This window comes from Pseudomonas sp. PA27(2017), assembly GCF_001945445.1.
Lineage (GTDB): Bacteria > Pseudomonadota > Gammaproteobacteria > Pseudomonadales > Pseudomonadaceae > Aquipseudomonas.
This window is the reverse complement of the sequence record NZ_MSXW01000023.1, coordinates 1-57,671: the sequence shown is the minus strand read 5'-3', so window position 1 is coordinate 57,671 and position 57,671 is coordinate 1. Positions and strand designations below refer to the sequence as shown.

The following is a 57,671-nucleotide window of genomic DNA, read 5'->3' as shown; positions in this document are numbered from 1 at the left end:
TACGATGTGTTGCTCGCTCAGTTGCAGCTCAAAGCCGTCGTCGGGGTTCTAGAAGAGCATGACTTGGCTGAAATCAGTACATTGCTGCAGTGATTGGCAGTTATTGCCACGATGGCCTTATTTATATTGTTCGGGTCGTAAATTTTTTGATGGACGCTATGTTTTATTTAGGCATTCATAATGCGTTTCGGCAAGAAAGCTAATCGGAAGATGGCTATTTGATAAGGTCTCATGTGCTGCGGAAATTATTGTAATGATGATCCTGCGCACGGGACTTAAAGTACCTGGCCGACGCTAGATCTTCGCCCTCAGAGCCGTAACTGGTTAAGTTTATCCAGCCGTGTACTAGCAGCTGGTTTCTCGTCCCGTGCTCAATCGGTTCGCAACTTAGCGGTCTAACTTGGAATTTTCAGAGTGTCAGCTAGAGCGAGAATCCAGGCCATATAATCTTTGACGTTACGGGTACATTCAGCGATGGGCGAGTACCTTGCGATTACAGCGCTCTTTCACAATCTCGGCTGCAACCGGATCACAGTCATTATGGGTGGTGGTTTAGCGTTAGGTTACGTGGTGCGTCACAGTCTTGTCGGTTACAAGGTCTAGGCGGTGCGAGAAACTGGGGGAGACCAGCGGTATCGACTTTACGAGCAGCGGATGAATAGCGCGACCTGGGCGGCAGCCTGGAGGCACGCAATGGCCCGGACGGCGCGCTTTTCATCCTGCGTCTGCCGCGCGCCGGGTGAACCTGGCATTTCGTGTAACACCCATCAGCTACCGCTGTTGTGATCCGGGGATACACTGCCCCTTCCAGGGCCTTTTCGAGGCCTGGCAACCCAAAGCCATGCAAGCCAGGCTGCCCCATAAAAATAGACGTGGAGCGCCGGAGTCGCGCTCGACTTTGCGAGCTGTAAATGAGCAGTCCGACTGGGCTGGTATTCCATCCTGTTCCTGACGCGGTATGGCGCGAAGCGCAGCAGATCCTGAACAGGCTCTAAAAGTAAGGAGGTCTCATGGCAGGTCAGGTAATCGTCGTCGATGACGAAGCAGCGATCCGCGAGGCGGCGCAGCAGTGGCTGGAGCTGTCTGGCTTCAGCGTGCAGACCTGTGCCACCGCGGATCAGGCGCTGACGCTGCTCGATATCGACTTTCCCGGCGTACTGATCAGTGATGTACGCATGCCCGGCACCGATGGCCTGCAGCTGCTGGGGCGTGTGGTCGAGCTCGACCGCGATCTGCCGGTGATCATGATTACTGGCCATGGCGACGTACCGATGGCCGTGCAGGCGCTCAAGCAGGGCGCCTATGACTTCATCGAGAAACCCTTCACCCCGGATCGCCTGCTCGACACCGTGCGCCGCGCCCTGGAAAAGCGCCGGCTGATCTGCGAGAACCGCGCCTTGCGCCAGCAATTCGCCCTCAAGGACGGGATCGCCGCGCAACTGCTCGGCGTGTCGCGGCCCATGGAACGGCTGCGCCGGCAGATTCTCGACCTGGCCGGCACCTCGGTGAACGTGCTGATCCGTGGCGAGACCGGCTCGGGCAAGGAGCGGGTGGCGCGCTGCCTGCACGATTTCAGCGAGCGTGCCGACAAGCCGTTCGTGGCGCTCAACTGTGCGGCGATTCCCGAGCACCTGTTCGAGAGCGAGTTGTTCGGTCATGAGAGCGGCGCCTTCACCGGCGCCCAGAACAAGCGTGTCGGCCGTATCGAGCACGCCCACGGCGGCACGCTGTTTCTCGATGAGGTGGAAAGTCTGCCGCTGGCGCAGCAGGTCAAGCTGCTGCGCGTGCTGCAGGAAAAGACCCTGGAGCGGCTCGGTTCCAACCGCAGCATTCAGGTCGACCTGCGGGTGATCAGCGCGGTGAAGCCGGACTTGCTCGATGAAGTGAGAGCCGGGCGCTTTCGCGAGGATCTGTTCTACCGGCTGAATGTCGCCACGCTGAAGATACCGGCACTGCGTGAGCGGCGCGAAGACATTTCGCTGCTGTTCGAACACTTCGCCGAAGAGGCCGCCAAACGCTACAGCCGAACTCTCGAGCCACTTACGCCTGCCAAGCTGGCCGCGTTGCTCGGCCACGAATGGCCGGGCAACGTACGCGAATTGATCAACGCTGCCGAACGCCATGCGCTGGGGCTTAGCGACACCGGCTCGCGGGAGGGCAACCAGTCCCTTGCCGGGCAGATGGAAACGTTCGAGGCGCAATGCCTGCATAACGCGCTGCTGCGTTGCCGCGGCAGCATTGTGAGGACCATGGAACTGCTGCAACTGCCACGCCGCACGCTCAACGAAAAGATGCAGCGCCACAGATTGCAGCGCAGCGCCTATCGACCTGCCGGGAGTAGTGACGAGGATTGAGTCGCGGCTCAGAGGACGGTCGGGCTCGCTGCTGGGCTGAAGCCCACCCTACGATTTGACGGCGGCCTTTGTAGGTCATTCAAACGATTGGGAGCTGCCATTGGCCTGCTTTTGTGGGAGCGGGTGGGGACGCCTAGTCCATGCCCGCGACTCGCGCGCATGGCGCGCTCCCATAGGTAGTGCGCTGGCAGGTCGCTTGAAGATCATTCCCACGCTTCGCATAAGCGGAGTTCTGCCGATTGCCGCTTGGCCAATAGGCGACCTTTCGCTGCTTTCTCTCTAGTGATCTTCCAGAAACCGCTCTGGCTTGCGGCTTTTCTTCGTTGGCACGACACCTGCTATGGCTGCTGGTAACCGGACATTCAAAACCGGCTCTCTGACAAGAATAATCACGGAGAAACACCATGCGACTGACCAAGCGCGTCACCCTGTTCGCGGCTGCCGCAGCCTTCACTGCCAGCACCGCGGTACTTGCCGCACCGACCTTCATCAACGTGCTTACCGGCGGCACCAGTGGGGTGTATTACCCGATTGGCGTGGCCATGTCGCAGCTGTACGGCAGCGGTATCGAGGGCGCGAAAACTTCGGTCCAGGCCACCAAGGCCTCGGTAGAAAACCTCAACCTGCTGCAGTCTGGTCGTGGCGAGATTGCCTTCGCCCTGGGCGATTCGGTCGAAGACGCCTGGAACGGTGTCGAGGATGCCGGCTTCAAGGCGCCGCTGACGCGCATTCGCGCCATCGCCGCCACCTACCCGAACTACATCCAGATCGTCGCCAGCAAAGAATCCGGCATCAAGACCCTGGAAGACCTCAAGGGCAAGCGCATCTCCGTAGGCGCGCCGAAGTCCGGCACCGAGCTCAACGCCCGGGCGATCTTCGAAGCTGCCGGCCTGAGCTACAAAGACATGGGGCGCGTCGAGTTCATGCCCTATGCCGAGTCGGTCGAACTGATCAAGAACCGTCAGCTGGACGCCACTCTGCAGTCCTCCGGCCTGGGCATGGCGGCGATTCGCGACCTGGCATCGATGGTACCAATCACCTTCGTGGCCATCCCTGAAGAGGTGGTGGCCAAGATCGACAGCCAGGCCTATCAGGCCAAGGTCATCCCGGCTGGCACCTACGACGGTCAGGATCAGGACGTACCGACCGCGGCCATCGTCAACCTGCTGGTCAGCCACGAGAAGGTCTCCGATGACGTGGCTTATCAGATGACCAAGTTGCTGTTCGACAACCTCCCCCGTCTGCGTACCGCCCACTCCGCGGCCAACGACATCAAGCTGGAAACTGCCACCGAAGGCCTGCCTATCCCGTTGCATCCGGGTGCCGAGCGTTTCTACAAGGAAGCCGGCGTACTCAAGTAACGCGCAGGGTAGAGCGGACGGCCGTACGCGCTGCCCGCTCGCCTGTCGGGTCGGCGCTTGGCCATGCTCCTAGGCAATGGCCCGCCGTTATTGCAGCTGCATCGAGAATCTATCCATGAGCGATCATCCAGGTCTGACCGGCAATCCCAGTCAGTGGCCCAAGGCCGTTTTCTACGTCGCGATCCTGTTTTCGGCCTACCAGATCATCGGGGCCGCCTTCCATCCGTTCTCCAGCCAGGTACTGCGCGCCGGGCACGTCGGCTTCGTGTTGCTGATGGTGTACCTGTGCTTTCCGATGCGTGGCCAAGGCCGGCCGTGGACGCCGCTGGCCTGGACGCTGGGCCTGGCGGGGCTGGGCACGGCGATTTACCAGTGGTATTTCGAGGCAGAGCTGATCCAGCGTTCGGGCGACCTCACCCCTTTCGATATGGTGGTGGGGGTGACCCTGCTGGTGCTGGTGTTCGAGGCGGCGCGGCGGGTCATGGGCCTGGCCTTGCCGATAATCTGCGGTTGCTTCCTGGCCTACGGCCTGTTCGGCGAGCACCTGCCGGGCGACCTGGCGCACCGTGGTTATGACTTCGATCAGATCATCAACCAGCTATCGTTCGGCACCGAAGGTTTCTACGGCACGCCGACCTATGTCTCGGGCACCTATATCTTCCTGTTCATCCTGTTTGGGGCGTTTCTCGAACAGGCGGGGATGATCCGACTGTTCACCGATTTCGCCATGGGCATGTTCGGCCATAAGACCGGCGGCCCGGCCAAGGTTTCGGTGGTGACCTCGGCGCTGATGGGCACCATCACCGGTTCGGGCGTGGCTAACGTGGTCACCACCGGTCAGTTCACCATCCCGCTGATGAAGCGCTTCGGCTACAAGGGCACCTTTGCCGCGGCGGTGGAAGCCTCGGCCAGCATGGGTAGCCAGATCATGCCGCCGATCATGGGCGCCGTGGCGTTCATCATGGCCGAGACCATCAACGTGCCGTACGTGGAGATCGCCAAGGCGGCGTTGATCCCGGCTCTGCTGTGGTTCGGTTCGATCTTCTGGACCGTGCACCTGGAGGCCCAGCGCCTCAAACTGGTCGGGCTGCCGAAAGACGAATGCCCGGACCCGTTCGCAGCCATCAAACAACGCTGGTACCTGCTGATTCCGCTGGGTGTGCTGGTTTATCTGCTGTTCGCCGGCTTCACGCCGATGTTCTCCGGCACCGTGGGCCTGGCCCTGACGGCCATCGTGATCCTCGGTACGGCGATCGTCATGCGCGCCAGCAACCTGTGGCTGAAGATCGCCTTCTGGATCGCCCTGGGGCTGGTCAGCTCCGGCTTCCTCAAGTTCGGCATCGGCGTGGTATTCGGTGTGATCGCCTTGCTGGTCGCCGGCTGCTTCTACGTCAAGGGCGGGCGGGAAACCCTGCGCGCCTGCGTGTGGGCGCTGGCCGAAGGCGCGCGCCACGCAATTCCGGTGGCGGTGGCGTGCATCCTGGTGGGCGTGATCATCGGTGTAGTCTCGCTGACCGGCATCGCCACTACCTTCGCCGGTTACATCATGGCCATCGGCAAGGACAACCTGTTCCTGTCGCTGGTGTTGACCATGCTCACCTGCCTGATCCTCGGCATGGGCATCCCGACCATTCCCAACTACATCATCACCAGCGCCATCGCCGCGCCGGCGTTGTTGGAGTTGGGCGTGCCGTTGATCGTGTCGCACATGTTCGTCTTCTACTTCGGCCTGATGGCCGACCTGACGCCACCAGTGGCATTGGCCTGCTTCGCCGCGGGTTCGATCGCCAAGGAGAACGGTCTGAGGATCAGCCTGTGGTCGGTGCGCATCGCGGCGTGCGGCTTCGTCGTGCCGTTCATGGCGGTTTATGACCCGGCGCTGTTGATGCAGGGCGACGACTGGGGCGCGATTCTCTACATGCTGATCAAGTCGGTGTTTGCCGTCGGTTTGTGGGGCATGGCAGTGGTCGGCTACTTCTCGGCGCCGATGCGTGCGTGGGAGCGGCTGCTGGTGTTCGCTGCCGGTGCGTCGCTGGTGATTCCGGCCTCGGTATTCAGCTACGACCTGCTCGGGCTGTATAGCGTGACCACCGATGAAATCGGCTTCCTGGTTGCCGCTGCGGTGATCGCGGTGCATATGCTGCGCGCCCGTCGCCAGCCGGCCATGGCGGCCGCTTGATTGGCCTTTGCCTGGGCCTGGCGGGAACGGTATGGGCGACGCTGCCCGTGCCGTCCTTCACCCTGGCTTGGGACCACACGATCGAGAAGATCCGCTGGGAAGAGGACTACCGCGTTACGCCGGGCGGGCTGCTGCTCGGTGAGGCGCGGGTACGGGGTAGCGGCGCCGGCATGGAGATCCCGGATGGTGCCGTGTTGCGTGAGGGGGCCTGGCATTACCAGCGCCAGGTGCCACCGCTGCAACCGCTGCGCCTGGGGCGTACGCCCGAGGCGGGCGACTACCAGCTATGCGATGCCGTGGGCTGCAAGCCTTTCAGTGAGTGGCTCGGGCCGCCGACGGCGAGCCAGCCGGTGGTGGAACTGTGGAGCTGTGAGAGTGACCGCTCAGCAAATTCGTAGGAGGGGCTTTAGCCTCAAGCTTTTTATCAAGGCAAACAAAGGGCTCGAGGCTAAAGCGGAGCGCCGCCCGGCCCCTCCTACAACGATATACGTGTTGCTCTAACCTGCAGTCCCACGCCTCATGTGTGCCAACTCCGCCCGTAACGCCTTCAATTCTTGAAGAATCATCTCCTCGCGCTGTACCCGCGCCTCGGCTTCCGTGTCCGGCCCCTGGGCATCCTCCATGGCGTTGACCAGCACCGCGATGAACAGGTTTAGCATCATGAAGGTGGCGATCAGCACGTAGGGAATGAAGAATAGCCAGGCCAGCGGATAGACCTCCATGATCGGCCGCACCGTACCGCTCGACCAACTGTCCAGGGTCATCATCTGGAACAGCGAATACAGGCTGGCGGTCAGGCTGCCGAACCATTCAGGAAAGCGCTCGCCGAACAGCTGCGTGGCCATCACCGCCGACACGTAGAAGATCAGCCCCATCAGCATGATGATGCTGCCCATGCCGGGCAGCGAAGCCAGCAGCGCCTGCACCACCTTGCGCATGTTCGGGTTGATCGACACCAGGCGCAGTACCCGCAACACGCGCAATGCACGCAGCACGCTGAACGGCCCGCTGGCCGGCACCAGGGCGATGCCCACCACGATGCAGTCGAACACCGCCCACGGGTCGCGCAGCAGGCCAATGCCTCGGGCCGCGAAACGCAGCGCCAGTTCGACCACGAATACCGCGAGGATGAACATATCCACAGGCAACAGCAGCCACCCCCACTCGGCGACGATTTCCTTCGAGGTCAGCGCGCCGAGGATGGCGGCGTTGATCAGGATCAGCACGGTGATCAGGCGCTGCACGGGCTTGCCGTCCATGACCACGGCCAGTTTCTGGCGCCAGGCGTTGGAGGGCAGGGGGGAGGTTACGGGGCTCATGATGGGGTCGGCAGTTGCTGTCGGGCTGCCGAGGGTAAATAAGCGCCGCGGCGCTGCAAAGCGTCAGGCGTCCGCTTTGCAGACCGCTTTATCGCCAAATGTGTAGCTGCGGATTGCCGAGCACGGCGCCGATCATTAGCCTGCGCTATTCGCCACGAGGCCCGGGCCTCTCAACACGACGGATCACGGCATGAGCGAGCAAGGCAGCAACATCACCTATTACCTGGAAATGCACAGCGCCGAGCAGGTGCGCGGCAAGCCCATGCCTGACGATCTGCAGGTGGTCGAGTGCCGCATCAAGCAGTTCCAGCTCAACCGTTTTCTTTATCAACTGGTCGGGGAACCCTGGGAGTGGACGGACAAGTTGGCCTGGTCGGCCGAGCAATGGCGCGAGGCGATCGAACGTGACGACCACCGCACCTGGGTGGCCTACCACGGGGGCGCCATCGCCGGTTACTACGAACTGCAGCGTGATGCCGAAGGGGCAGTAGAGATCCTCTACTTCGGTCTCGCCGAAGCGTTTTTCGGCCAGGGTTTCGGCGGCCCGCTGCTGACCCACGCGCTGCAGTCCGCCTGGGCCTGGCCCGGCACGAAAAGGGTGTGGGTACACACCTGCAGCCTCGATCACCCTAGTGCGCTGGCGAACTATCAGGCACGCGGGCTGCGGCTTTACCACCAGGAAGTGGAAGTTTGATCGCCGCCATTCTATGGAGACATCCCGGCGGCACTGCTGTCGGAGTTTAAGCGAGCCACCGCAGTGGTCACTCAACGGAGTCCCGTATGCCCATGCCTAGTTTGAAAATCCTGCCTTTTTGCCTGCTGGCACTGCCTTTCATGGCGTCCGCCGAGCAGCAGATCCAGCCCGGTCTTTGGGAAATCACCTCGAAGAACATGCAGCTCGGTGGCAAGACACTGCCGAGCAGCGACGTGATGCTGCAGCAGTTCAAGAGCCTGCCCCAGGCCCAGCGTGAAATGATGGAGCGAGCCATGGCCCAGCAGGGTATCCAGCTCGGCGAAAAGGGCGTGCAGTACTGCATCAGCCAGGCCCAGGTCGATGCGCAGAACATCCCCCTGCAGGACCCCAACTGCAGCCAGCAGATCACCTCCCGTGATAACGATCGTTGGGTATTCAACTTCACTTGCCCACAGGGCCGCGGCCAGGGCGAGGCGCACTTTCTCGGCGACAAGTCGTTCACCACCAAGGTCAGCGGTGACTTCGACAGCGGCGCGGGCCGTCAGCAGGGCAGCATGGAGTCCGAGGCACGTTGGGTGTCGGCTGATTGCGGCGCGTTGCGTCCGCGTCAGTAACCTGAAGCGACCAGCGGCGGTCTAGAGCCGCTGCTGGATCACTCGCGGATCATTGTCGAAATCGGCCAGCTGTTCGGCGCTGCCGGTGGTGATCAGCGTCCAGCGGGTGTTCAGGGGCGTCCAGTACTGCTGCTGGTCGCGGCCCAGCTTGCTGGCATCGGCAAGCACGAACACTTCCGCCGCCTGACGGATCATCAAGTCCTTGAGATAGGCCTGGCTGGCGCTCGCTTCGCACAGGCCGCGCCCGGCGACCACGCCATCGGCGCTCACGAACACCTTGTCGGCGCTCAGCCGTTCGAGCATCGCCATGGCCGCGGGGCCAAAGGTGGCCATGCTGCCGGGACGCAGGTCGCCGCCCAGTACCGTCACCCGCCCTTGTGGCAGCTCGTGCAAGGATTCCAGGGCCAGCAGGTTGTTGGTGATCACGTGCAGGCCGGTGCGTTCGCGCAGCAGCCGCGCCAGGCTCGCGGTCGAGGTGCCGCCGTCGAGCAGCACGGTATCGTTGTCTTGCACATGGGCCAGTGCGGCGCGGGCGATGCGCTCCTTCTCCAGGCTGGAATGGCTGCTGCGCTCTTCCAGCGAAGCTTCCGGGGCATGCTTGCCGATGTGCGCGGCGCCGCCGTAGGTGCGCATGATCATGCCCTGTTCGGCGAGCGAGGACAGGTCGCGGCGCACCGTGGCTTCGGACACGCCGAGCGAGCTGCACAGCGTCTCGACGTTGACGTTGCCGTTGTTGGAGAGCACCAGCTCGAGAATGGCCTGGCGGCGTTTGGCGACTTTCATGGCGATCCTTCAGGGAGAGGCGGCTGCACTGTATCACTTACCGCCTGGCCAGCTCACAACGAGGCACCGCCGCAGATCACCAACTGCTGACCGGTGATGGCGCCGGCGTCGGGGCCGAGTAGAAAGGCGGTCATGGCCGCCACTTCACGGGGCTGGATAAAGCGCCCGATGGGCGGCTGGCGCGGCGGCGTGCCCTGGCGGGCCGGATCGATCAGCATCGGCGTTTCGGTGGCGCCCGGGGCGACCAGGTTGACGGTGATGCCCCTGGGCGCCAGCTCGATGGCCCATGAACGTACCAGGCCGATCAGCGCGGCCTTGGTGGCGGCGTACTGACTGCGGCCCGCTGCGCCATACATGGTGCGACTGCCGACCAGCACGATGCGCCCCGGTGCACGCAGGCGGCCGAGCAGGCCGTTGACCAGTTGCGTGGCAGCGCTGACGTGCACCTGCCACATGGCCGCGCCGTCCTCGTCGCGTAGTTCACCCAGGGGCGCGGTGCGCATGAAGCCAGCGGCATGGACGATGGCGTCCAGTGCCGGGATATCGGCCAGGGTGCCGGCCAGCGAGGCGTTGTCGGCCAGGTCCGCAGCGACGAAACTCAGGTTCGGGTGTTGCAGGCTCGGCGCGCGTCGGCTCATGCCGATTACCTGCCAGCCGTCTTCGAGCAGGCGCAGGGCAATGGCTTCGCCGATGCCCGAGCTGACCCCGGTGACCAACGCGCAGCGGCGGTCTTCACTCATCTGGATTCTCCACGCAAAAGGGGCGCCACCAGGGCGCCCGTTGGCTCTAGCGGATAGCCGCCAGGGGAATATGCACGTGTTTGATCTTCTGCCGGAAGTAGGTAAAGGCCACGTGCAGGCTACCGTCACGAGCCTGGATGATGCTCGGGTAAGAGAACTCGCGGTTGAGCTTCTCCTGGGAGTTGTTGGTCATGCAGAAGCCATCGCCGAGCTCGATATCTAGACGCAGCGGCCAACTGCGTCCTTCATCGGCTGAAATCGCCAGGCTCATGGGCGCCCGTGGGATGCCCCACACGGCGCCGCGACCGTCGGCATTGACGGTCGGCGTGACGCGCTCGTCGCCCTCGTCCTCGATCTCGTCGTACAGCGAAGCGCGGCGCTGCTCGATACCCTCGGCGTTGATCGGGTTGTAGACCAGCGCCAGTTCGCCGCTGGCCAGGCGGATGTACTGGATCGACGAGTTGTTGTTCGGCAACTCCGTGGGCGCCGGTACGCTCCAGGTGCGGCCCAGATCGGTCGAGCGGCTGGCATAAACGTTGTCCGCCCAGCGGCTGCGGAACAGGCCCAACAGGCTGCCGTCGGTCAGCTGCTGAACGTTCATGTGCACGGCGCCGGTGCTCTGCGGCACATCGTGGCGGCTCCAGGTGCGGCCCTGATCGCTGCTGATCATCACCGCGCTGACGTCATGGTTGCCGATCCATTTCTCGCCCGGCTGGGTGATGCAGTACCACACCGGGAATACCCAGTCGCCGTTGCTCAGCACCGTCGGCGGGTGACGCACGAAGGTGCCCACCTCGTCGAACAGCGTCTCGATCGGGCCCCAGGTCAGGCCGCCGTCCTCGGACAGGCGACGGCGCACGATGGCGGTTTCCTGGTTGCCGGAAACCTGGGCGGTCCAGATCAGCCACAGCGGGCCATCTGGTGCCTGGAACAGGATGGGATTCTGTTCCGAGCGGCTGGCGTCTTCGGACATCTTCTGCGGCTCGCTCCACACGCCGGTGGCCGGGTCGCGGCGCGACAGCAGCACGAAGATGTCGGCCATGCCTTCCTGGGTGCCGGCGAACCAGGTGCACAGCAGGGTGCCGTCGGCCAGTTCATGCAGATTGGCGGCATGGTTCTGGGCATAGGGCGTGGGCAGGTAGGCGTCGTGGCGCTGTTCAAGAGTTGGCATTGGAAACCTCCGAAGCGTTGGCGTCGGCCTTGCTGCGCGGCAGCAGGCGCTCGATGCAGATCACCACGGCCGGGGTGATCAGGGCGATGTACATGTTATCGATGCCGTACGGGTTGCCCATCAGGTACCACACGCTGGTGGTGACCGTGGCGGCACCCAGGCCCCAGGTCGCGCCGCGGCCGGTGGCGAACAGCGGCAGGTAGATGGCCACCAGGGCAATGACGGTGATCGACAGGCGCAGGGCGCGGGTGAAGAACGACAGGTTGAGAATTTCCGGCGCGGCGAACACGAACACCAGGGGCACGAAACCGACGATCAGGCTGATCACCTTGGTCATGCGGAACTCGCGCTCGGCGTTGGGCTTGCAGATTGGCACGTAGAAGTCGCGCACCACCAGCGAGGTGATGGCCAGGGCCACGGCGCTGACGCCGACGAACACCGAGGCGACCAGGGAGATGGTGACCACACCGGCCATCCATGGGCTCATCGACTGCAGGAATACCGGCAGGGCATAGAGGCTGTCCATATCCGGGTGCAGGTACTTGGAGACCACGCCAATCACGCCCAGGGCGATGGAGATCGGCAGGCACATCAGGCCAGCCCACAGCGCGGCGTTGCGTGCGGACTTGGCGCTCTTGGTGGTGCTGATCGCCTGCATGATGTACTGGGTGGAGAAAATCGCGCCCACGGTGCCGATGATCCAGGCCATTACCTTGGAGCCACCGATGGCGCCATCCCAGGTGAAGTAGTGCGCTGGCAGGCTCTGGTGAACCTGGTCGAAACCGCCGGCCAGCTTGAGGGCGATCCACAGCACGATCATCACCCCGGCGTATTTGACGACGGTGTGCAGCACGCTGATGTAGGCCACGCTCTTCATGCCGCCGAAGGCGTAGTAGAGGGTGCTGACGATGGCGGTGATGAAGGCGGCGGTGGGCAGGTTGATGTGCATTACCGTGGCGATGGCCGCCGCGCCGCTGACGTAGTTACCCACGTTCACCAGCAGCAGGGCGTAGATCATGATCACCGAGACCATCATCTTGGCGCCATAGCCGTAACGGCGCTCGATGAAGCCAGAGATGGTGTATTCGCCGGAGCTGTAGAGCTTCCTGGCCATCAGGATGGCGAACAGCGGAAAGCCGATGGCGGCGGCGACCACCGCCCAGGCCGCGGCCATGCCGCTTTCGAACGCCGCCTGGGCGGTGCCGATGGTGGATTTGGCGCCGATGTATTCGGACATCATCAGCATGCCGACGATGAAGGCAGGCATGCTACGCGAGGCGACCATGTACTGTTCGGTGTTCTTGCTGCGAATGCGCATCGTCAGCCAGGAAGTGAACAGGATGTAGACGACCACCATGCCGATGATGATCAACGTGCCTTGGGTGTTGAAGGTTTCCATCATTCGCTCCGATTGTTCTTGTCTAGGGCTTGCGTGAGGAAGTTGGGGGTGACTCAGGCGTGGGCAGGAGTCGGCTGCTTGCGTTTGCGGGTGGCCAGTTCCACGGCCTGGCGCAGCGCCTCGATCAGGCTGCGTTCGTCGGCGATGCCCTTGCCGGCGATGTCGAAGGCGGTGCCGTGATCGACGGAGGTGCGGATCACCGGCAGGCCGATGGTGACGTTGACCCCGGCCTCCAGGCCCATGACCTTCACGGGGCCATGGCCCTGGTCGTGGTACATGGCGACCACCGCGTCGAAGTCGCCACGGCCAGCGCGGAAGAACAGGGTGTCGGCCGGCAGCGGGCCTTCCACGCGCCAGCCGCGGGTGCGCAGCTCGTCGATGGCCGGCTGGATCTTGGTGGCTTCCTCGCCGTAGCCGAACAGGCCGTTCTCACCAGCGTGAGGATTGATGCCGCACACCGCGATCAGCGGGTTGTCGATGCCGGCGCGTACCAGGGTCTCGTGGGCGCGCTCGATGGTTCGGCGCACCAGACCCGGCTCGATGCGGGCGATGGCGTCGATGATGCCGATGTGGGTGGTGACGTGGATGACGCGCAGGGTCGGCGTCATCAACATCATCGACACTTCCTCAATGCCGGTCAGGTGGGCGAGCATTTCGGTGTGGCCGGGAAAGATATGCCCACCGGCGTGCAGCGCTTCCTTGTTCAGCGGCGCGGTGCAGATGGCATCGAGCTCACCGGCTTCGGTGAGCTGCACGGTGCGCTCGATGTAACGGAAGGCCGCGTCGCCGGCGATCGCCGAGAGCTGGCCGTAGGGCAGGTCGTCGGGGATCAGGTCGAGGTCGATGCAGTCCACCACGCCCGGCTGGAAGCGGGCCTGGCGTGGGTGTTCGATGGCGTTGACCTGCAGGCTGCCGCCGACGATGCGGTTGGCATCGGCCAGGCGCCGGGCATCGCCGATGACCAGCGGTCGGCACATGGCGTAGACGCTGTCATGGGCCAGCGACTTCATGATGATTTCCGGGCCGACGCCGGCAGCATCGCCCAGGGTGATGCCGATTACGGGGCGTTCAGACATGGTGGGCTTCCTTCTCGGAGAGGGGCTGGGAATGGCTGGCGCCGTGCAGGCGAGCCCAGGCCTGGTAAAGGGTGTCCGGCTGGCCGAAGCCGCCTGCCTTGGTGACAATGGCCAGCTCGCGGCCCTGCCGGCGGGCGCTGGACAGCACCACGCCGGGGGCCAGCTCGCCGTGCAGCTGCAGGCTGTCGATGGCGGCAGCGGCAAGGAGGGCGCGGGCGGTTTCGCCGCCGGTGGCGATAAGTGCGCCGGCCTTGGCGATGGCCGGCAGCAGCAACCGGGCCAGGGGCGCGCCCAGCAACGTCGCTTGAGCTGGGTCGCGGTCGCGCTGTTCGAGGCTGATCAGCAGATCCTTGCCGCTCGCCATCTGTGCGGCCAGGCGAGCGCTCAACGCGTCGCGCTGATCGGCTGCATCAGTTGCCAGCAACAGCCGTGGTTCGATGCGCTGCCACTGCTGGCCGCTGCGCTCGGCGAGCAGCGCGGCCTGAGCCTGGGAATGCCGCGACATGCTGCCGACCACGGTGAGCACAGGCTCTGCGGCCTCGGGCAGCGCCGGCGCGATGCGTTGTGCCAGCCCCAGGGCGGCGGGCAAGTGTTGGGCGAGGCCGGCCGAGCCGACCCAGAATAGCTGATCGGCATGCTCGACCGAGGCCTGTGCCAGCGCCTGCAGGTCGGCATCCAGCTGGGCATCGCAGACCAGCACCTGGGTACCAGCCCGCAGATGGCGGGCCAGCGATCCAGCCAGCCCGACGCCGCGTACCTGTTCGAGGTCGAGTGCGGCGCAGCGCAAGCCGTCGCGGCCGAACAGTTCGAGCAGATCGCTCGTGCCGCTCAGGCCTTCGTTGCGCCAGACATCGCTCTGATCGACGGCCACGCCATCGACGTACTGCACCCCGCCCAGGGTGGTACGACCCATGGCCGGAAAGGCGGGGGCGACCAGCGCCATGCCCTTGCCCAGCAGTGCGGAGACTTCGCTGAGCAGATTGCCGCGCAGGGTCGAGTCGACCTTCTTGTACAGCCCGTGGCCAGCGAAGATGCGGGCTTCCAGCAGGGCGCGATGGCGCTGCGCGGCCTCCTCGGCCGGTAGGCGGCGGGTGTCCAGGTCGATGGCGGTCACCGGCTGGGCGCGGTGCTCGGCACGCGGGTCCAGCAGCACCTCGGTGGCCACGTGGCGCGCGAAGCCGGCCGCACAGTCGGCGGCGCCGGACAGGTCATCAGCGATCACCAGCAGCGGCCGTTTCATGGCAGCAGGCGCCGGTACAACTGCTGGATATCGTCCAGGCTGAGTGCCTTGGGATTGTTGACCATCAGGCGGGTGACCTTGGAGGCCGCCACAGCCATGTCCGCCAGGTGCTCCTCGGCCACGCCGAAGTCACGCAGGTTCTGGGGAATCTCCAGGGTGGCGGTCCAGGCGCTGATCTGGTCGATCAGTTTGCGTGCGGCCACTTCGTCACTGTCCGTTTCTCGCGCCAGGCCGCAGACGCAGGCAGCGCGCTTGAGGCGTGGCGCGCAGGCATCCATGTTGAAGGCCATCACGTGGGGCAGCAGCATGGCGTTGGCCACCCCGTGGGTGACGTGGAACTTGCCGCCCAGCGGGTAGGCCAGGGCGTGCACGGCAGCGGTGCCGGCGGCAGTCAGCGCCAGGCCGCCGTACATCGAGCCGAGCAGCATGTCACTGCGCGCCTGCACCGAGCCGGGCTGCTGATACGCCTCGACGATGCTGCCGGCGATCAGTCGCATCGACTCCAGAGCGAAGGTGTCGCTGATCGGGTTGGCCTTGGTGGAAATGAACGACTCCAGCGAGTGGGTGAAGGCGTCCATACCGGTGGCGGCAGTGATCGGCTTGGGCAGGCCTAGGGTCAGGGTGGCGTCGAGGATCACCAGAGTCGGCAGCAGGTGGCGGCTGACCACACCGATCTTCAGTTCCTCGTCCGGCAGGGTGACGATGGCGTTGGGGGTGACCTCCGAGCCGGTGCCCGAGGTGGTCGGCACCAGCACCATGGGCGCGCCGGCATTGGGTACCTTGTCGATGCCGAGCATGTCGCGCAGCGGCATGTCGTTGGTGAGCAACACGGCGAACAGCTTGGCGGCGTCCAGCACGCTGCCGCCGCCGATGGCGATCAGCGCGTCTGGCGCGGCAGGGGCCACGGCGCGGCGGAACACGCCTTCGATATTTTCCAGGGTCGGCTCGATCTCGACATCATCGACCACGGTGACGGCGATGGACTTGGCCTCTAGCTGGGCGACCACGCGCTCGGTGACGCCCAACTGGTGCATGGCGTTCTGGGTGACCAGCACCACGCGCTGCAGCGGTGTGTCGAGCAGCGCGAGCTTGTCGCCCAGGGTGCTCAGGCTGTCGGGGCCGTGGATGACGTGTTTGACGGTCTGGAAGTGATACATGGTGATCCTCCGGCTCAGCGTTGGTAGGCGGCCAGCAAGCCTTCGAGCTTGTGCACGGTCTGTTCATCGAGGGCGGCAACGGGGGCGCGGCAGGGGCCGACCGGCACGTTGAGCAGGTCTGTGGCCTTTTTCAGCACGGACGGCATGGTGCCCAGTGCAAAGGCGTCGCGCAGCGGGCGCAGGGCCTCCTGGGCGGCGCGGGCGGCTTCGTGGTTGCCGGCCTGGAACTGGTTCCAGATATCCATCACCACATGGGGCACCGCGTTGGCGGTGGCCGCCACCGCGCCATCACCGCCGGCCAGGAGGTTCCAGTAGATGAGCGAGTCGGTGCCGGCGAACACCGCGAAATCGTCGCTGCGGTAGCGCATCATCTGCACCAGGGCGTCGAAGTTGCCGGCGCTGTCCTTGATGCCCTTGATCTGCGGGTGCTGGTAAAGCGCTGCGACCGCGCCGATACCGATCGACATACCGGTCTTGGCGGGAATGTTGTAGAGCATGATCGGCAGATCGGAGGCGTCGCCGATGGCCTGATAGTGATTGATCAGCTCGCTCTGGCTGACGGCATTGAAGTAAGGCGTGATGACCGACAGGGCCTGAACGCCCACATCGCTCATCTTCTTGTTCAGCTCGATCACATCGCGGGTGGCGAAGGCGCCGGTGCCGGCAATCACCGGCACGCGGCCGGCGGCGATCTCGACGGTCAGTTTGGCGATGCGCACTTTCTCGACGTCGGAGAGCGCGAAGAACTCGCCATTGGTGCCCAGTACGAACAAGCCGTGCACGCCGGCAGAGACGAGGCTCTCGATAAGCGCGGCAAGCGCCGGCTCATCGACCTCCTGGGCCGCATTGAACGGCGTGACGAGGGCAGGGACGATACCGTGGAATTTCATGGCTTATCCTGTTTATGATTGTTTTGGTCATTATGAATAACATCTATGATTGAATCGATCAAATATTTCTAGATGAGCTCGGCTCTCTCCGCGTTTATTTGAGCGAATCGTTCGTTTTGAGTAAATTTTTTTGATCGAATTGATCGGGATTTGAAGGGCGTGCCTAGCGGAATCGAGCCGCGAGGTGGATTGGATGGTTTCCCTGGCGCGTTACTGGTGCCGGGCGCCTACTCAGAGCCTGGGCACGATCCTGGGTTCACGGCAGGCATTCCGGCTCGACCGGGCCAGGCGTGCAGGCGGAAGGATTGCTGACCGTGCGGCGGCAGAAATCCATATCTCGCCTTGCCCGACAATAGTCACTGTTCAACCGGCGTTCGGCGCTGGGCGAAGTAGGCGTTGCGCCGGGTTGGCACGCGGGAAGGTCCGGTTGAAGGGTGCACTGGGTAGAGTACTGCTTCGGCATCCTATAGCCGGCAGCAATCAGGCAGTTTTGGGTCTCGGCCCGTTGGTTGGGCGGGTGGTCATCCTCCTGCGGATGTGGCGAGCCGCATGCCAGCAGGGCCTTCTTGATCTCCATTGTTGAAGCGCCCGGCTTTTGCCAGACCTCGAAGTTGAATGGTGGCGGCTGAAACGGCTGCCGTCCCCAGCAGGCGGTCAGAGCGCTAGCTAGCACGATCAGAAAGACGGTTCGCAGGGGCACGGTCATAAGGTCCTAGCTGCCTGGCTTCTGTCTCGGCAGCGCATAGAGGGCCATCAGCAACGACGTCACTGCGCCCAGGCAGAAGTTGCCGACATGATGAGTTTCCATCGGCAGCACCTCACCCCACACGAGTGCGCCCGTACCTCCAGCCAGGCAAACGATCAGCATGTGCAGAACAAACCGACGAAGCTGGAAGTATGCGTAAAACATTGCCAGGCCGAACGCTGGGATGCCATAGAAAACCAGACTCGTCACGGCCGACAGAATGCCGAACCAGAACGTACCTATCACGGTTTCCAAGACGCTCATGCTGGTGGTTCGGGCCATCAGCTCAAGCGTGTAGAAATACCCAAATGTGAACACGCCCACCAGCGCCGGGCAGAGGGTGAAGGATGCCACTATGCGTTTGAAGGGATAATCGCAACCTGCTCCTTGGTTGTCCCTTGCAGCCATTTCGGAGGCTGAACGTTGCTTGTATTGGCGTTAAACCCAGACTCGTGCCCCGCGAGAGGATCTTCAAAAAGAAGACGATTTGTTTTTATTGCGCATGTGTTGGCAGCTCTCTTTAGGGCAGGGCTGTTGCTATGGGAGAGGACGTACCAGTTGCGTGCTCGTCGGTTAGACGAACTGGGATTTCTCAGTAACTACTTCTAGGTTCAAGGCAGGCATTCAGGGACCACCGGGCCTTCTTCGCATGCAGAGGGGTTACTTGCCGTGCGGCGGCAGAACTCAACGTCCTTCTTGGCCTGGCAATAATTACTACTCAGGCGCCGCTCGACGCTTCGCGAGGTGGGAGCCGCATCGGCTTGGCAAGTAGCCAGATGAGGTTGTGCTGCGCACATACGATGGCTTGGCTGGGGGGCCTTGAAGCCTGCTGCCTGCATGCAATTCTCTGCTGCTGCTAATTGATCGGGTGTGCGCGGATCCAGCGGTGGTCGTGCCGGTGAGCTGGGGCTGGCCATGCCGCACTCCAGCAGGGCTTTCTTCACCTCGAGTTGGGAGGCGCCCGGCTTTGCCCAGAGCAGATAAGAGTCCGGTACAGGTTGGAAAGGTAGAGTACTGCCGCAGGCTGTCAGGCTGAGGGCGCAGAATAGGCCTGCAAATAGAAGTCGCATAACGAGCCTCTCGCTGAGCATGGTCATATTGGTTTTGTGGATGGATACCTTTTATCCATGGCGAAACGTAGTTCTTTAGTCGGTAGCGATAGTTCTGGGATGCTGCTCGCCGTATACGGCGAGCAGCATCTACTATCTTATGGTCGTGTTTTGGCCTTGATGTCCAACGTATTCGGTGTGCCATAGGCACCGCAGCCGTTACGGGTCGACGAGGCTCCGTAGCAGTTGTGTACGGTAGCCGTGCCGCCGAACATGTTGAGCCATTCCTTGACCTTGGTGCTGCCAGTGCCGACTTGGTCATGCGTGGCTGGGTTTCCACCAATGATTGAGCCGACAAAATCGTCGCGGTGGTTCTGCAGGCTGACAGTGTCCTGAGCACCGCCACTGAGCTGGTAGAGCAGGCTGGCAGCTTTTTCAGCGTTGTAAGCAGGCCCGAAGAACTTCAAGTATGTCTCGCTCAATGTGCCCTCCGTGGCATTGCCATTCTTGAGAGCTTCCAACGCGTTTCCGACTGTCATCGAACCACGGCTGTGGGCGTCCAGCTCCAAGCCTTGCGAGCCATAATGCCTGAGCAAATCGGTAATCTCTGCGGTGGATCTGCTCAGGCCCCAGAACTCGTTCTCCAGGTGTTTTTGATAGCCTGCCACCATCAGCTCGGCCACAGCATTAGTGGCTTGGGGGAAGGACACAATGTAGAGCGGTGCGGCACGACCCTCATTATGTTGAGCTGCGTAGCCGGCGGCGGCATTCTCGTCATTGAAGATGCCGTTGACACCAATACGAATCCGGCCGTCCGGACCAGCTTTGAGCGCGAGTTTCTCCTCATTGCTAAGCAGGCGTAGTACGGGCTTATCATTTTCCATCTTGACGCTGCCGTCTTCATTCAGCATCACCTCGTACATCGGGTGTTCCTTGACGAACATGGTGCGGTAGGCGTCGTCGCTGAACTTGAAGGCTTCCACTGCCACGGCATTCTTGATGATGCGTTCGGCCTCGGCCTGCTTTTCCAGCTCCTTGGGATCGAGGCGCTCTACACCAATGTGGCTACCCGCAACGTCACGGTTGAGGGTGGCGATGGCCTCTTCGGTGCTCTTCCCGGTCTTGTCGAGCTGCCCCTGTTCGTCGCGAATCTCGATGGCACCCCCACTGACTGCCGCGAGCGTGCGTCCGCTGTCGCTTTCACGAGCGTCGCCCTTGTTCAGTGCTGTGCCGATGACCGCTTTGCTCAAGCCATATTTGCCTTGGGTGAGCATATCGCTGCTGAGGTCGACGCCGCTGCTGCGGGCGCTGGCGCTGGCTCGGTTCTCCAGGTCACTGGTGGTCAACGTGCCTGTCTGCAGACGATTGGCACCAGCATCGATGGCGGCTTGGTTGCTGGCGATGACCGCGCCCTTGAGGTCGGTATTGCCTTGTACTGCAAGGTCGAAGCCGCCATCACCGGCACGGATGCCGCTCTGTTCGACCACGCTGGCGTAATCGCCATTGGCTTTGGATTTGGCCAGGCTCAGATTACCGCTCACGGGGGTGCCGACACAGAATGGCGGGATGCACAGGCTAATACCTGCACCTGTGTTCTTCTGCTGGCTGGCGTAGGTGCTGGTGTCCTGCAAGCTCTCGACCAGCAGGTCACCGCCTACTTGAGCTTTGACACTCTTACCGGCGACCTGGGCGCCACGGATGTTGGTGTCGCCGCCACTGATCAGCAGAGCCGTATCTCCAGCGCTGACCAAGCTGTTGGTGTGGGTCAGATCTTCGCCGTCTGCCTGACCTCGGCCACGCGAAACGGCGGCATTGAAGCTCAGGCCGTTCTGCTGACCGCCGAAGTTCAGGCCCACGCCGAGGCTGGCCGAGCGGCTGCTCTCGGTGCTGTGCTGAGTCAGCTGATTCTGTGCGGCGATGAGGTCGATGCGATTATCGGCGATCAGCGTGGCATCACGGCCGGCGACGATTTGGCTGCCACGCACCAGGATGTTGCTGTCCTCGCCCGTACCGGTAGCTACGAGGGTGACGTCACCACCTGCCTTGATGCTGGAGCCTGCCGCACTGTCAGCGGTGTAGGTGGTGTTGCTCTGACTGCTGCTACTGCCGATGGAGATGTTGATGCCGAAACCGCCGGCCTTGCTAGGGTCGCCCTCTTTGACTGCGGCTGAAATACCCGAGCCGGTATTGTAGGCGGTGAGCGCCGCCATGGCACCGCCAAGGGCTTTCATACGGTCATCCTGCACCTCCGAGGTGGCCTTGACCAAGCGATGGGTCGACTGCAGCGCGTTGATCACCGGCACGTTCAGGCCAACCGTCAAGCCGCTTTGCTTGAACTTGGTTTCCTGCTCCTGGCGACCGATCTGCCGAGCCTCCGTGATTGCGATCTGCTGGGCCAGTACGTTGACGTCGCCGGTTGGTGTCATGACGTGGCTACCGGACTGACGATAGCTGTTGCCAGCCTCGACAATCACGTTGCCAGCCGTACTGCCGAGCGTGCTGGCACGGGTGCTCTGGCCGTCGCTGCGGTCGCTGACGCTTTGCCGTTGGGTACCGATGGTCAGCGACAGGCCGCCGCCACTGAACAGCCCGCTCTTCTTCACCGATTGATCATGGCGTTCCTGGTTGTATTCACTGGCTGCTGCCAGGTCGACGTCGCGCCCTGCCTGCAGCTGGGTCTGGCGGCTGGAAACCAGGTCGCTGCCACGTATGCCGATGTCACGGTCGGCATTGAGGTAGAGCTGATCGGCGCTAAATGTGCTGCCTTGCGCCTGAGTGCGATCAACCGTGTCGCGCAGGGTCGTGGTCTTGCTGGAGAACATGCCGCTGCGCCCTTTGAAGCGATGTGCCTCGTCGGCGAACTGCTGTTGCTCGGACGCGTCGATACGGATGTCGCGACCTGCTTCGGCCAGCAGCATGCCCTGTTCGCTGCGCACAGTGGCACCTCGGGCATTGATATCCTGGCCGGCGCTCAGGAGCAGGTTGCCAGTGCCTTGTATCGTGCTGCCCACCTCCGTTTGGCTGGATTCGTCGCGCCAGTTGCTGTCGTTCCAGCGAACCGTTTGCTGGTGGCTTTGGTTGGCGGTGCCCAGGCTGATATCGCGCCCAGCCTCCAGCCGGGTGACTCCGTCCTGGCCGGCGTTGAGCAACTGTGCAGCGTTCAGGTTGATATCATTGCCAGCGCTCACCTGCAGGGTGCCAGCGTCACCAGTGACAAACAGCCCAGCGACACGCGAGAGGCTGGTACGGGCGCCTTGCTCGCTACTGCTGTCCTGGGTCACTGCATTCAGGTTGACGTCGTTACCGGCCTGAACCAGCAAGCTTTCACGCGCACCGATAACGCCGCCGGTGTTATTAAGATCGTCACGTGCGATCAGTGCCGCGCGGTCTGCCTGAATCCGCCCACCCAGATTGTCGATGTTCTGCGCATTGATCGCCATGATGCTGCGCCCGCCGATGCTGCCGCTGTTGAGCAGGTCGCCGGAGAGGTCGAGCTTGAGCTGCTGGCCGGCGATCAGCGCACCGTTGCCGTTGAGGTCGCCGTCGCGCACCCGTACGTAGACCTGGGGTACCAAGACCTTGCGTGATTCGCCATTGGCCAGGGTCACCGAGCGTTCCACCAGCCACACCACGTCGCTGGTCAACTGCGCCATCTGTTCGGCGGTCAGGGCCACGCCGGGTACCAGGTTCCATTCGCTGGCCAGGGTGACGGCGTTGTCGATCAAGGCGCGGTATTGCGCTTCGTCGTCGGCATAACCATCGAGGAAGCGCCGCCCGGTGAGTTGGGCGATCTGCTCGCGAATCAGCTTCTGCTCGTAGAAACCATCGCCCAGGCGCTGCTGGGTCAGGGCCGGATCCACGCTCAAGCGCTGCAGCATGTAGTCCGATGACAACCACTGGCGGTAGCTGGCGAAGCGCGGATCGGTTTCGATCAGGTAGCCACGGGTGCCCTCCGGGTTGGTCTGGAACAGGTTGTTGCTCGGCAGATTAAGGTTGAGGCCGCCGCTGCGTACCAGGTCGGCGATACCCTGGCCGTCGTTGAGCAGCACCTCGACGCCTGGGTCGACCTGGGCGCTCTGGTGGGCAGCCAGCTGGGTATTGCTGCCGCTCACTGCCGTTTGGCCGCGGAACTCGGTGGGCGAGATGTCGATGTCCTGTATCAGTGGCGCCGGGGTATAGGCGGCCACGTTGGTGCCCTGGCGATCGCGGCCTTTGCGCTGGATGCGGTAGAAGTTGGTGGCGGTGCCGGCGTCGCTGGTAACGCGTTGGCCGTCCGCCTCGACGTTGGTCACCTGGGTGGCGCCAACCTGCAGCAAGCCACCGGCGATGATGCGGCTCTTGTCGTTGAGCACGCTGTCGCCGCTGAACGACAGGTTGCCGCCAGCCAGGATCTGACCGGGGGCCGAGCTGAGTACACGGGTTTCGGTGACGGTCCGTTCGTAGTCGTAGCGGTTGAAGTTGTCGCGTCGGCCATCGGGTGTGGTGAGGTGGTCGACCTCGTCGTTGTGCACGGAAACCTGGTCGGGACGGTAGCGATTTGGCGAGCCGCTGATCTGGTATTCCTGCAGTTGCTCGCGGCTGACCTCCACCTGTGCAGTGCTGAAATGCTCATTGGTGTTACGCAGCTCGCGCACGGCCAGGTCGAGGTGGCCGAGTGACTCGATGGTGGCGCTGGCATTGCTCAGCAGGTCGGCGCGGCCGCTGGCGCGGTCGTTCGCATCCAGCGCACCGCCGATGGCCAGGTCGCCAGCGCTGAAGATCAGTGCCTGTTCGCGGTTCTCCAGGGTCTGGACGCCGATGTCCAGGCGTTCGCGGGCGGCCAGGGTGGCAGCGCGGTCTCCTTCGTTGCGGTTGGACAGCAGGCGGCTGGTGATGGCCAGGCGATCGCCGTAGAGCTGGCCGGTGCCGAGGTTGTGCACTTCATCAGCCTGCACGCGTACCTGCTGGCCATCGACCAGGCCGCGGTTGAGCAACTGCCCGGTGACGCGCAGATCCACCTGGTTGGCGCTCAGCTCGGCACCGCTGGCATTGTTCAGTGCAGCGCTGCGTAGCAGCAGGGATTGTCCAGCCTGCAGTTGGCCGGTGTTGTTCAGGGTACCGCCGGCCTCGATGTCCAGCTTGCCGTTGGCCTGCAACCGGCCGGCGAGGCTCACGTCGCCTTGCTGGCGCAGCAGCAGATCACCCAGGCTCAGTGCGCGACCGTTGCCGCGCAGGTAGGCGGTATTGAGCGAGAGCAGGCGCCCGGCGAGCAGTTCGCCGCCGTCGTTGAGCAGCTCCTGGGTCGTCAGCCTGACCTCCCCGTTGCTGGCGATGCTGCCGCCGCTGTTGTCGAGGCGCTGGGCACCACGCACCTCCAGCAAACCACCATCAGTGGCGAGGAGGGTGCCGTTACGGTTATCCAGCTCACGGCTGTCGACCAGTATCTGGCGACCCTGGGTATGGCCGTTATCGAGTACCGCCTGCTGTGCGGTCATATGCAGCTCGCCATTGCTCAGCAGCGTGCCGCTCGTGCTGTCGACGCGTTGCGCGTTCAGCTCCAGACGGCCATTGCCGGCATGCTCGACCTTGCCGCCCCGGTTGTTCAGGGTCTGCGCTTCGAGGCTGAGTGCCTGGGCGTTGCTGGCGATGCGCCCGGCGCTGTTGTCGAGGCTGTCGGTGGCCTTCAGCATGCTGGCCGTGGTGCCGGTCTGCAGCAGCTCGCCGCCGACGTTGGACAGGTGCCTGGCGCTCAGCGTCAGGTGCTCGGCGCTGACTTTGGCGGCATCGCTGCGCAGGGTGCCGCTGGCACTGGCCTGGAGGGTGCCGGTGCTGTCGACCTGGCTGGCGCTCAGGTCGATGTCGCCGTTGCGGGCCTTCAGGCTGAGGTCGGTGGAGCGAGTGCGACTGTGGCTCAGGTCGAGGCTATCGGCCTCGATCTCGAGCTTGCCGCTGGCATGGTTCTGGCCGTTGGCAGAGACTTGACGGGCCTTGATTTGCAGATCGGCGGCGGCGCCGGAGTTGCCCTGGGCGTCGATGCCTGCGGCCAGTAGGGAGTCGCCCGTGCTACGCACACGGTCTGCCTCCAGGCTTGTCTTGCCCTGAGCGGCCACCACGCCAGTGTTGTCGATAGTGGTTTGGCTGGTCAGGCGCATGTCGCCCTTGGCGTACAGGCTGCCGCTATTGTCGATCGTCTGGTTGCTGGCCACCTGAGTATCACCGCTGCTGCTGATGGCGCCCAGGTTCTGCAGCTTGCCGTCTGCGCCGATCACCACGTCGCCGGCCATGGCACCGATCTGCCCGGCATTGCGTACGCCAACCCCTGACTCGGTGCCCACCAGTTTGATCTTGCCGGCGTACATGCCGCCCAGCTGGGCGACGTCGATGGCCACCTCGGGCTTGTCGCTGCCATCCTCGGCAAGGGCGCTGGCCTGGGTGTTGTCGGCGTTGACCTGGTTGCGCCCGGCAGTGACCTTGAGGTCCTTGGCCCAGATACCGGCATTGACCTCCACGCTGCGCGCGATCAGGTCGGTGTAGTCGCTGTCGCGGCTATCCAGGCCCCGACCGGTGATGTTCAGGGTGCCGCCCTCGACCTTGTAGCCGGTGATGCGGCCATCCTCCATCTGCACGCGGCCAGTGGTCAGGGTGGAACGGTCGGCGTTGATGAAGCCGCAGCCATCGCAGGTGATCCCGGCAGGGTTGGCGATGACCACCTCCGCGCGGCCGCCCGCCACTTCAACGTAGCCGCGCAACTGGCTCGGGTTGCTGGCATTGACCTCGTTGAGGATCACCCGGGCGCTACCGCTGAGGTTGGGGTTGCCCTCGATCCAGCCACCGAGCTGGGTCTGGCTGTTGGTGGGGGAGTTGTTGAGGATCGCGCCGCGGCCATCCACGTCGAACTGACTGTAGTTGTTGCGTGAAACCCCTGCGGCGCTGGGCGCGGCGATGTTCACCTGCGGCGTGCCGTTGGCACTCTCCATGACGTTGGGCCGCTGGCCGCCAGGCGCGTTGGGATCGGCGACGATACCATTGGCCCAGGCGGGTACGGCCGCGAGGCTGATCAGGCCCAGCGCGCCCATCAGGGCGAAACGCAAGGGCGCCAGGGTCGCTACACAGCTGCCACTGGCGCCGCTCGCTTCGCGTGTACCGGGCGCCTTGCCCTGGCTGCTGACGTTCTCCGCCACCACCACGAGCAGGCCGCGTGCCTTGTTGAAGATGACTCGATGCAGGTGCTTGTTCATGTGCAATTCCCTTTGCGGTACCGGACCGCAGCTAACGTTCTGGGGTCAGGCCTCGGTAGCCAGTGGATGGGCGGCGAACCAGGCCTTGGCCTGTTCCGGGATCACGCCGATGCCGTGAAAGGTCTTGACCTTCAAGCCCCGTGTTTCGCCACGGTGGTAAAGCGCCCGGGCGCAACTGTTGGGGAACACGCGGCTGAGCAGCAGGCGGCTGAGTACGGCGGTATGGCCGAAGGGCGCGACCCAGTCGTTGACCCACAGGCGGTCGCCGCTGCACCAGTCGGCTTCGTTCATTTCGATCGGCGAGTGGGTCAGGTAACGACGTTCGGTCGTCTCGTCCAGGCTCAGCCAGGCCAGGTAAAAAACCGGTTTGCCGTTCTCGCTACCAAGCACGAATTGGCGATGCTTGAGCGCCGGCAACAGCAGACGCGACAGGCTGTGCAGGGGGGCATCGCGGTGGGCCTCGGAATGCATCCACAGCCAGGTGGCGGCACCCAGCACGTTGGCCTCGTTCCATGGCTCGTCGAAGACGGCCGGGGCGGTGATGTCGAAAGTATCGAAGCGCATGGGCGATCCTCAGAACGACAGGACGACGGTGAAGGCACTGGTGAAGTCGGCGGTCTCGAAGCCGTCGGGTTTCTTCAGCGGTGTGCCCCAGGACCAGTCGTAAGAAAGATTGCGATACGACCCGCGCAGGCCGACCACGGCACCGGCCAGGCGCCGGCCGATCAGGTAGTCGGCGGAGTTGCCGCCGACCTCGCCGTAGTCCACGCCGGCATACAGCTCTTGCCCACTGGTGCCCAGCGCCAGGCCCAGCTCATTGCTCAGGGTCCAGCCACGGTCGGCCGAGAGGATGTTTTCACCGTCGAAGCCCCGTACCGTGTAGCGCCCGCCTATGCTGAAGCGGTCCTGCGGTACCAGGTTGGTGCGATTCCACTGCGCGCGCCAGGCGCCGATATAGCGCAGGCGCTGGTCGTAGGCATTGAAAGGGATTTGCCATTGCGCGTCGGCCTGGATGATTTTCGAGCGTGAGGTGCCATCGTCGATGTTCTCCTCGATCGCTTTCAGGGCATCGTGCGCACCGGTGCCCCGGCGGTAGCTCAACCCCAGATCGAGCGTGGCCGGGCCGATGAACTCGCGGTGGCCGATACCCGCCTGCCAGCCGGCCATGCGCCGACGTTGTTGCTCGATTTCGGCGTCATCGATGAAATTATCCGAGCTGCGCGTCCACAGACTGCCCCACAGGCTGGTCTTGCGCACCGCGTCGCGGTACACCAGACGCGAGAGGCGCATCTCGTTGTTACGGCTCTCGCCTCGATACTGGAAATCTTCGAGCGCACCGGCAACCGTCTGGTGGTAGTCGTATTCGCTGCTGGTAAACGCCAGTTGCCAATAACCGTAGGGCACCGAGTAATGCAGCGTATGGCCCTTCGAGCCGCGGTCGCCATCCTCGCCACCGCCCAGGTCATGGTTGAAGCTGGCGTAGAACAGGTCGTTGAGGGTCAGCGGATTGTCCAGCGAGAGTGCCACGCTGCCCTGATACTTGCCGGTGCTTTTACTGCCGCCGTTGTCCACCGACAGGCTCAGGCGTGCAGGGAAGCGCTGACGCCAGGCGATCACCACATCGCTTTCGCCCGGCCCGGCGTTGCTGGCGGCGGCCGGCACGATACGGATATCGGCTTCCACGGTCGGAACGCGTTTGAAGTTCTCCAGGGCCTGTTCGATGTCACGCAGGTTGAGCAGGTCGCCGGGGCTCGCTGGCAGTGCATTGAAGGCATTGGCGCGGCGGCTGGTTTGCGCGTCGAAGCGGATGTCGCTGATGCGCCCTGGCAGCAGGGTCAATGTCAGCACGCCGCTGTTCAGATCCTGCGCACCAGCCAGTACGCGGGTGGTGACATAGCCTTTGGTGATTATCGCATTCTGGATGCGCTTCATCGTCAGGTTGATGCCGCGCGAGCCCAGGCAACGGCCTGTAGCGCGATCTTCCTGGGGATTCGCCGCCTGTAGGGCCCATTGAAATTGCTCAGCCGACTCGCCCACCAGCTCGATTCTATCGATGCGGAAGCAGGGCGTTTCCTCGCGTGGCAGGGTTGCCGGTCCCTCGTCCTGAGGCAGCGCTTCGAGGCGTACGTCTGGCCGTGCCTCCAGTTGATCACGTAGCACACGATCACGCTCGCGCTGGCGCAATAGCTCTTCTTCAGGAGTGGCTGCGTTCGCGATCTGCACCGTTGCAACGGCGGTTAGCAACAGCCAGGAGAGCGTACGGCGAGCGCTGGCGAGGGACGTCAGGCGAAATGGGGCACGACACGAAACGGGTAACTGCATGGCACATCCTTGTGGGCCGACAACGGACGATGAGGCAGACGAGCCTGCCGTGGCTGATTGGCCGCTTCGCTTGGCTCGATGTCTGCTGAGATAGACCGAGAAAAGAAAAGTTGCGCACTGGCCATGCAGTTCGTCGGGTAAGGGGAACCATCCTGTGAACCAGCTCGCTCTTTTCAGGTGGTTTCGCTAGTGGTGCCGAGTGGCGTCGCCGCTCAGAGAATCGGCGAGATCAGCCGCGCTACGCGCATGCCCAGTTGCTGAAGTCGATGCACTTCGCGGCGGTCAGCGCCGATCAGTTCGCGGGACTGGCTGAAGTCTTCCAGTAACATCGCTTCGACCTGACGGGCGAATTCGGGATCGACGGTGACCAGGGTGATTTCGAAGTTGAGGCGGAACGAGCGGTTGTCGAGGTTGGCGCTGCCGACCACGCCGATGTCGCCATCGATCAGCGCGACCTTCTGGTGCAGGAAGCCCGGCAAGTAGCGGAAGATCCGTACGCCGGCGCGCAGGGCTTCCAGGGCGAACAGGTTGGAGGCGGCGTAGACGATGCGATGGTCGGGGCGCGAGGGCAGCAGGATGCGCACGTCCACGCCGCGCAGCACGGCCAGGCGCAGGGCGGCGAACAGCGCCTCGTCGGGGATGAAGTAGGGGCTGGTCAGCCAGATGCGCTCGCGGGCGGCGTTGAGCATTTCCACGAACAGCAGCGAGCAGGTTTCCTGGGCATCGGCCGGGCCGCTGCTGATCACCTGGCAGAGCATGCCTTCGTCCGGGTAGCGCTCGGGCAGCAGCAGCGGTGGCAGCTTGCGGGTCGCCCAGAACCAGTCCTCGGCGAAGGATTCCTGCAAACACGCAACCGCCGGGCCGTGCACCTCGACGTGGGTATCGCGCCACGGCGACAGCCGCGGCTTTTCGCCCAGGTATTCGTCGCCGACGTTGTGCCCGCCGAGATAGCCGCGCTCGCCATCGACCACCACGATCTTGCGGTGGTTGCGGAAATTGAGCTGGAAGCGATTGAGCACACCACCGCCGGTGGGGAAGGCGTGCACGTGCACGCCGCCTTCGCGCAGGCGCTTGGTATAGCGGCGCGGCAGGGCGTGGCTGCCGACGGCGTCGTAGAGGAAATACACCTGCACGCCGGCCGCCGCGCGCTCGAGCAGAACCTCCTGCAGGCGGCGGCCGAGCTTGTCGTCGTGGACGATGAAGAACTGGATTAGGATCACCTGGCGTGCTTCGGCCAGCGTCTGGAAGATCGCCTCGAAGGTCGCCTTGCCATTGACCAACAGGCTGACCTGATTGCCGGCCAGGCAGGGCATGCGCCCCAGGCGCGGCAGCGCGCGCAGCTGGCCGTAGGCTTCCGACTCGCCGGCGGCAATGGCTTCCTGCACCCACGGGCGCCAGTCCAGCGAAGCCATGGCCTTGTGCATCTGCTTGTCGACCACTCGGCGTGCGTCGATGTACGCATAGAACCGGCTGCGCCCGAAGATCACGTAGGGCAGCAGCGTCAGGTAGGGCATGAAGAACAGCGACAGCGCCCAGGCGATGGCGCCTTGGGCAGTGCGCACGGTGAGAATCGCATGCACGGCAGCCAGCGCACCCAGCGCGTGGATCGCTGCGATCAGATAGCCGAAGAAATGCTGGATGCCGAATTCCATGGTCGTTCGCTTGATGGCTGCCGTGCAGCATAGACCACGCTATCGATGGGACGTCACCGATAGAAATCGGCGTTCCACGTGAAACTTCCTGGCGCTGCTGCCTTGAGTCCCTGCGCGAATGAACGAAAGCCCCGCACGGTAGGCGCGGGGCTTTTGGCCGTCAGGCCCGTGCCAGCGCCGAGATCTGCTTGCGGCGGTAGACCGTATCGCGGCTCGACAGCAGCAAGTAAAGCGGCAGGGTAACGACGATCGCCACCAGCCACGACAGGTCGGCACCGTCGAGCTTACTGGCGATGGGGCCGGTGTAGATTGGCGTGACCGCGAACGGCAGTTGTACCAGGATGCCGATGGCGTAGGCGCTGACCGCGTTGGGGTTGAAACGCCCGTAGATGCCGCCCGTGGCGTCGAACAGCGAGGGAATGTGATAGCGCTGCTTCTGCACCAGGTAGAAGTCGGCCAGGTTGATCACCGCCCACGGCACCAGCACGATCATCATCGCCAGGATCAGTTGCATGAAGCGTGCGATGAAGTCCGCGGGCGCCGTTACCGCGACCACGCAGCAGGCCACCAGCAGGATCGCGGAGAGCGCCACGCGGGCCTGGCGGCTCGGTGCCCAGTCGGCGGCGAAGGTCTGCACCGAGGTGATCAGCGCCAGCACCGCACCGTACAGGTTCAGGGCGTTGTGGCTAATGATGCTGAGGATGAACAACACCATCAGCACCGGCCCAAACACGCCGGTGCTCTGTTTCACCGCTTCCATGGTGTCCGTCTCGGCACTCACCGCCAGCGCCACCAGGGTGCCGAAGATGAAGCACAGCGAAGTGCCCAGCACGGCGCCGCAGTAGGTGGCGATAAAGGGCTTCCAGATGCCCACGTTGCGCGGCAGGTAGCGTGAGTAATCCGAGGTGTAGGGCGCGAAGGAGATCTGCCAGATGGCCCCCAGCGAGGCCATTGCCAGCCAGCCGGCCAGGTTGAAACCGCCGCGGCTGGCGAAGTCCGCCGGCAGGCCGTTGGCGAACAGGGCGATGAAGCCCGCCACCAGGCCGATGCCCATCACCCAGGTGCCGATGCGGTTGAGGGTGTGGATGAAGTTGTAGCCCAGGATACCGATCAGCGTCGCGGCGCAGGCGCCGATCAGCACGGCGGCCGGCAGCGGCAGATCCGGCGCCACGGTGTGGATGGATTTGCCGGCCAGCACGCAATTGGAGATGAAGAAGCCGATGTACAGCACGGCGGCGATCACCACCACCAGCAGCGCGCCGTAGCGACCGAACTGGCCGCGGCTCTGCAGCATCTGCGGCAGGCCCATCTGCGGGCCCTGGGCCGAAGCCAGGCCAAGCACGATGCCGCCGAGCAGGTGGCCGACCAGGATGGCGCAGATCGCCCAGCCGATGCTCAGGTGGAACACCTGCACGGCCATGGCGCCGGTGACGATCGGCAGCGGTGCGATGTTGGTGCTGAACCAGAGGGTGAACAGGTCACGGACGCGGCCGTGACGATCGGCATCGGCCACCTGGCCGACGCTGTTGCTTTCGACGAGTTCTTGGGGAGCGTTGTTATGGGACATGTCGGGTTCTCCTGCGCAAAGCGGTAGCGGCACGCTGCGCGCGAGGCGGGCAGTGCCGGGTGGATGCGTGGGGTGTCGTGGCTGAGGTCAGCCGCGCTCGCTGCGGGCCGGGCCGCGGGCGAGGGAGAACGGGCAGGGGTGACGCGATGGGAAGGCACGCAACAACATGGGAAAAACCTACTTCTTGTCTTTATTCGGATAGCAGCGTTTTCGATCGTTGCAGCAGCCCGGCGCGGACCGGGCTGTGCGGGGTGATGCTCAGCGGAAGGCTGGCACCACGTGCTGGATGAACAGTTCCAGGGACTTTTTCTTCTCGGCGTAGGGCAGGCTGTTGTCGGCCCAGAAGCTGAATTCGTCGACGCCCAGTTCCTGGTAGTGACGAATGCGCGCGATGATTTCCTCGGGTGTGCCGATCATGGTGTTCTTGCGGATGTTCTCCAGCTGGAACGCCGGCACTTCGGCGAACTTGGACTCCGGGCTCGGCTCCAGGAAGCCGTTGACCGGCGTGGTCTTGTTGCCGAACCAGGCATCGAAGGTGCGGTAGAAACGCGAGATGGCGGCGGCGCCGACCTTCCAGCCTTCGGGGTCGTCGGCCAGGTGCACGTGGGTGTGGCGCAGCACCATCAGTTGCGGACGCGGCACGCCTGGGTTGTTGGCCAGGGCGGCGTTGAACTTGTCGTTCAGGTCGACTACTTCCTCGTCACCCTTCATCAGCGGCGTGACCATCACGTTGCAGCCATTGGCCACGGCGAAGTTGTGCGAGTCCGGGTCGCGGGCGGCGATCCACATCGGCGGCTGGGCGTTGTAAGGCTTCGGTACGCTGGTGGAGGTGGGAAACTTGTAGACCTCGCCGTCATGGGCGTAATCGCCTTCCCACAGCTTGCGCACCACCGGAACCATCTCGCGCAGCGCCTTGCCGCCGTCGGTGGCCGGCATGCCGCCGGCCATGCGGTCGAATTCGAACTGGTAGGCGCCCCGGGCCAGGCCCACTTCCATGCGCCCGTTGCTGATCACGTCGAGCAGGGCGCATTCACCGGCCACGCGGATCGGGTTCCAGAAGGGCGCGATGATGGTGCCGGCACCCAGGCGGATGGTGCTGGTGCGTGCGGCCAGGTAGGCCAGGATCGGCATCGGGCTCGGCGAGATGGTGTATTCCATGGCGTGGTGTTCGCCGATCCACACGGTGCTGAATCCGCCGGCCTCGGCCAGCAGGGTGAGCTCGGTCAGTTGCTCGAAGAGCTCACGGTGGCCGACTTCCTGGTCGTAGCGTTCCATGTGGACGAACAAAGAGAATTTCATGTCGCTTTCCTCGATTTTTGTAAGGCCCGGGGGCGCGAGGCGCTGTCGGGACTGGCCGGCTGCAGGATCAGGCGGCTCATGGTCTATGGTATACCATAATATAAAATACTTTGGCGAGTACCAGAGGCCCCTCTCGTCGAAAAGCGTCAGTTGCTGGCGGCCTGCCAGGCGTACCAGCGTTCGGCGATACGCTCGCCGTTGACGCTCCAGTATTTGAAGTCGAGGGTGATCTGCCCGGTCTTGTGGGCCCCCGGCTGATTCTCCGCGAGCTTGGGATCGACCAGCGCCGAAGCGCCGAGGTTGACCGGCGCGTAGCCGGTCAGTGAGGAGAAGTCCGCCTGCGCCTTCGGACTGGTGGCGTGGGCGATGAACGCGCGTGCCGCCTCGGCGTTCGGTGCGCCGCGGGGAATGACCAGGAAATCGCCGGTCACCAGGTTCTGCTGCCAACTGATGCCCACCGGTGCGCCCTGATCACGCAGGGCATTGACCCGGCCGTTCCAGAACATGCCCAGGCCCGCCGCGCCACTCGACAGCAACTGCTGGGACTCGTCGCCGCTGCCCCACCAGGCGATGTCGGCCTTGATGCTGTCGAGCTTTTTGAAGGCGCGGTCCAGGTCAAGCGGGTACAGCTTGTCGGCGGCCACGCCGTCGGCGAGCAGGGCGATCTCCAGTACGCCAGGGCTCGGCCACTTGTACAAGGCGCGCTTGCCCGGATAAGCGCGGGTGTCGAACAGCGCCGCCCAATCCTGCGGCACGCTGGCGAGCACCTTGGTGTTGTAGCCGAGGATGAAGGAGAAATAGAACGAGCCAGCGCCGTAGATGGTGACGAAGCGCGGGTCGATGGTGCGTTTGGCGATTTGCTTGAAGTCCAAGGGCTCGAGCAGGCCTTCACGGCCGGCACGCAGGGCGAAGTCCGCCTCCACGTCGACCACGTCCCAGGTGACCTTGCCGCTTTCCACCATGGCCTTGAAGGCCGCGTAATCGGTAGGGCCGGCCTGCTCGACGCGGATGCCGGTCTGCTGGGTGAAGGGCTCGCTCCAGGCGCGGGTCTGCGCGGCCTGGGTGCTGCCGCCCCAACTGACGAAGGTGAGGCTCTGCTCGGCGTGAGCGGTGGAAAACAGCTGCAGCCCCAGCAGCATGGCCAGCAATGTGCGCATGGAAATCCCTCCCGAACGATTGAAGATGCCCTTGGCGGTCGACTGGCAGTGTTGCAGTGGTCATGCGCCGTGCTGGCACATTGCAAGATGCGCTCCAGAGTGCCCGGTGCGCTGCAGCGGGCGTCGCCAGTGGTGTCTGCCGGGCGCGCAGGTGTCGTGTGGGAAAAGCGGTACCACTTGCCAGGGGCTGGCGTAACGCTCGAGGGGGCTTTCAGCGCTCCAGTGTGGGAGCGGGCGGGGGCTGCTACAGGATCGTGAGAGATCCTCGCACCTGTAGGAGCCCCGACCCGGGGCGAAGCGACTGTGGCCACCCTGCAAAAGCGGCGTCGTGACTGCCATTCGCCGCGAGGTCACGGCTCCCACAGGATCGTGAGAAGTCATCACACCCGTAGGAGCCCCGACCCGGGGCGAAGCGATCGTGGCCACCCTGCAAAAGCGGCGTCGTGACTGCCATTCGCCGCGAGGTCACGGCTCCCACAGGATCGTGAGAAGTCATCACACCTGTAGGAGCCCCGACCCGGGGCGAAGCGACTGTGGCCACCCTGCAAAAGCGGCGTCGTGACTGCCATTCGCCGCGAGGTCACGGCTCCCACAGGATCGTGAGAAGTCATCACACCCGTAGGAGCCCCGACCCGGGGCGAAGCGGTCGTGGCCATCCCGCAAAAGCGGCGTCGTGACTGCCATTCGCCGCGAGGTCGCGGCTCCCACAGGATCGCGCGAGATCCTCACACCTGCGTTGGGCAGCGGCTCAGTGCGCCCCAGCGCCCTTGCTCAGGTCGCTCTCGTTCCAGCTGTCGTACAGGCAGGCCTCGCTGGCTGCCCAGCGTACCTTCGCCTGGGCACCGGGTTGCAACGGTTGCAGGCCGCTGCCCATGGCTTTCAGGGTCAGGTGGCAGCCGCCTGGCGTGACCACGTGGCAGGTCAGGCTTTCACCCAGGAACACCACTTCGGCGACCTGCACGGCGATCTCGTTCCAGCCGGCCGGCAGCGGGCTTTGCGCAGCGACCTCCAGGGGTAGCACCTGGGCTTTTTCCGGGCGCAGCATCAGCAGCACGTCCTGGTCGTTGTTCAGGTTGGCGGTCGGAGTGATCGCCAGGTTCTGCTGCTCGAACTGCACGGCAGCCTGGCCGCTGACCTTGGCCCGCAGGAAGTTGGAGTTGCCCAGGAACGAGGCGACGAAGGCGTTCGGCGGGTTCTGGTAAAGGTCGTAGCCGGTGCCCAGGCCGACGATCTTGCCGTGGCTGAAAATGGCGATGCGCTGGGACAGACGCATGGCTTCTTCCTGGTCGTGGGTCACGTAGACGATGGTGATGCCCAGGCGTCGGTGCAGATGGCGCAGCTCGTCCTGCAGGTCCTCACGCAGCTTCTTGTCCAGGGCGCCGAGGGGTTCGTCCATCAGCAGGATGCGCGGCTCGTAGACCAGTGCCCGGGCGATGGCCACGCGCTGCTGCTGGCCGCCGGACATCTGCGACGGGCGACGGTGGGCGAAGGCCTCGAGTTGCACCAGCTTTAGCATGGCGTCGACCTTGCGCTTCTGCTCGTCGGCGCTGAGTTTGCGGATGCCCAGGGGAAAGGCGATGTTGTCGCGCACGTTGAGGTGTGGGAACAGCGAATAGCGCTGGAATACCATGCCGATATCGCGCTTGTGCGGCGGCACGTTGACCAGGGATTTGCCCTCCACGAGGATTTCCCCGGAGCTGGGCGTTTCGAAGCCGGCCAGCATCGACAGCGTGGTGCTCTTGCCCGAGCCGCTGGAGCCGAGGAAGGTGAGGAACTCGCCGTCCTGAATATCCAGGGAAATGTTGTCCACAGCGGTGAAATCACCGTAGTGCTTGTTCAGGTTGCGCAGGCTTACCAGGGTCTGGGGCGCCTGTTTTTGTTTGATGACGGCACTCATGGGGTTCTCCTCGGCGCTCAGCCTTTGGCTTCGGCGCGCCGGCGTGCAATGGCGGCGATGAACATGACCAGCAGGGAAAGGGCGATCAGCAGCGTCGAGGCGACGGCGATCACCGGGGTGAGATCCTGGCGCAGCGTCGTCCACATCTTCACCGGCAGCGTTTGCAGGCCGGGGCTGGCCATCATCACGCTGAGCACCACCTCGTCCCACGACACCAGAAAGGCGAACAGCCCGCCCGATACCAGGCCCGGGCGGATTGCCGGGAAGGTCACCTTGACGATGGCCTGCAGGCGGGTGGCGCCGCAGATCACCGCGGCATCCTCGATGGACTGATCGAACAGCTTCAGCGAGTTGATGATCGAGATGATGGTGAACGGCAGTGCGACGATCACGTGGCTGACCACGAAAGCGAACAGCGTGCCGGTGTAGCCGAGCTTGAGAAACAGCGCGTACACGGCTACGGCGATGATCACCAGCGGCACGATCATCGGCAGGGTGAACAGTGCGTACAGCAATTCACGGCCGGGAAACTTGCCGCGCACCAGGGCGAAGGCGCTGGGCAGGCCGATGGCCAGGGCGCACAGGGTGGTCAGCAGCGCGACCTTGAGGCTGACCAGCGCCGAATCCATCCACTGGGCGTTGGAGAAGAACTGCCCGTACCACTTGAGCGTCCAGCCCGGTGGCGGGAACACCAGCCATTGCGAGGAGCCGAACGACAGCAGCACGATGAACAGGATCGGCAGCAGCAGGAACACGGCGATCAGCGCGGTCGTCGCGGTCAGGCCGTAGCGCAGGCCACGACCCATGGCATTGGGTGACAGCAGCATGGCGGCTTACCTCGCAGTGCTGGAAGCGACCGGTGATTCCGGTTGCAGCTTCAGGTAGACGTAGAACAGCACCAGGGTGATGAGGATCAGCAAGGCTGCTGCCGCACTGGCGATGCCCCAGTTGAGGAACGATTGCACCTGCTGGATGATGAACTCGGGGAGCATCATGTTCTGCGCGCCGCCCAGCAGCGCTGGCGTCACGTAGTAACCCAGGGACATCACGAAGACCATCAGCCCACCGCTGAAGATGCCCGGCCGGCACAGCGGAATGAACACCTTGAAGAAGTTGCGCCATGGGCTGGCGCCGCAGATCGAACCGGCCTGCAACACCATCGGGTCGATGGCGCTCATGGTCGCCTGCAGCGGCAGCACGATGAACGGGATCATGATGTAGCTCATGCCGATCACCACGCCGGTCAGGTTGTGCACCATCTCCAGCGGCTGATCGATGATGCCCAAACCCATCAGGAACTTGTTGACCACCCCCGAGGACTGCAGCAGCACCAGCCACGAGTAGGTGCGCGCCAGCAGGCTGGTCCACATCGACAGCAGCACGATGTTCAACAGCCAGCGGCCCCAGCCGCGCGGCATCAGGGTGATCGCCCAGGCCAGGGGGAAGCCCAGCAGGAGGCTGATCACGGTCACCAGGCCGGCCACCGCGAAGGTGTTGAACAGCACCTTGGAGTAGGCCGAGTTGGCGAACAGTTGAGCGTAGTTGCCCAGGCCCGGCTCCGGTTCCAGCACGCCGCGCAGCAGCAGGCCGATCAGCGGCGCCAGGAAGAACAAACCGAGAAACAGCAGGGCCGGCAGCAGGTACGGGGCACCGCGCCAGCGCGCTGCCCGTTCCGGGTTGCCGTCAGCGTTGGCACACTGACGGTCTGCTGCACCGACCTCGGGGGTACGGAGCGCGGTCATCTCATTTCACCAGCCATTCGTTCCAGCGATTGGCGATTTCCGCGCCGTTCTTGGCCCAGTAGGCGTAGTCCAGAGTGATCTGGTCGGCCTCGTGGGCGGTCGGCAGGTTCTGCGCCAATACCGAATCGAGGCGTGCCACGCTGTCGAGGTTGACCGGCGCGTAGGCGGTCAGGTTGGAGAAGTCAGCCTGGCCCTTGGCGCTGCTGGAATGGGCCAGGAACTTCATGGCCGCTTCCTTGTTCTTGGCGCCCTTGGGCACGACCAGCATGTCGGCCATGACCAGGTTCTGCTTCCAGCTCGCCGCGACCGGCGCGCCATCTTCCTGCAGGGCGTGGATACGGCCGTTCCAGAACTGGCCCATGCTCGCCTCGCCGGAGGCCAGCAGCTGCTGCGACTGCGCGCCGCCGCCCCACCAGACGATGTCCTTCTTGATGGTGTCGAGTTTCTTGAAGGCGCGATCCAGGTCCAGCGGGTACAGCTTGTCCTTTTCTACGCCGTCGGCCAGCAGAGCCAGTTCCAGCACGCCGGGGCTCGGCCATTTGTACAGGGCACGTTTGCCGGGGTAGGTGGCGGTGTCGAACAGCGCGCTCCAGTCTTCGGGCTTCTTGCCGCCGACCGCGCCCTCGTTGTAGCCGAGCACGAAGGAGAAGAAGAACGAACCGACGCCGTGGTCGTTGACGAAGCGCGGGTCGATGCGATCGCGCTTGATGACGTTGAAGTCCAATGGTTCGAGCAGGCCTTCGGCCGCGGCGCGCAGGGCGAAATCGGCTTCCACGTCGACCACGTCCCACTGCACGTTGCCGCTCTCGACCATGGCCTTGAGCTTGCCGTAGTCGGTCGGGCCGTCCTGCACGACGGTGATCTTGGTGTCGCGGGTGAAGGGGTCTGCCCAGGCGGCTTTCTGCGCATCCTGGGTGGTACCGCCCCAGCTGACGAAGTTGACGGTTTCCGCCGAGGCGGTGGTCGTGATTGCAGCACTCAGGATGCTCGCGGCGAGCACCGAGGTAACACCTTTGATAAACACCATCTTGCTTGCCCTCTTTGTTGTGTTTGTGCGCAAGCGAGCGTTTGCCCGCTTAACCGGAGCAGTGGATCTTCAATGGCGGCCATCACCGGTGTTTCAGTCGGGGCGACCCGTGCGGGACACGCGATAAACTGGCTGGCCTTAGGGATATCATATTATGGTATTCCAAACTTTCCGCAAGCGATTTGCCATGCCTCTTGCGGGGTTCGTACGACCGGCTGTCCGTCACTCGAACGGCACGGTCTCCACCACTTCCAGCTCGTAACCAGCCAGGCCCGCGTACTTGAGCGGTGGGCCGAGGTGGCGCAGCTTGCCGACACCTAGATCCTGGAGGATCTGCGCCCCGGTACCGACCTCGGAATACACCCGCGGCTGGCCCCGGTTGAAAGGCCGTTGCGGCTGGGTCAGCTGCGGTACGCGCTCGAGCAGAGCTTGCGACGACTCATGGTTGGCGAGCACCACGACGACGCCCTTGCCGTCGGCGGCGATGCGTTCCAGGGCGGCCCACAGCGTCCAGCTGCGCGGCCCGGAGTACTCGGCGCCGACCAGGTCGCGCAGCGGATCGATGGCGTGCACGCGCGCCAGGGTAGGTTCGTCATGGCGGATGTCGCCCATCACCATGGCCATGTGCACGCCGCCAGCGATTCGGTCCTCATAGGTGATCAGGCGGAACTCGCCGTGCACCGTAGGCAATGCGCGCTCGCCGATGCGTGTGACGGTGTGCTCGGTACTCAGGCGGTACTGAATGAGGTCGGCGATGGTGCCGATCTTGATGCCGTGCAGCGCGGCGAAGGCTTCCAGGTCGGGGCGGCGGGCCATGCTGCCGTCCTCGTTCATCACCTCGACGATCACTGCGGCAGGCGTCACGCCGGCCAGCCGGGCCAGGTCGCAGCCGGCTTCGGTGTGCCCGGCGCGGGTCAGCACGCCGCCCTCCTTGGCGCGCAGCGGAAAGATGTGGCCCGGCTGCACCAGGTCGCTGGGCTTGGCGTCGGCGGCCACGGCGGTCAGCACCGTGTGGGCCCGGTCGGCAGCAGAAATGCCGGTGGTGATGCCGCTGGCGGCTTCGATGGAAACGGTGAAAGCGGTGGAAAATACGCTACCGTTGCTGGGCACCATTTGCTCCAGGCCGAGGCGCTGGCAGTGCTCGTCGGTCAGGGTCAGGCAGATCAGGCCGCGGGCTTCGCGGGCCATGAAGTTGATCGCCTGGGGCGTGCAGAATTCGGCAGCGAGCAGCAGGTCGCCCTCGTTCTCGCGGTCTTCGTCGTCCACCAGCAGGACCATCTTGCCCTGGCGAAAGTCATCGATGAGTTCACGGATGGGATGGAAGGGCATGGCGGTTCTCGCAGGTCGGATTATTTCGAATTATGGTATACCGTAATACGTAATCAGATTAAAGGAGTCAGCCTATGAAGGGTTACTGGATCGCTCACGTTGACGTCACCGACCCCGCGCGCTATAGCGAATACACCAAACGCGCCCCGGCCGTGTTCGCCGAATTCGGCGGTAAGTTCCTGGCCCGCGGCGGCCGCTCCGAGGCGCAGGAAGGCCGCGATACGCCTCAGCGTAGCGTGGTAATCGAGTTCGAGTCATACGAGCAGGCGGTGGCCTGCTACCGCTCTGCGGCCTACCAGGAGGCGAGCAGCTACCGGGCCGGCGCCGCACGTTCGGAGGTGATCATCGTCGAGGGTATGGCGCCCTGACCCGGCAGGGCTGAGCCAGCGAGGCACGCCTTCGATCAGGTGAATGCCGACCGGGGCGGGCCTGCGTCAGCCAATGGCCTGTTCGGCCAGAAAGGCGTCGAGCTCGCCCGCCTGCGGGCAGGTTGCCGGGCCATGGCGAGTGACCGCGATGGCGGCCGCGGCATTGGCGCGTGCGGCGGCGGCTGACTCGGGTAATCCGGCGGCCAGGCTGGCCAGGAATACGCCGATATGGGCATCGCCAGCGCCGTTGGTGTCCACCGCCTCTACGGCAAAGCCCGGTATCTGCAGGCGCCAGTCGCCACGGGCCAGCCAACAGCCCTGCGGGCCGTCGCGCAGAATCACCAGGGCACCCTCCGGCAGCCGCGCCGTGAGGCGCTCGAGGGCCTGCTCCATGTCGTCGGCAGCGGTGAACTGCAGGGCTTCCTCTCGATTGCTGCTCCAGATCGCCAGGCGCTCCAGCAACTGTTCGGCGCCCGGGATATCGGGGTTGCAGGCCAGCGGACCGGGATCGAACACCAGAGCGCCGGCTACGCCGCCCTGCTGCAGCCAAGCCAGCAGCGGGGCCGCCTTGCCGGCATGCAGCAGGCTGTAGCCGCTGACCATCACCCAGTCTGTGGCCGTGGCGGTTTCGTGCTGCAGGTCCTCGGCGTGCAGCACGCCCTCGGCGCCGACATGGGTGACGAACGAGCGCTCGGCGCTGGCGTCGGTCAGGGCGACGCACAGCCCGGTATCGCCATCGGCACTTGGCGGCAGGCGGCACTCGATGCCTTGCGCCTGCAAGGCCTGGCGCGCCATGTCACCGAAGCGGCCAATACCATGGCGGCCCAGGTAACAGGTACTCAGTCCGTTGCGCGCGGCAGCGGCCATGACGTTGAAGCCGCCGCCCACTGCGAAGGCCGCACTGCTGGCCAGCACATCCTGGCCGGCAGCGGGCAGGGCGCTGACGTTCATCACCAGGTCGACGACCACCTGGCCGGTGTACAGCAATCTAGCGGCCATGGGCGGCCTCGTGGGGCGCGGCGGCGCGGCGGTCACGGCAGCCGCCGAGCAGCGCATACAGGCCACCGGCGACGACGAAGGTGACGATCCAGCCCAGGCCGTTCTGGCCGAACCAGGAGTCGGCCAACCAGCCGTGGAACAGCACGTTGCCCGCGCCGATCTTCACCGTGGTGAAGCTGAAGCCCAGCACGATCGCCACCGCCCAGGCGCCCAGGGCACGCCACTCCACGCCGCCGGCGTACCAGTAGGCACTGCTCGGGCTGACGTTCATCAGGTCGGCCGCCTCGTAACGCTGACGGTGGCGCAGGTCGACCAAGAAGATGCCTACCCAGGCGGTGATCGGCACAGCCAACATGGAGATGAAGGTGATGAATGGGCCGTAGAAGCTCTCGGCGATCAGCATGAAGTAGATCGAGCCGATGAAGATCGCCACGATGTCGACCACTACGGCGTAGACCCGCTTGACCTTGAGGCCGAGAGTCAGGGTGGTCAGGCCCGCGGAATACACCGACAGGTTGTTGGACAGCAGCAGGCCGCCGAACGCGGTGATCAGGTAGGGTACGGCCATCCAGGTCGGCAGCAGTTCGCGAATCGCCACGATGGGGTCGGTTGCCGAGGCCAGGTGATCGTTGCCCACCGAAATCAGGCCGCCCAGAGTGATCAGCAGCACCAGCGGAATGCCCGCGCCGAAGGCGGCGGAAGCCACCAGCCCGGCCGCCCGCACGCTCTTGTGCTGGTAGCGCGACATGTCGGCGCCGGCATTGGCCCAGCCGATACCGGTACCGGCCGCCATGGTGCCGATGCCGATCAGCACGGCGGACATTGGCGCTGGCGTGGCCGCCCATACCAGGGCCCAGTCGATGTGCAGGGCGAGAAAGCCGCCCACCACCAGGTTCAGCGCGCCGAACACCCAAGTGGCCCATTTCTGGATCACCAGCAGCGTGGCATGGCCGAGGCCGGAGACGCACAGGGTCAGCAGCACGAACAGGCCGATGAACAGCAGGGTCAGAAAGGGCGCCGACTTGGCCTCAACCGGCGTGCCCTGGACGATCGACACCAGCGACAGCAGCACGAAGGCCGCCGTGGTGGTGTTGACCGTCTCCCAGCCCAGGCGCGAGCCGAGCGACGCCAGGGTCGGGCCGATATTGCCGCGCATGCCGAAGATCGCCCGCGACAGCGTCAGGCTTGGCGCCCGCCCCCGGCGACCGGCGATCGACAACAGGCCGACGATGGCGAAGGAGCCGCCGGCGCCGAGGATGGCGACCACCAGGGCCTGCCAGATCGACAGGCCCTGGAAGGCGATCAGGGTGGCGCCCAGCGGCAGGCCGAGAATGCTGATGTTGGCTGCGAACCAGACCCAGAACAGCTGCAACGGGTGGCCGTTGCATTCATGTTCGGGCACCGGCTCGATGCCGCGGGTTTCCAGCTGGCCCACCTGTTCGGATGCACGCATGGCATGACTCCTGCGATAGTTCGTTGTTGTTGGCAGGGCTGGGTGAGCGCAGAGGCGGCCACCCAGGGGTTCAGATCGTTCGCAAGGCCAGCAGCCGGTCGGTCAGCGGCGCCAGGTCGATCCGGCTCACCGCGCAGACCTGTGCCAGCGCTTCGCTCGGCCACGCGCCCAGGCCATGGGTCGCGCCGAGCATGGCGCCGAGTACCGCGGCGATGGTGTCGGTGTCGCCACCCAGGCTGGCGGCCATGCACAGGGCCTCATAGGGCGTCAGTTGGCCGTTGGCGACCGCGCGCGCCAGGGCGAACGCGGCGACCACGGACTCCTGGGACGCCACCGAGGTGCCGATCACCTCGTAGATCAGGTCGGCCAAGGCGTCAGGGCTGGCGGCGTCGCAGAGCCGCGCGGTCCACTCGATGCGTGCCGCGATGTCGCCGCCGGCCACCCAATGGCCGAGTCGCTGGCCCTGCCGGGCCGCCGCGACTCCGCTGTTCAGGGCGCTGGTCAGGCCGTCGCCATTGATGCCCGCCGAAACGACCGCCGCCACCGCCGCGGCGCTGGCGATACCCAGGCCGGTGTTGTGGGTCACTTGGCAGGCCTGCAGCACCTGCGCCATGAAGTGCTCGGGGTCACGCACGTCGGCGGCGATACCCACTGGCGTGATGCGCATCGCCGCGCCGTTGGTGGTGCCGAAGCGCCCGGCCTGTTCCGGGCTGGCGCCGGCGAGAATCATCTCGATGGCGCGCTTGGTCGACGGGCCGAGCAAGTCCTGCGAACCCTTGGCGCGCATGGCCGCTTCCCAGTCGATCAGGCGCTGCGCCAGGTCGGTCGCTGCGATGCGGCCTTGGCCCTTGACCAGCAGCTCGCCAACCAGGATCGCCTGCTCGGTATCGTCGGTGATCGCGCCGGCCGGCATGTTCGGGGCGATGGGTTGGTTGGCGTCGGCATCGATCAGGCCGTCGATACGGCCATAGCGTGCGCGAATCTGTTCGCGGGACAGCGACTGGGTCGGCATGCCGAGCGCATCGCCCAGTGCCAATCCGTGGAAAGCGCCGAGCGCGCGGTCTCGCGCGGTGGAAAGCTGGTTCACTGGGCGTCCCCGAATTCGAGATGGAGTTGAAAGTGCAGCGGGTCGAGGTAGCTCTCGACGCGCTCCATGAAGCGCCCGCGGCTGTCGAAGGTTTCCCTGACTACCCTGAGGAAGACGCTGCCCGGCGCGCGTTGCAGCTGGTTGGCGGCATCGATGTCGAGCGGCGCGGCACCGATCCACTGCTTGCCCTGCCCGGCGCGGTAGCCGTGGGCGGCCAGTGTGGCGGTCAGTGAGTTCTCGAGCAGGCCCTCTTCGGCGAGGTTTTCCAGGCCATCGCAGGCTGGAAGCAGCGCACGCTCGAGCGACACCAGGCTGCCATCGGCAGCCCGTCGGCGACGTTCGACGAGCATGAAGCGTGCGCGGCCGAATCGCTCGGCGAACTCGTCGCGCTCCACACTGGCAATGCTCAGCAGCTCGGTCTGGACCTGCACGCCACCGGCGGCGAGGGCCTGCGCCCAGCCGCCACCCTGATGCAGGGGCACGCCGTCATAGGTGACCACCGAGCCGACGCCCGGCTGTGTGCCGATGTAGTTGCGCCGCTTGAGCTCGGAAAGCGCCTCGCGCAGCGTGCCGCGGCTGACGTCGAAGGCCGCCGCCAGCTCGTGTTCACCGGGCAGCCGCTCGCCAGCGCCGAGCTCGCCTTGCTCGATGCGTTTGGCCAAGGCGTGAACCACACGGGTTTTCTTGTCGAATCGAACCTGTCTAATCATGTACAAATTAGTACCCCCAGAACGCTTCGCTCGCAAGTGCTTTTCGGCAGACGGTGCGTTTCGGGCTGTACTGGAGGCCGTTGTCGGCCCCGTGTTCCGGCCGTTCAGCCGGGGTGGGCGACGCCTGAAAGGTGGCTCACCAATTGGCGGGCGTGGGACGGCAGGCTCTGCCAGTCCCTGATGCACAGGCGCAATTCGCGGCTGGCCCAGCTATCGGCGATGTCGACCAGGGTCAGCGGCAGTTCCTGGGCCAGCCGTGAGGCGGCGGCCTCGGGCAACATGGCCAGGCCTGCACCTTGAGCGACCAACTGAGCGATGGCATCGAAGCTCGGCGCCCGAACTCGCACCCGCAGGGCGATACCGGCAGCGATGGCCTTGTCCTCGATGAAGCGCTGCATTGCCCGCTCGCCCGGCAGGCCGATATAGGGAAAGCCCAGCGCCTCCGCCAGCCCCAGCCGACGGCCGGCCAGTTCATGGCCATGGGGCACCAACAGCACCAGGCGGTCGTCGCGAAACGGCAATGACAGTAAGCCGCCAGTTGGCTGGTTGCCGTCGTAGACGCCCAGATCGAATTCACCGGCCTGCACGCCGCGCAGGATGGAGCGGCTGGTGCCTTCGGTCAGTTGCAGATCCACTTCCGGGTAATCGGCCAGGAAGGGACCGAGCGCCGCTGGCAGGAAGGTGCTGTTGGCCACCGTCGAGGCGCACAGCTTGAGCACCACCCGCTGCTGACCGGACAATGCCTGCAGGTTGTCGTCAAGCCGCTGGGTTTCGTTGAGGATGCGCTGGCAGGCTTCGAGCACCAGACGCCCTGCCGGGGTCGGCGTCATGCCGTTGGCATGGCGGGCGAACAGGCTGACCTGGCAGCGCTCCTCGAACTGTCGTAGCCGAGTGCTGGCCGCCGACACCGCTACCGGAAAAGTAGCCGCGGCCTTGCTGAGGCTGCCGGTCGAGGCGATGGCGACGAGTAGTCGCACATCCACGAGATCGAAATGCACCGAGGGTTCTCCAAAACAGAAGGCAGTCTTACGGAAATACCGATTCTTGGCTGGCGCCATTCGGATCAGAATAACTGTTCCCTGCACCGGATACCGATCGTCATGAGCCCTTCCTCGTTTTTTCAGCGCTGCGCCAGTAACGGCAGCCTGTTCGCCATCCTTTCCGCTGCCGGTTTCAGCATGAAGGCGATCTTCGTCAAGCTGGCCTATGCCGCCGCACCCGTGGAGGCGATTACCCTGCTGGCGATGCGCATGACCCTCGCCCTGCCGTTGTTCCTGTGGCTGGTCTGGTTGAGCCGCGGCGGCACTGGCGGTCGCTTCTCGCCCGGCGACGGCGCCCGTGTCGTGGTGCTGGCGCTGTTTGGCTATTACCTGTCGAGCCTGTTCGATTTCTACGGGCTGCAATACATCACCGCAGGGTTGGAGCGCTTGATCCTGTTCACCTACCCAACCCTGGTGCTGGTGTTCCAGATGATCGCCTTCCGCGAACGCCCCAGCCGTCGCACGTTGCTGGCGATGGCAGTTTGCTATCTTGGCTTGGGGGTGGCGCTGATACACGATATCGGGGCCACCGATATGGGCAGCCAGGTGATCATCGGCTCGCTCTGGGTATTCGCCAGCGCCGTGACTTACGCGTTGTACTACCTGGGCACCGGGGTGATGGTGAAACGTCTGGGCTCGATGCGCCTGGCCGGCCTGGCCGGCAGTGCGTCGTCGCTGATGGTGCTGGCACATTTCGTCGCGACCGAACCGGCCGGCAGCCTGCTCGCGCAACCGGCCCAGGTATGGCTCTGCGCGGCGCTGATGGCGCTGATTTCCACCGTGCTGCCGGTGTACTGGATGGCCCTGGCGATCCAGCGCATCGGCACCACCCACACCGCCGCCGTCGGCAACCTCGGCCCGGTGCTGACCATTTTTGCCGCCTGGGCGCTGCTCGGCGAAGCCATCTCGCCGTACCAGATGGCCGGGCTGGCGCTGGTGATGTTCGGTATCTGGCAGCTCAAGCCGCGCGCGGCGAAGAAGGCCGTGGTTGCCGAGGTTGCGGGGAGCAAGCCGAGTTCGGTGAGTTGAGCGGCTGCAGCAAGGCAGAAGCGGCCGTTCGTATAACGCGTAGGAAGGGCTTTAGCCCCGAGCTTTTTAAGTTTCATACGCCGTGCGTAAGCTGTGGCTTGTTAGCATTATCGCGTTGCTCATACGTCCGGTTCCGCTCTGACGAGCGGGTTTCTTTTGGCATCGCCCCAAAAGAAACCAAAAGGTCTAGCCCCGACATGCGGCCCCAGCTTCGCTGGGGTTCCCTCACTCCATCATTGCTCCGAGGGCACGCCGCGAAGGGCCATCCCTGGCCCATCGCGGCTCTCGCGGCATCCATGCCGCTCAACCCTCTCCACAACGATTCCGCTCGGCCTCCTGAAGGGGCGATTGGTGTCGCCTGCAAATTTTGTGGCATGAGGAGCACCAAAAAGCAAAGCAGCCGAACGGCCGCTCCCGCCACTTAGCGCTACAACGCGCTAGCGGATGAAATGCACCTTGCCGGTATCGTCGCTGCCCATGTAGATGCCGTAGATGCCCGCCTCGCGCTCGGCGATGTAGCGTTCCAGGATCTGCCGGATGGCCGGGTAGTAGATCTGCTCCCAGGGGATGTCCTCGGGGGCGAAGAAGCGGCGGGCCGAGGTTTCGCTGCCGAAGTAGCCGGTGTCGTGCAGCAGACGGGCGCGGAAGATCAGGTACACCTCGCTGATCGAGGGCACGCTGAACACCGAATAGGGGCAGGTGATTTCCGCCACCACGCCGGCTTCCTCGCGCACTTCGCGCAGGGCGGCCTCTTCGGTGGTCTCGCCGTTTTCCATGAAGCCGGCCGGCAGCGTCCAGGTGCCGATGCGCGGGGCGATGGCGCGCTGGCACAGCAGGTAGCGGCCATCCTGCTCGATGATGCAGCCGGTGATGATCTTCGGGTTTTCGTAGTGGATGTGCCCGCAGGCGGCGCACACCAGGCGGTGGTGGTCGTCGCCTGTCGGGCGACGCCGTTCCAGCGTCGCGCTGCCGCATTGATTACAGAAGCGCGGGCTGGGCATGGTGGTCAGCTTCCGATACGCGGGTCTTTGAGGCCGATGGGCGCGACGATGTCACGGGCCTTGGCACCTTCCTGCTTGGCTTCGAGGTATTCCAGGGCGACTTTGGCCGCGGCGCGCACGTGATCCACCGAGGCTTGGTGGGCGGCGATCGGGTCGCCGCTCTTGATCGCCTCGACCATGCGCTCCATTTCCTGGTTGCTGGTGCTGCGGCGGTTGCTCTGCGACACCGAGGTGGCGCGCAGGTAGCTGATGCGTGCCTGCAACTGGCGCAGCTGGGTGGCCGCTGCCTCGTTGCCGCAGCCTTCGAGCAGCACGTCGTAGAACTCCTGCACCGACTCCAGCACGTCCGGCAGTTCGCCTTTCTCCAGGGTCTGGCGGTTGTTCTCCAGGGCGCGTTCCAGGGCGCGGATGTCCTTGGCGCGGGCACGCAGGGTAAACAGCTGGACGATCATGCCTTCCAGGGCGCAGCGCAGCTCGTAGAGGTCGCAGGCATCTTCCAGGGTGATGATCGCCACGCGCGGGCCCTTGGCGTCGGCAAATTCGACCAGGCCTTCGGATTCCAGGTGGCGCAGCGCCTCGCGTACCGAGGTGCGGCTGACGCCCAGGCGATCGCAGAGGTCGCGCTCCACCAGGCGATCGCCGGGCAGCAACTGGAAGTTCATGATGGCGCTGCGCAGCTTGTCCAGAACGATTTCCCGCAGGGTCACGGGATTGCGGTTGACCTTGAAGCTGTCGTCGATCGGCTGGCGTTTCATGGTTAGTGCTCGCGTTATAGGTATGGGCGCACTCATCGCATTGCCTTGGCCGGTTATGCCTCGGGTTGCTGCTGCTCGGCATCCGCTTCGGCGAAGGCTTCGCGGGCGATGCGGAAGCTGTCGACCGCGGCAGGCACGCCACAGTAGATACCGACCTGAAGCAGGATCTCGCGGATCTGCTCACGGCTGAGGCCGTTACGCAGGGCGCCGCGAATGTGCAGCTTCAGTTCGTGCGGGCGATTGAGCGCGGAAATCATGGCCAAGTTTATCATGCTGCGTTCCTGCATCGATAAGCCTTCCCGGCCCCACACGTGTCCCCAGCAGTATTCGGTGACCAGCTCCTGTAGCGGGCGGTTGAAGTCGTCGGCGTTCTCCACCGAGCGCTTCACGTAGGCCTCGCCCAGCACCTGGGTGCGAATCTTCAGGCCCTTTTCGTACTTGTCGTTGTTCATGTCGGTTCTCCCGGTTGGCTGGCGGTGAGGCTGTTGGAAGGCAGAGGCGGTCGGAGAATGGAGGAGGGGCCGGGCGGCGATCCGCTTTAGCCCCGAGTTCTTTACGTTCTACATGCCATGCGTGAGCTGTGGTTTGCCAGCGTTATTGCGTTGTTCATACGTTCGGTTCCGCTCTGTCGAGCGGGTTTCTTTTGGCATCGCCCCAAAAGAAACCAAAAGGTCTAGCCCCGACATACGGCCCCAGCTTCGCTGGGGTTCCCTCGCTTCATCATTGTTCCGAGGGCCCGCCGCGAAGGGCCATCCTTGGCCCATCGCGGCTCTCGCGACATCCATGTCGCTCAACCCTCTCCACAACGATTCCGCTCGGCCTTCTGAAGGGGCAATTGGTGTCGCCTGCTTACTTTGTGGCATGAGGAGCACCAAAAAGCCAAAGCGGCCGATTGGCCGCGCCCGCCACATAGTTGCCTGCTTACAACCCACCCATCAGGGTGTATTTGATTTCCAGGTAATCGTCGATGCCGTAGTGCGAACCCTCGCGGCCCAGGCCGGAGGACTTGATGCCGCCGAAGGGCGCCACTTCCGTAGAGATCAGCCCTTCGTTGATGCCGACCATGCCATATTCCAGCGCCTCGCTCATCCGCCAGGCGCGACCCAGGTCGCGGGTATAGCAGTAGGCGGCCAGGCCGAATTCGGTGTCGTTGGCCATGCTGATCGCCTGGGCCTCGTCGCTGAAGCGGAACACCGCGGCCAGCGGGCCGAAGGTTTCGTCGCGGGCGACCTTCATCTCGATGGTCACCTCACTCAGTACGGTGGGCTGGTAGAAGCCGTGGCCGAGGGCGTGGCGCTCGCCGCCGCAGACCAGCCGGGCGCCTTTGCCCAGGGCATCGGCGACGTGATCGGCGACCTTGTCCACAGCCCGGTCGTTGATCAGCGGGCCTTGCTGGGCGCCATCGGTAAAGCCATCGGCGACCTTCAGCTCGGCTACGCGCTCGGCCAGGCGGGCGACGAAGGCATCGTGGATGCCGTCCTGTACCAGGAAGCGGTTCACGCACACGCAGGTCTGCCCGGCATTGCGGTACTTGGCGAGCATGGCACCGTCGACGGCGCGCTCCAGGTCGGCGTCATCGAAGACGATGAACGGCGCGTTGCCACCCAGTTCCAGAGAGACCTTTTTCAAGGTGCTGGCGCACTGCTGCATCAGCAGCTTGCCGATCGGCGTGGAGCCGGTGAACGACAGCTTGCGCACGTCGGCACTGGCGCACAGTTCGTTGCCGATGGCCACCGCATCACCGGTGATCACGTTGAGCAGGCCGGCGGGCAGCCCGGCTTCTTCGGCCAGGGCGGCCAGCGCCAGGGCCGAGAACGGCGTTTCCGGCGCCGGCTTGACGATGCACGGGCAGCCGGCGGCCAGGGCCGGGCCGACCTTGCGGGTGATCATCGCCGCCGGGAAATTCCACGGCGTGATCGCGGCGACCACGCCGATCGGCTCCTTGGTCACCACGATGCGCGCATCGGGCTTGTGGCTGGGAATGGTGTCACCGTATATGCGCTTGGCTTCCTCGGCGAACCACTCGATGAAGCTGGCGGCGTAGAGAATCTCGCCACGGGCCTCGGCCAACGGCTTGCCCTGCTCGAGGGTGAGAATCTCGGCCAGCGCGTCGGCGTTTTCCAGCATCAGGGCGTGCCAGCGCTTGAGGATGGCGCTGCGTTCCTTGGCGGTGCGTGCCCGCCAGGCTGGCCAGGCGGCGTTGGCGGCGACGATGGCACGGCGGGTTTCGGCGCTGCCCATGTCGGGTACCCGGCCGATCTCTTCGCCATTGGCGGGGTTGAAGATGGCTTGGGTGTTGCCTTGATCGGCGGCCAGCCACTGGCCGTCGAGGTAGGCGTGCTGGCGGAACAGGCGCGAGGCTTCGGGCGTCATGGCGGCTCCAGAATAAAACAGGCCGTGCTCGAGGGTGAGTGAGCACGGCCAAAGAAAGGATGTGCAGCGTGTTGGCCATCAGCCTGTGGCAGGCCGATGGTCAGCAGCTCAGGCAAATGCCGGCAGGGCGCCGAGCTTGCCGCGGTGGTAGATCATCGGCACCGGGGCGTCCTCGGGCAGGATCAGGTTCTTCACCGCACCGACCATGATCGCGTGGTCGCCACCGTCATACTCGCGCCACAGCTCACACTCGATGATCGCTGCGGCGTTGTTCAGCAGCGGGTTGCCCAGCTCGCTGAGCGTCCACTCGATACCGGCGGCCTTGTCCTTGCCCTTGCCGGCGAAGGCGTAGGCTTCCTTCTGCTGCTCGGCGGACAGCAGATGGATGGCGAAACGCTTGCTGTCGCGTAGCACCGGGTAGGAATCGGAGGCGTAGTTGGGGCAGAACAGTACCAGCGCCGGGTCGATGGACAGCGCGCTGAAGGCGCTGGCGGTGATGCCGACGATGCCGCCATCGGGGCCCTGGGTGGTGACGATGGTCACGCCCGAAGGGAAGGCGGCCATGACGGATTTGTAGAGTCCGGGTTCGATCATTTTGCTTTTCCTCGATGCGCTCAGCGCATCACGAACGGGTCGGGCATTGGCGCTTGCGACAGGTTGATCCACACCGTTTTCAGCTCGGTGTAGGCCAGCACCGAATCGATGCCGCTTTCACGGCCGTAGCCGCTGTTCTTGAAACCGCCGATCGGTGCCATGGCCGATACGGCGCGGTAGGTGTTGACCCAGATGATGCCCGAGCGCACGCCTTTGGCCATGCGATGGGCGCGACCCAGGTCGCGGGTCCAGATGCCGGCGGCAAGGCCGAACTGCGAGTCGTTGGCCATGGCCAGGGCGTCGGCTTCGTCCTTGAAACGAATCACCGAGGCGACCGGGCCGAAGACCTCTTCCTGCATGATGGTCATCGAGTGGCTGTTGCATTCGAACAGGGTCGGCTCGTAGTACCAGCCTTCACCGTCGACCTGCGGACGTTTGCCACCCAGGCGCAGTTTCGCACCTTCGGCCACGGCTGTGGCGACCAGGCCTTCGACCACCGCCAGTTGCTGGGCGGTGGCCATGGGGCCCATTTCGCTGGCGTCGTCCTGGGGGTTGCCGATGCGGATGCGCTTGGCGCGCTCGACCAGGCGCTCGACGAACTCGTCGTAGATGCTGTCCTGCACCAGCAGGCGCGAGCCGGCCACGCAGCTCTGCCCGGAGGCGGCGTAGATGCCGGCGACCACGCCGTTGATGGCGCTGTCCAGGTCGGCATCGGCGAAGATGATGTTCGGCGACTTGCCGCCCAGCTCCAGCGACAGCTTGGCGAAGTTCTCGGCACTGGCGCGCACCACGTGGCGGGCAGTGGCGGCGCCGCCGGTGAAGGCGATCTTGCGCACCAGCGGGTGGCTGGTCAGCGCCGCGCCGGTGGTTGGCCCGTAGCCGGTGACCACGTTGACCACCCCGGCCGGGAAGCCGGCTTCGAGGGCCAGGCGGGCCAGTTCGAGAATGGTCGCCGAGGCATGTTCCGAGGGCTTAAGCACGATGGTGTTGCCGGCGGCCAGGGCCGGGGCGAGCTTGATCGCGGTCAGGTACAGCGGGCTGTTCCAGGGGATGATCCCGGCCACCACGCCAATCGGCTCGTGGGTGGTATAGGCGAACATGTCCGGTTTATCGAGGGGCAGGGTGCCGCCTTCGAGCTTGTCGGCCAGGCCCGCGGTGTAGTGGAAGAACTCCGGCAGGTAGCCGACCTGGCCGCGGGTTTCGCGGATCAGCTTGCCGTTGTCGCGGCTTTCCAGCTGGGCCAGGGCTTCCTTGTTTTCGGCGATCAGGTCACCGAGGCGGCGCAGCAGCTTGCCTCGGGCGGTGGCACTGAGGCCACGCCAGGCCGGGTTTTCGAAGGCTGCCTGAGCGGCCTGCACGGCGCGCTCGACGTCTTCGCCGGCGGCGTCGGGCAGTACGGCCCAGGCCTGGGCGCGGGCCGGGTCGAGGCTCTCGAAGGTCTTGCCCGATTGCGCGTCGACCCACTGGCCGTCAATGCACATCTGATAGCGTGTGAGTGTCATGCGACGATCCCCTTGGCGGTGTCTTGCAACTGGCAGGCTTCTTCGAGGAATTCCAGCAGCATCTGGTTGACCAGGCGCGGCGATTCCACCGGCATCATATGCCGTTGCTCGGCCAGCACCACGGCGCGCGCGCCGGGAATGCACTGCGCCAGCTGTTCGGCCATCTGCGGCGTGGAGCCCGGGTCGAGCTCGCCGGTGGCGATCAGCGTCGGTACCTGGATCTCGGCCAGGTCGTCGGCGCGGTACATGTCCTGGGTGGCGAACAGCGTGTAGGTGGTCAGGTAACCCTGGGCATCGTTGCCCGCCAGGGTCTGGCGAATGGCGGCGATCTGCGCCGGGTTGGCGGCCTGGTACTCACGGCTGAACCAACGCGATAGCGCCGCTTCGGCGTTGGCATCCGGGCCATGTTCGGCGGCCTGGGCGGTGCGCGCGATGACGCCGGCGCGCTGCTCCGGGCTGCGGTTGAACACGCTGTTGAGCACCACCAGGGCGCCGATGCGCTGCGGATGGTGCAGCGCGAAGGCTCGAGCTACCAGGCCGCCCATCGAGAAGCCGATCACCATGGCCTGCGGCAGGCCGAGGTGGTCGAGCAGTTCACGCAACTGGTCGGCGTAACCGGCCAGGTCGGTGTCTACCGACGGGCGCGGGCTGTCGCCGTGGCCGAGCATGTCGTAGACGATGACCTGGAAATGCTGTGCCAGGCCAACGACCTGGCCGCCCCACATGTCTTTGTTCAGGCCCACGCCGTGGATCAGTACCACGGGTTGGCCCTGGCCGATCACCCGGTAACTGGTGCCGGCGGGGGTACGTTCAGCGAGGTGCCGAATCATGGCCTGCTCCCGATTACTGCGCCTTCTCGGCTGCCAGTTCTTCCAGATCGATGTAGCGGTTGCCGATGCGCGGATGCAGGCGACCACCGTCAGCGGCGCCCAGCACCACGACGATCTCGTCGGCGCGCGGGGCGTCTTCGATCTGCATCTCCAGGGTGATGTAGTGCGAGCGCAGGCCTTCGTCGTCCTTGTGCATCATCGGGATCTGGATCGAGGTGCCCGGGCCGCCACGCTTGTTGGTGAACGACAGGTAGCTCTTGGCCTTTACCGCCTCGCGGTAGTGGTTGCCGAAGCGCAGGGTGTGGATGACGGCTGAGGCATGCTCGATTTCACCGTCGGCGCCGACCACGGCGGCCTTGCCGTAGGCTTCGATCTTCTCGGCGCCGCCGATGGCAGCGGTCAGGCGCGCGACCATCAGCTCACCAAGGGCGGAGCAATTTGCCTTGATCTGCGGCTTGAGGTCTTCGACGAAGCCATTGCCAACCCACGGGTTCTTGATCACGACGGCCAGGCCGACCATGGTGACCGGCTTGTCGGTTGCCTTGCCACCTTCGATCAGGGTTTCCTCTGTGTAGCTGACGATCTTGCGAATCTCGAAACTCATGGCAGCTCCTCGGCTGGTTGGTGTTGAGTATTATGGTATACCAGATTACACAATATGCAAGCATTGCCGAATCCCAGGCGTGACGGTGCCTTGGCGGTAGTCGGAGAGCGCGCCAGTGGTGCTGAAAAGATGATTTGGAGTCGCCGCAATGGGGCGCTGGCGCTGCCGGAGCGCAGCACGCTATCGAGGTGCGATCGCCAAAAGGCGGGGTGAAAGGCTCAGCCTTCCCTGGCGCTGAGGATGCCCGCGACCAGTGCAGGCTTGCAGTTGATGAACGCCGAGCCCTTCAGCCAGCGCTTGTCGGGGTAGTACGAAAACATGAATTGGCCGCCCTTGAGGCTGTCCACCACCATGCGTGCAACTTCCGGGCGCACCGCCGGGCAGCCCTGGCTACGGCCGATGCGGCCCTGGGTCTTGATCCAGGCCGGGTTCACATAGTCGGCGGGGTGGATGACGATGGCGCGCTGGCGTGCCAGGTCGTTGAAGCCGGGTTCCAGGCCGTCCATGCGCAGCGAGTAGCCGTGCTTGCCGGTGTAGCTTTCGCTGGTGCGAAACAGGCCGATGCTCGATTGATGGCTGCCTTCACGGTTGGAGAAGCGCGTGGCGAAGTTGTCGCCGGATTGCTGGCCGTGGGCGACCAGATCGTGCAGCAGCAAGCGCTTCTTGGTGAGGTCGAAGATCCACAGGCGGCGATCACTGGAGGGTTTGGAGAAGTCGATCACGGCCAGGCGTTGGGCAGGTACGGCACCATTGTTGATGGCGCAGCGCATCGCGTCGAGGGCGTGATTGAGGACCTGGCGATCGAGCGCTGGTGCTTGTGCGGACAGCCCCTCGAGCAGCGGATCCGGCGCCAGGGTGGCGGCGATTACGGACGGAACGGGCAACGCCAGGCAAATAAAGGCTAAGCAAATGCGCTGAATCGTGGTCATCATTTCAAGTCTCTGAGCTTTGGCCTTCGATGGGGCGCGCCTTCGCCAGGCGATACGGGCACAACAAAGCTCGGAATTCTAGCAGCCGAGTTCCCTTTTCCCGCGGACGATTCCGACGGGCTGTCATTCACTCTGTCGTAAATTGGAGCGGTGCCTTGTTTTCTCCCTCTTCAACCGCTGCCTGGGCGCTGGCCCTGACGGCACCCCTGGCGCTGGCTGAAACCCCGCCGCCCAGCCCGTTGCAGGAGCAGCTCGCCGAGCCCGGTCTGAGCTGCGTAACGCCCGTGCTTGAGCTCTCCGCCAAGGATCGTGAATGGCTGGAGCCGTTCTATCTGCTGCGCGGCTCGCAAGCAGCTTGGAACAAGGAAAACCTGGCCGTACTGTTCGCCCAGTTGGAGGCCTTGGCCGACGATGGCCTGGAGCCGCGCGCCTACCATCTGGAGCCACTGCGCGAACTGGCGGCGGTCAGCGATCCGTCGCCGCGCCTCGAAGCCTGTGTCGACGTGCTCGCCACCACGGCGTATCTGCAGGCCCTGCGGGATCTGACCTACGGGCGCCTCGAGCAGGCCAAGGTCGAGCCCTTGTGGGAGCCCGAGAGCATGGCGGTGCAGCAGAGCCAGGCGCCGCTGCTGGCCATCGCCCAGGCGGGGCTGGCCGACCCGGCACGGGCTTTCGCCCAGGCGCGACCGGATTTCGGCCCCTACCAGCAATTGCGTCAGCGCTACGCCGAGTTGCGTCGCGAGCAATTACCGCAGTGGCTGGCGATTCCCGGTGGCACGCTGCTCAAGCCGGGCGCCGTGGATGGCCGAGTGCCCTTGCTGGAGCAGCGGCTGCAGCTGCACGGTGATCTGTCCCAGGGCGCGCCGGCTCTGGTCGCCGAGGAAACGTCGGTGTACTCCACGGCGTTGGTCGAGGCGGTCAAGGCCTTCCAGCGCAACCATCTGCTCAAGCCCGATGGCGTGGTCGGCCCCGGCACCCTGGCCGAGCTGAACCGTTCCGCCAGCGAGCGTATGGACCAGATTCGCATCAACCTGGAGCGCCTGCGCTGGCTGTCCCACGAGATCGAGCCGACCAGCGTGCTGATCGACGTGGCGGGCGCCGAGGTGATGTTCCTGCGTGACCACGCCGTCACCTGGCAGGCGCGCACCCAGGTCGGTCGCCCGGCGCGGCCGACGCCGCTGCTGCGCTCGCGCATCACTCACCTGACGCTCAACCCGACCTGGACCATTCCGCCGACCATCCTGAAGGAAGACAAGCTACCCGAGTTGCGCCGTGACGCGGCCGGCTACCTGGCCGCCAACCACATGCAGGTGATCGACTACGAAGGCAATCCGGTAGACCCGCGTGGCGTCGACTGGGAGCGCCCCGGCCGGGTGATGGTGCGCCAGTCGGCGGGTGCACACAGCCCGCTGGGCAAGGTGGCGATTCGCTTCCCCAATCCGTTTTCGGTGTACCTGCACGACACGCCGAGCCAGCGCCTGTTCGACAACCTGCCGCGGCTGTTCAGTTCGGGCTGCGTGCGCATCGAGCGGGTTACCGAACTGGTCGATCAGTTGCTCGCTGGCGCCTCGCCAGCCGAGCGCGCGCGCATCGTCAAACAGTGGGACAGCGGCCGCACCTTGCGCGCCGACCTGCCGCAACCGGTGCCAATCCTGATGGCCTACTGGACGGCCCAGGTCGGCGCGGACGGGCAGGTGCAGTTCCGCCCGGATATCTACGGCCACGACGCGCGTCTGCTGAAGGCGCTGGAGGCGTCGAACCGGATTTGAAGTCGGAGCAGCAGGATTTGTGGGCGTGCGCCGGACCCGCGATTTTTCGCGCGCATGGCGCGCTCCCACGGGGTCGCGGGCGATCGTCAAATCCGTAGGAGCCCCGACCCGGGGAGACGCGATCGTGGCCATCCCGCAAAAGCGGCGTCGTGAGTGCTATTCGCCGCGAGGTCGCGGCTCCCACAGGATCGGGAGAAGTCATTACACCCGTAGGAGCCCCGACCCGGGGCGAAGCGATCGTGGCCATTCCGTAAAAGCGGCGTCGTGAGTGCCATTCGCCGTGAGGTCACGGCTCCCACAGGATCGGGAGAAGTCATTACACCCGTAGGAGCCCCGACCCGGGGCGAAGCGATCGTGGCCATCCCGTAAAAGCGGCGTCGTGAGTGCTATTCGCCGCGAGGTCGCGGCCACAGGATCGGGAGAAGTCATTACACCCGTAGGAGCCCCGGCCCGGGGCGAAGCGATCGTGGCCATCCCGTAAAAGCGGCGTCGTGAGTGCTATTCGCCGCGAGGTCGCGGCTTGTATGTTCTAGGCTAGGAACCTGTCGGGGGTGGAGGGACATGCGCGGCTTCTGCAAGCGACAAGCCAGACAGTGGGAGAATTCCCCCACCCCATACTCACCGCAAACGCCGATAAGGAATCCTTCG

At 64.5% G+C, this 57,671-nt stretch carries 47 protein-coding genes (1 of these 47 running past the window's edge); 10 read left to right on the top strand and 37 right to left on the bottom strand.

Annotated features, from left to right (window positions below):
- The 5 genes from BVH06_RS12655 to BVH06_RS12635 all read left to right on the top strand — a co-directional run.
- Positions 1-93 carry the end of a TolC family outer membrane protein gene (locus tag BVH06_RS12655; protein WP_168172909.1) on the top strand. It extends 1,161 nt beyond the left edge of the window, so the window shows 93 of its 1,254 coding nt (coding positions 1,162-1,254); the start codon falls outside the window, past its left edge; its stop codon occupies positions 91-93.
- Between the two features lie 917 nt (positions 94-1,010).
- Positions 1,011-2,354 carry a sigma-54 dependent transcriptional regulator gene (locus BVH06_RS12650; RefSeq protein WP_075928968.1) on the top strand — a complete coding sequence of 448 codons (1,344 nt, stop codon included), beginning with the start codon at positions 1,011-1,013 and terminating at the stop codon, positions 2,352-2,354.
- Positions 2,355-2,758: 404 nt separating this feature from the next.
- Positions 2,759-3,715: a TAXI family TRAP transporter solute-binding subunit gene (locus BVH06_RS12645; protein ID WP_075928967.1), complete on the top strand. Its 957-nt coding sequence runs from the start codon at positions 2,759-2,761 to the stop codon at positions 3,713-3,715.
- 115 nt (positions 3,716-3,830) lie between these two features.
- Complete coding sequence (locus BVH06_RS12640; protein WP_075928966.1) at positions 3,831-5,894, top strand: TRAP transporter permease; 2,064 nt, start codon at positions 3,831-3,833, stop codon at positions 5,892-5,894.
- Positions 5,891-6,292, top strand: coding sequence for a DUF1850 domain-containing protein (locus BVH06_RS12635; protein ID WP_075934287.1), 402 nt, complete (start codon positions 5,891-5,893; stop codon positions 6,290-6,292). The genes BVH06_RS12640 and BVH06_RS12635 overlap by 4 nt, the downstream gene beginning before the upstream one ends.
- Positions 6,293-6,391: 99 nt before the next feature.
- Here the strand turns inward: BVH06_RS12635 and BVH06_RS12630 are convergent, their stop codons facing one another.
- Complete coding sequence (locus BVH06_RS12630) at positions 6,392-7,213, bottom strand: ion transporter (RefSeq protein WP_075934286.1); 822 nt, start codon at positions 7,211-7,213, stop codon at positions 6,392-6,394.
- A 190-nt stretch (positions 7,214-7,403) separates the two neighbouring features.
- Here BVH06_RS12630 and BVH06_RS12625 point away from each other — a divergent pair, with 190 nt between their 5' ends.
- The gene (locus BVH06_RS12625) at positions 7,404-7,907 is read left to right on the top strand and encodes a GNAT family N-acetyltransferase (RefSeq protein ID WP_075934285.1); all 504 of its coding nucleotides are present in this window, start codon (positions 7,404-7,406) and stop codon (positions 7,905-7,907) included.
- Positions 7,908-7,999: 92 nt separating this feature from the next.
- Positions 8,000-8,521 (top strand): DUF3617 domain-containing protein, encoded by a 522-nt coding sequence (locus BVH06_RS12620; protein ID WP_256575174.1) that lies wholly within the window; start codon positions 8,000-8,002, stop codon positions 8,519-8,521.
- A gap of 21 nt (positions 8,522-8,542) precedes the next feature.
- On the opposite strand, the gene BVH06_RS12615 is transcribed toward BVH06_RS12620, so the two are convergent.
- The 22 genes from BVH06_RS12615 to ribBA form a co-directional block, all read right to left on the bottom strand.
- Complete coding sequence (locus tag BVH06_RS12615) at positions 8,543-9,304, bottom strand: DeoR/GlpR family DNA-binding transcription regulator (protein ID WP_075934284.1); 762 nt, start codon at positions 9,302-9,304, stop codon at positions 8,543-8,545.
- A 53-nt stretch (positions 9,305-9,357) separates the two neighbouring features.
- Complete coding sequence (locus tag BVH06_RS12610) at positions 9,358-10,044, bottom strand: SDR family NAD(P)-dependent oxidoreductase (protein WP_075934283.1); 687 nt, start codon at positions 10,042-10,044, stop codon at positions 9,358-9,360.
- Between the two features lie 46 nt (positions 10,045-10,090).
- A complete protein-coding gene (locus tag BVH06_RS12605; RefSeq protein WP_075934282.1) occupies positions 10,091-11,215 on the bottom strand; it encodes an exo-alpha-sialidase in 1,125 nt (374 codons plus the stop codon).
- Positions 11,202-12,614, bottom strand: a complete 1,413-nt coding sequence (locus BVH06_RS12600) for a sodium:solute symporter family protein (protein ID WP_075928959.1) — start codon at positions 12,612-12,614, stop codon at positions 11,202-11,204. Before BVH06_RS12600 ends, BVH06_RS12605 begins: the two co-directional genes overlap by 14 nt.
- A 53-nt stretch (positions 12,615-12,667) precedes the next feature.
- On the bottom strand, positions 12,668-13,690 hold the full coding sequence (gene pdxA / locus BVH06_RS12595; protein ID WP_075934281.1) for a 4-hydroxythreonine-4-phosphate dehydrogenase PdxA: 1,023 nt from the start codon (positions 13,688-13,690) through the stop codon (positions 12,668-12,670).
- A complete protein-coding gene (locus BVH06_RS12590; protein ID WP_075934280.1) occupies positions 13,683-14,930 on the bottom strand; it encodes a four-carbon acid sugar kinase family protein in 1,248 nt (415 codons plus the stop codon). The genes pdxA and BVH06_RS12590 overlap by 8 nt, the downstream gene beginning before the upstream one ends.
- Positions 14,927-16,087, bottom strand: a complete 1,161-nt coding sequence (locus BVH06_RS12585) for an iron-containing alcohol dehydrogenase (protein WP_075934279.1) — start codon at positions 16,085-16,087, stop codon at positions 14,927-14,929. Before BVH06_RS12585 ends, BVH06_RS12590 begins: the two co-directional genes overlap by 4 nt.
- A 14-nt stretch (positions 16,088-16,101) precedes the next feature.
- Positions 16,102-16,977, bottom strand: coding sequence for a 4-hydroxy-tetrahydrodipicolinate synthase (dapA, locus tag BVH06_RS12580; RefSeq protein ID WP_075934278.1), 876 nt, complete (start codon positions 16,975-16,977; stop codon positions 16,102-16,104).
- A 256-nt stretch (positions 16,978-17,233) separates the two neighbouring features.
- On the bottom strand, positions 17,234-17,683 hold the full coding sequence (locus BVH06_RS25400; RefSeq protein ID WP_139315631.1) for a hypothetical protein: 450 nt from the start codon (positions 17,681-17,683) through the stop codon (positions 17,234-17,236).
- Between the two features lie 6 nt (positions 17,684-17,689).
- The gene (locus BVH06_RS12575; RefSeq protein ID WP_075934277.1) at positions 17,690-18,076 is read right to left on the bottom strand and encodes a hypothetical protein; all 387 of its coding nucleotides are present in this window, start codon (positions 18,074-18,076) and stop codon (positions 17,690-17,692) included.
- Positions 18,077-18,929: 853 nt separating this feature from the next.
- Positions 18,930-25,988 carry a hemagglutinin repeat-containing protein gene (locus BVH06_RS25105; protein WP_083652012.1) on the bottom strand — a complete coding sequence of 2,353 codons (7,059 nt, stop codon included), beginning with the start codon at positions 25,986-25,988 and terminating at the stop codon, positions 18,930-18,932.
- A 45-nt stretch (positions 25,989-26,033) separates the two neighbouring features.
- Positions 26,034-26,552 carry a toxin-activating lysine-acyltransferase gene (locus tag BVH06_RS12515; protein ID WP_075934276.1) on the bottom strand — a complete coding sequence of 173 codons (519 nt, stop codon included), beginning with the start codon at positions 26,550-26,552 and terminating at the stop codon, positions 26,034-26,036.
- A gap of 9 nt (positions 26,553-26,561) precedes the next feature.
- Complete coding sequence (locus tag BVH06_RS12510) at positions 26,562-28,310, bottom strand: ShlB/FhaC/HecB family hemolysin secretion/activation protein (RefSeq protein ID WP_083652010.1); 1,749 nt, start codon at positions 28,308-28,310, stop codon at positions 26,562-26,564.
- Positions 28,311-28,522: 212 nt separating this feature from the next.
- Positions 28,523-29,962, bottom strand: coding sequence for a cardiolipin synthase (gene cls / locus BVH06_RS12505; RefSeq protein ID WP_075928951.1), 1,440 nt, complete (start codon positions 29,960-29,962; stop codon positions 28,523-28,525).
- Positions 29,963-30,122: 160 nt separating this feature from the next.
- Positions 30,123-31,529, bottom strand: a complete 1,407-nt coding sequence (locus tag BVH06_RS12500) for a cytosine permease (RefSeq protein WP_075934275.1) — start codon at positions 31,527-31,529, stop codon at positions 30,123-30,125.
- Positions 31,530-31,787: 258 nt separating this feature from the next.
- Positions 31,788-32,828, bottom strand: coding sequence for an LLM class flavin-dependent oxidoreductase (locus tag BVH06_RS12495; RefSeq protein WP_075934274.1), 1,041 nt, complete (start codon positions 32,826-32,828; stop codon positions 31,788-31,790).
- A 146-nt stretch (positions 32,829-32,974) separates the two neighbouring features.
- Positions 32,975-33,985 carry an ABC transporter substrate-binding protein gene (locus BVH06_RS12490; protein WP_075934273.1) on the bottom strand — a complete coding sequence of 337 codons (1,011 nt, stop codon included), beginning with the start codon at positions 33,983-33,985 and terminating at the stop codon, positions 32,975-32,977.
- A 748-nt stretch (positions 33,986-34,733) separates the two neighbouring features.
- Positions 34,734-35,882 carry an ABC transporter ATP-binding protein gene (locus tag BVH06_RS12485; protein WP_075934272.1) on the bottom strand — a complete coding sequence of 383 codons (1,149 nt, stop codon included), beginning with the start codon at positions 35,880-35,882 and terminating at the stop codon, positions 34,734-34,736.
- A gap of 17 nt (positions 35,883-35,899) precedes the next feature.
- Positions 35,900-36,709, bottom strand: coding sequence for an ABC transporter permease (locus BVH06_RS12480; protein WP_075928947.1), 810 nt, complete (start codon positions 36,707-36,709; stop codon positions 35,900-35,902).
- A gap of 6 nt (positions 36,710-36,715) precedes the next feature.
- Positions 36,716-37,624 (bottom strand): ABC transporter permease, encoded by a 909-nt coding sequence (locus BVH06_RS12475; protein ID WP_075934271.1) that lies wholly within the window; start codon positions 37,622-37,624, stop codon positions 36,716-36,718.
- Position 37,625: 1 nt separating this feature from the next.
- Positions 37,626-38,651 carry an ABC transporter substrate-binding protein gene (locus BVH06_RS12470; protein ID WP_013789213.1) on the bottom strand — a complete coding sequence of 342 codons (1,026 nt, stop codon included), beginning with the start codon at positions 38,649-38,651 and terminating at the stop codon, positions 37,626-37,628.
- A gap of 222 nt (positions 38,652-38,873) precedes the next feature.
- Positions 38,874-39,980 (bottom strand): bifunctional 3,4-dihydroxy-2-butanone-4-phosphate synthase/GTP cyclohydrolase II, encoded by a 1,107-nt coding sequence (ribBA, locus tag BVH06_RS12465; RefSeq protein ID WP_075934270.1) that lies wholly within the window; start codon positions 39,978-39,980, stop codon positions 38,874-38,876.
- Positions 39,981-40,054: 74 nt separating this feature from the next.
- Here ribBA and BVH06_RS12460 point away from each other — a divergent pair, with 74 nt between their 5' ends.
- Positions 40,055-40,348 (top strand): DUF1330 domain-containing protein, encoded by a 294-nt coding sequence (locus tag BVH06_RS12460; protein WP_075928943.1) that lies wholly within the window; start codon positions 40,055-40,057, stop codon positions 40,346-40,348.
- Between the two features lie 66 nt (positions 40,349-40,414).
- On the opposite strand, the gene BVH06_RS12455 is transcribed toward BVH06_RS12460, so the two are convergent.
- The 5 genes from BVH06_RS12455 to BVH06_RS12435 all read right to left on the bottom strand — a co-directional run bounded on the left by BVH06_RS12455 (position 40,415) and on the right by BVH06_RS12435 (position 45,595).
- Entirely contained in the window at positions 40,415-41,347 is a 933-nt protein-coding gene (locus BVH06_RS12455) for a PfkB family carbohydrate kinase (RefSeq protein WP_075934269.1), read from the bottom strand.
- On the bottom strand, positions 41,337-42,800 hold the full coding sequence (locus BVH06_RS12450) for a cytosine permease (protein ID WP_075934268.1): 1,464 nt from the start codon (positions 42,798-42,800) through the stop codon (positions 41,337-41,339). The genes BVH06_RS12455 and BVH06_RS12450 overlap by 11 nt, the downstream gene beginning before the upstream one ends.
- A gap of 70 nt (positions 42,801-42,870) precedes the next feature.
- Positions 42,871-43,887, bottom strand: a complete 1,017-nt coding sequence (locus BVH06_RS12445) for an ADP-ribosylglycohydrolase family protein (protein ID WP_075934267.1) — start codon at positions 43,885-43,887, stop codon at positions 42,871-42,873.
- On the bottom strand, positions 43,884-44,597 hold the full coding sequence (locus tag BVH06_RS12440; RefSeq protein ID WP_075934266.1) for a GntR family transcriptional regulator: 714 nt from the start codon (positions 44,595-44,597) through the stop codon (positions 43,884-43,886). Before BVH06_RS12440 ends, BVH06_RS12445 begins: the two co-directional genes overlap by 4 nt.
- A 104-nt stretch (positions 44,598-44,701) precedes the next feature.
- On the bottom strand, positions 44,702-45,595 hold the full coding sequence (locus tag BVH06_RS12435) for a LysR family transcriptional regulator (protein WP_075934265.1): 894 nt from the start codon (positions 45,593-45,595) through the stop codon (positions 44,702-44,704).
- 102 nt (positions 45,596-45,697) lie between these two features.
- Here BVH06_RS12435 and BVH06_RS12430 point away from each other — a divergent pair, with 102 nt between their 5' ends.
- Complete coding sequence (locus BVH06_RS12430; protein ID WP_075934264.1) at positions 45,698-46,666, top strand: DMT family transporter; 969 nt, start codon at positions 45,698-45,700, stop codon at positions 46,664-46,666.
- Between the two features lie 437 nt (positions 46,667-47,103).
- On the opposite strand, the gene BVH06_RS12425 is transcribed toward BVH06_RS12430, so the two are convergent.
- From BVH06_RS12425 to BVH06_RS12385, 9 genes are all read right to left on the bottom strand, one after another.
- On the bottom strand, positions 47,104-47,667 hold the full coding sequence (locus BVH06_RS12425) for an NUDIX hydrolase (RefSeq protein ID WP_075934263.1): 564 nt from the start codon (positions 47,665-47,667) through the stop codon (positions 47,104-47,106).
- 5 nt (positions 47,668-47,672) lie between these two features.
- A complete protein-coding gene (locus BVH06_RS12420) occupies positions 47,673-48,422 on the bottom strand; it encodes a GntR family transcriptional regulator (protein ID WP_075928935.1) in 750 nt (249 codons plus the stop codon).
- Positions 48,423-48,475: 53 nt separating this feature from the next.
- Entirely contained in the window at positions 48,476-48,874 is a 399-nt protein-coding gene (locus BVH06_RS12415; protein ID WP_075928934.1) for a carboxymuconolactone decarboxylase family protein, read from the bottom strand.
- 469 nt (positions 48,875-49,343) lie between these two features.
- Positions 49,344-50,795: an NAD-dependent succinate-semialdehyde dehydrogenase gene (locus tag BVH06_RS12410; protein WP_075934262.1), complete on the bottom strand. Its 1,452-nt coding sequence runs from the start codon at positions 50,793-50,795 to the stop codon at positions 49,344-49,346.
- Between the two features lie 108 nt (positions 50,796-50,903).
- Entirely contained in the window at positions 50,904-51,389 is a 486-nt protein-coding gene (locus BVH06_RS12405) for a flavin reductase family protein (protein ID WP_075928932.1), read from the bottom strand.
- 20 nt (positions 51,390-51,409) lie between these two features.
- Positions 51,410-52,891, bottom strand: a complete 1,482-nt coding sequence (locus tag BVH06_RS12400) for an aldehyde dehydrogenase (RefSeq protein WP_075934261.1) — start codon at positions 52,889-52,891, stop codon at positions 51,410-51,412.
- On the bottom strand, positions 52,888-53,721 hold the full coding sequence (locus BVH06_RS12395; RefSeq protein ID WP_075934260.1) for an alpha/beta fold hydrolase: 834 nt from the start codon (positions 53,719-53,721) through the stop codon (positions 52,888-52,890). Before BVH06_RS12395 ends, BVH06_RS12400 begins: the two co-directional genes overlap by 4 nt.
- 13 nt (positions 53,722-53,734) lie before the next feature.
- Positions 53,735-54,325 (bottom strand): amino acid synthesis family protein, encoded by a 591-nt coding sequence (locus tag BVH06_RS12390; RefSeq protein ID WP_075928929.1) that lies wholly within the window; start codon positions 54,323-54,325, stop codon positions 53,735-53,737.
- A gap of 218 nt (positions 54,326-54,543) precedes the next feature.
- The gene (locus BVH06_RS12385) at positions 54,544-55,257 is read right to left on the bottom strand and encodes a murein L,D-transpeptidase catalytic domain family protein (RefSeq protein WP_075928928.1); all 714 of its coding nucleotides are present in this window, start codon (positions 55,255-55,257) and stop codon (positions 54,544-54,546) included.
- Between the two features lie 152 nt (positions 55,258-55,409).
- Here BVH06_RS12385 and BVH06_RS12380 point away from each other — a divergent pair, with 152 nt between their 5' ends.
- Positions 55,410-57,023: a murein L,D-transpeptidase gene (locus BVH06_RS12380; protein WP_083652009.1), complete on the top strand. Its 1,614-nt coding sequence runs from the start codon at positions 55,410-55,412 to the stop codon at positions 57,021-57,023.
- Positions 57,024-57,671: the final 648 nt, after the last annotated feature.

Coding starts and splice junctions, on each gene's coding strand:
- BVH06_RS12650 (WP_075928968.1), top strand. CDS start 1,011: ATGGCAGGTCAGGTAATCGTCGTCGATGACGAAGCAGCGATCCGCGAG.
- BVH06_RS12645 (WP_075928967.1), top strand. CDS start 2,759: ATGCGACTGACCAAGCGCGTCACCCTGTTCGCGGCTGCCGCAGCCTTC.
- BVH06_RS12640 (WP_075928966.1), top strand. CDS start 3,831: ATGAGCGATCATCCAGGTCTGACCGGCAATCCCAGTCAGTGGCCCAAG.
- BVH06_RS12630 (WP_075934286.1), bottom strand. CDS start 7,213: ATGAGCCCCGTAACCTCCCCCCTGCCCTCCAACGCCTGGCGCCAGAAA.
- BVH06_RS12625 (WP_075934285.1), top strand. CDS start 7,404: ATGAGCGAGCAAGGCAGCAACATCACCTATTACCTGGAAATGCACAGC.
- BVH06_RS12620 (WP_256575174.1), top strand. CDS start 8,000: ATGCCTAGTTTGAAAATCCTGCCTTTTTGCCTGCTGGCACTGCCTTTC.
- BVH06_RS12615 (WP_075934284.1), bottom strand. CDS start 9,304: ATGAAAGTCGCCAAACGCCGCCAGGCCATTCTCGAGCTGGTGCTCTCC.
- BVH06_RS12610 (WP_075934283.1), bottom strand. CDS start 10,044: ATGAGTGAAGACCGCCGCTGCGCGTTGGTCACCGGGGTCAGCTCGGGC.
- BVH06_RS12605 (WP_075934282.1), bottom strand. CDS start 11,215: ATGCCAACTCTTGAACAGCGCCACGACGCCTACCTGCCCACGCCCTAT.
- BVH06_RS12600 (WP_075928959.1), bottom strand. CDS start 12,614: ATGGAAACCTTCAACACCCAAGGCACGTTGATCATCATCGGCATGGTG.
- pdxA (WP_075934281.1), bottom strand. CDS start 13,690: ATGTCTGAACGCCCCGTAATCGGCATCACCCTGGGCGATGCTGCCGGC.
- BVH06_RS12590 (WP_075934280.1), bottom strand. CDS start 14,930: ATGAAACGGCCGCTGCTGGTGATCGCTGATGACCTGTCCGGCGCCGCC.
- BVH06_RS12585 (WP_075934279.1), bottom strand. CDS start 16,087: ATGTATCACTTCCAGACCGTCAAACACGTCATCCACGGCCCCGACAGC.
- dapA (WP_075934278.1), bottom strand. CDS start 16,977: ATGAAATTCCACGGTATCGTCCCTGCCCTCGTCACGCCGTTCAATGCG.
- BVH06_RS25400 (WP_139315631.1), bottom strand. CDS start 17,683: ATGACCGTGCCCCTGCGAACCGTCTTTCTGATCGTGCTAGCTAGCGCT.
- BVH06_RS25105 (WP_083652012.1), bottom strand. CDS start 25,988: ATGAACAAGCACCTGCATCGAGTCATCTTCAACAAGGCACGCGGCCTG.
- BVH06_RS12515 (WP_075934276.1), bottom strand. CDS start 26,552: ATGCGCTTCGATACTTTCGACATCACCGCCCCGGCCGTCTTCGACGAG.
- BVH06_RS12510 (WP_083652010.1), bottom strand. CDS start 28,310: ATGCAGTTACCCGTTTCGTGTCGTGCCCCATTTCGCCTGACGTCCCTC.
- cls (WP_075928951.1), bottom strand. CDS start 29,962: ATGGAATTCGGCATCCAGCATTTCTTCGGCTATCTGATCGCAGCGATC.
- BVH06_RS12500 (WP_075934275.1), bottom strand. CDS start 31,529: ATGTCCCATAACAACGCTCCCCAAGAACTCGTCGAAAGCAACAGCGTC.
- BVH06_RS12495 (WP_075934274.1), bottom strand. CDS start 32,828: ATGAAATTCTCTTTGTTCGTCCACATGGAACGCTACGACCAGGAAGTC.
- BVH06_RS12490 (WP_075934273.1), bottom strand. CDS start 33,985: ATGCGCACATTGCTGGCCATGCTGCTGGGGCTGCAGCTGTTTTCCACC.
- BVH06_RS12485 (WP_075934272.1), bottom strand. CDS start 35,882: ATGAGTGCCGTCATCAAACAAAAACAGGCGCCCCAGACCCTGGTAAGC.
- BVH06_RS12480 (WP_075928947.1), bottom strand. CDS start 36,709: ATGCTGCTGTCACCCAATGCCATGGGTCGTGGCCTGCGCTACGGCCTG.
- BVH06_RS12475 (WP_075934271.1), bottom strand. CDS start 37,624: ATGACCGCGCTCCGTACCCCCGAGGTCGGTGCAGCAGACCGTCAGTGT.
- BVH06_RS12470 (WP_013789213.1), bottom strand. CDS start 38,651: ATGGTGTTTATCAAAGGTGTTACCTCGGTGCTCGCCGCGAGCATCCTG.
- ribBA (WP_075934270.1), bottom strand. CDS start 39,980: ATGCCCTTCCATCCCATCCGTGAACTCATCGATGACTTTCGCCAGGGC.
- BVH06_RS12460 (WP_075928943.1), top strand. CDS start 40,055: ATGAAGGGTTACTGGATCGCTCACGTTGACGTCACCGACCCCGCGCGC.
- BVH06_RS12455 (WP_075934269.1), bottom strand. CDS start 41,347: ATGGCCGCTAGATTGCTGTACACCGGCCAGGTGGTCGTCGACCTGGTG.
- BVH06_RS12450 (WP_075934268.1), bottom strand. CDS start 42,800: ATGCGTGCATCCGAACAGGTGGGCCAGCTGGAAACCCGCGGCATCGAG.
- BVH06_RS12440 (WP_075934266.1), bottom strand. CDS start 44,597: ATGATTAGACAGGTTCGATTCGACAAGAAAACCCGTGTGGTTCACGCC.
- BVH06_RS12430 (WP_075934264.1), top strand. CDS start 45,698: ATGAGCCCTTCCTCGTTTTTTCAGCGCTGCGCCAGTAACGGCAGCCTG.
- BVH06_RS12425 (WP_075934263.1), bottom strand. CDS start 47,667: ATGCCCAGCCCGCGCTTCTGTAATCAATGCGGCAGCGCGACGCTGGAA.
- BVH06_RS12420 (WP_075928935.1), bottom strand. CDS start 48,422: ATGAAACGCCAGCCGATCGACGACAGCTTCAAGGTCAACCGCAATCCC.
- BVH06_RS12415 (WP_075928934.1), bottom strand. CDS start 48,874: ATGAACAACGACAAGTACGAAAAGGGCCTGAAGATTCGCACCCAGGTG.
- BVH06_RS12410 (WP_075934262.1), bottom strand. CDS start 50,795: ATGACGCCCGAAGCCTCGCGCCTGTTCCGCCAGCACGCCTACCTCGAC.
- BVH06_RS12405 (WP_075928932.1), bottom strand. CDS start 51,389: ATGATCGAACCCGGACTCTACAAATCCGTCATGGCCGCCTTCCCTTCG.
- BVH06_RS12400 (WP_075934261.1), bottom strand. CDS start 52,891: ATGACACTCACACGCTATCAGATGTGCATTGACGGCCAGTGGGTCGAC.
- BVH06_RS12395 (WP_075934260.1), bottom strand. CDS start 53,721: ATGATTCGGCACCTCGCTGAACGTACCCCCGCCGGCACCAGTTACCGG.
- BVH06_RS12390 (WP_075928929.1), bottom strand. CDS start 54,325: ATGAGTTTCGAGATTCGCAAGATCGTCAGCTACACAGAGGAAACCCTG.
- BVH06_RS12385 (WP_075928928.1), bottom strand. CDS start 55,257: ATGATGACCACGATTCAGCGCATTTGCTTAGCCTTTATTTGCCTGGCG.